This window comes from Pseudomonas sp. SDO5215_S409 (genome assembly GCF_054071325.1).
Genome location: NZ_JBSVWN010000050.1, coordinates 1 through 48,356 on the forward strand (window position 1 = coordinate 1; position 48,356 = coordinate 48,356).

36 protein-coding genes and 1 pseudogene are annotated in these 48,356 nt (G+C 62.8%); 18 read left to right on the forward strand and 19 right to left on the reverse strand.

The window, feature by feature from the left end:
* The 4 genes and pseudogenes from tssD to ACW9H9_RS22040 form a co-directional block, all read right to left on the reverse strand.
* Positions 1–527, reverse strand: a pseudogene (gene tssD / locus ACW9H9_RS22025) (type VI secretion system tube protein TssD); the annotation flags it as partial.
* Positions 413–676 (reverse strand): transposase, encoded by a 264-nt coding sequence (locus ACW9H9_RS22030; RefSeq protein ID WP_457345231.1) that lies wholly within the window; start codon positions 674–676, stop codon positions 413–415. The gene ACW9H9_RS22030 and the pseudogene tssD, both read right to left, overlap by 115 nt.
* Complete coding sequence (locus tag ACW9H9_RS22035) at positions 603–776, reverse strand: hypothetical protein (protein WP_457345278.1); 174 nt, start codon at positions 774–776, stop codon at positions 603–605. Before ACW9H9_RS22035 ends, ACW9H9_RS22030 begins: the two co-directional genes overlap by 74 nt.
* Before the next feature lie 66 nt (positions 777–842).
* Entirely contained in the window at positions 843–3,965 is a 3,123-nt protein-coding gene (locus tag ACW9H9_RS22040; RefSeq protein WP_457345232.1) for a transglycosylase domain-containing protein, read from the reverse strand.
* Between the two features lie 296 nt (positions 3,966–4,261).
* Between ACW9H9_RS22040 and ACW9H9_RS22045 the strand changes: the two genes are divergently transcribed.
* Positions 4,262–5,674: an amino acid permease gene (locus ACW9H9_RS22045; RefSeq protein WP_457345234.1), complete on the forward strand. Its 1,413-nt coding sequence runs from the start codon at positions 4,262–4,264 to the stop codon at positions 5,672–5,674.
* Positions 5,675–5,717: 43 nt separating this feature from the next.
* On the opposite strand, the gene ACW9H9_RS22050 is transcribed toward ACW9H9_RS22045, so the two are convergent.
* The 3 genes from ACW9H9_RS22050 to ACW9H9_RS22060 form a co-directional block, all read right to left on the reverse strand.
* Positions 5,718–12,191, reverse strand: coding sequence for an NEL-type E3 ubiquitin ligase domain-containing protein (locus tag ACW9H9_RS22050; RefSeq protein ID WP_457345236.1), 6,474 nt, complete (start codon positions 12,189–12,191; stop codon positions 5,718–5,720).
* Between the two features lie 71 nt (positions 12,192–12,262).
* Complete coding sequence (locus ACW9H9_RS22055) at positions 12,263–13,405, reverse strand: OpgC family protein (RefSeq protein ID WP_457345238.1); 1,143 nt, start codon at positions 13,403–13,405, stop codon at positions 12,263–12,265.
* A 484-nt stretch (positions 13,406–13,889) separates the two neighbouring features.
* On the reverse strand, positions 13,890–14,816 hold the full coding sequence (locus ACW9H9_RS22060; RefSeq protein WP_457345240.1) for an AraC family transcriptional regulator: 927 nt from the start codon (positions 14,814–14,816) through the stop codon (positions 13,890–13,892).
* A 98-nt stretch (positions 14,817–14,914) separates the two neighbouring features.
* On the opposite strand from ACW9H9_RS22060, the gene ACW9H9_RS22065 reads away from it, so the two are divergent.
* Positions 14,915–15,082, forward strand: coding sequence for a hypothetical protein (locus ACW9H9_RS22065; protein WP_457345241.1), 168 nt, complete (start codon positions 14,915–14,917; stop codon positions 15,080–15,082).
* A gap of 102 nt (positions 15,083–15,184) precedes the next feature.
* Positions 15,185–16,204 carry an SDR family NAD(P)-dependent oxidoreductase gene (locus ACW9H9_RS22070; RefSeq protein ID WP_457345243.1) on the forward strand — a complete coding sequence of 340 codons (1,020 nt, stop codon included), beginning with the start codon at positions 15,185–15,187 and terminating at the stop codon, positions 16,202–16,204.
* A gap of 177 nt (positions 16,205–16,381) precedes the next feature.
* On the opposite strand, the gene ACW9H9_RS22075 is transcribed toward ACW9H9_RS22070, so the two are convergent.
* Together ACW9H9_RS22075 and ACW9H9_RS22080 are read right to left on the reverse strand one after the other, a co-directional pair.
* Entirely contained in the window at positions 16,382–18,001 is a 1,620-nt protein-coding gene (locus tag ACW9H9_RS22075; RefSeq protein WP_457345244.1) for an FMN-binding glutamate synthase family protein, read from the reverse strand.
* A 32-nt stretch (positions 18,002–18,033) separates the two neighbouring features.
* Positions 18,034–18,798, reverse strand: coding sequence for a response regulator transcription factor (locus ACW9H9_RS22080; RefSeq protein WP_457345245.1), 765 nt, complete (start codon positions 18,796–18,798; stop codon positions 18,034–18,036).
* 106 nt (positions 18,799–18,904) lie between these two features.
* On the opposite strand from ACW9H9_RS22080, the gene ACW9H9_RS22085 reads away from it, so the two are divergent.
* The 7 genes from ACW9H9_RS22085 (at position 18,905) to ACW9H9_RS22115 (ending at position 24,320) form a co-directional block, all read left to right on the forward strand.
* Positions 18,905–19,720: a carbon-nitrogen hydrolase family protein gene (locus ACW9H9_RS22085; protein WP_457345246.1), complete on the forward strand. Its 816-nt coding sequence runs from the start codon at positions 18,905–18,907 to the stop codon at positions 19,718–19,720.
* Positions 19,721–19,885: 165 nt separating this feature from the next.
* The gene (locus ACW9H9_RS22090; protein ID WP_457345247.1) at positions 19,886–21,211 is read left to right on the forward strand and encodes an APC family permease; all 1,326 of its coding nucleotides are present in this window, start codon (positions 19,886–19,888) and stop codon (positions 21,209–21,211) included.
* A 101-nt stretch (positions 21,212–21,312) separates the two neighbouring features.
* Positions 21,313–21,582, forward strand: a complete 270-nt coding sequence (locus tag ACW9H9_RS22095) for a type B 50S ribosomal protein L31 (RefSeq protein WP_457345248.1) — start codon at positions 21,313–21,315, stop codon at positions 21,580–21,582.
* Positions 21,583–21,727: 145 nt separating this feature from the next.
* Positions 21,728–22,006, forward strand: coding sequence for a type II toxin-antitoxin system RelE/ParE family toxin (locus ACW9H9_RS22100; RefSeq protein WP_457345249.1), 279 nt, complete (start codon positions 21,728–21,730; stop codon positions 22,004–22,006).
* A gap of 8 nt (positions 22,007–22,014) precedes the next feature.
* Positions 22,015–22,320: a HigA family addiction module antitoxin gene (locus tag ACW9H9_RS22105; protein ID WP_457345250.1), complete on the forward strand. Its 306-nt coding sequence runs from the start codon at positions 22,015–22,017 to the stop codon at positions 22,318–22,320.
* A gap of 168 nt (positions 22,321–22,488) precedes the next feature.
* On the forward strand, positions 22,489–23,835 hold the full coding sequence (locus ACW9H9_RS22110; protein WP_457345251.1) for an HD domain-containing phosphohydrolase: 1,347 nt from the start codon (positions 22,489–22,491) through the stop codon (positions 23,833–23,835).
* Positions 23,836–23,906: 71 nt separating this feature from the next.
* Positions 23,907–24,320, forward strand: coding sequence for an NUDIX hydrolase (locus ACW9H9_RS22115; protein WP_457345253.1), 414 nt, complete (start codon positions 23,907–23,909; stop codon positions 24,318–24,320).
* 1 nt (position 24,321) lies between these two features.
* On the opposite strand, the gene metR is transcribed toward ACW9H9_RS22115, so the two are convergent.
* Positions 24,322–25,239, reverse strand: a complete 918-nt coding sequence (gene metR / locus ACW9H9_RS22120; protein ID WP_457345275.1) for a transcriptional regulator MetR — start codon at positions 25,237–25,239, stop codon at positions 24,322–24,324.
* Between the two features lie 75 nt (positions 25,240–25,314).
* On the reverse strand, positions 25,315–30,771 hold the full coding sequence (locus tag ACW9H9_RS22125) for a dermonecrotic toxin domain-containing protein (protein ID WP_457345254.1): 5,457 nt from the start codon (positions 30,769–30,771) through the stop codon (positions 25,315–25,317).
* A 199-nt stretch (positions 30,772–30,970) separates the two neighbouring features.
* On the opposite strand from ACW9H9_RS22125, the gene ACW9H9_RS22130 reads away from it, so the two are divergent.
* Together ACW9H9_RS22130 and ACW9H9_RS22135 are read left to right on the forward strand one after the other, a co-directional pair.
* Positions 30,971–31,990, forward strand: a complete 1,020-nt coding sequence (locus tag ACW9H9_RS22130) for an alpha/beta fold hydrolase (RefSeq protein ID WP_457345255.1) — start codon at positions 30,971–30,973, stop codon at positions 31,988–31,990.
* Between the two features lie 51 nt (positions 31,991–32,041).
* Positions 32,042–32,695: a DsbA family oxidoreductase gene (locus ACW9H9_RS22135; RefSeq protein ID WP_457345257.1), complete on the forward strand. Its 654-nt coding sequence runs from the start codon at positions 32,042–32,044 to the stop codon at positions 32,693–32,695.
* Positions 32,696–32,764: 69 nt separating this feature from the next.
* Here ACW9H9_RS22135 and ACW9H9_RS22140 read toward each other — a convergent pair whose 3' ends face one another.
* Positions 32,765–33,535: a MipA/OmpV family protein gene (locus ACW9H9_RS22140; protein WP_457345258.1), complete on the reverse strand. Its 771-nt coding sequence runs from the start codon at positions 33,533–33,535 to the stop codon at positions 32,765–32,767.
* Between the two features lie 240 nt (positions 33,536–33,775).
* Here ACW9H9_RS22140 and ACW9H9_RS22145 point away from each other — a divergent pair, with 240 nt between their 5' ends.
* The 6 genes from ACW9H9_RS22145 to ACW9H9_RS22170 are packed head-to-tail and all read left to right on the forward strand — an operon-like array spanning position 33,776 to position 41,035.
* The gene (locus ACW9H9_RS22145) at positions 33,776–34,480 is read left to right on the forward strand and encodes an MtnX-like HAD-IB family phosphatase (protein WP_457345259.1); all 705 of its coding nucleotides are present in this window, start codon (positions 33,776–33,778) and stop codon (positions 34,478–34,480) included.
* A complete protein-coding gene (locus tag ACW9H9_RS22150) occupies positions 34,473–35,867 on the forward strand; it encodes an aspartate aminotransferase family protein (RefSeq protein ID WP_457345261.1) in 1,395 nt (464 codons plus the stop codon). Before ACW9H9_RS22145 ends, ACW9H9_RS22150 begins: the two co-directional genes overlap by 8 nt.
* Positions 35,864–36,730 (forward strand): alpha/beta hydrolase, encoded by an 867-nt coding sequence (locus ACW9H9_RS22155; RefSeq protein ID WP_457345262.1) that lies wholly within the window; start codon positions 35,864–35,866, stop codon positions 36,728–36,730. Before ACW9H9_RS22150 ends, ACW9H9_RS22155 begins: the two co-directional genes overlap by 4 nt.
* Positions 36,731–36,745: 15 nt before the next feature.
* The gene (locus ACW9H9_RS22160; protein ID WP_457345263.1) at positions 36,746–37,870 is read left to right on the forward strand and encodes a GNAT family N-acetyltransferase; all 1,125 of its coding nucleotides are present in this window, start codon (positions 36,746–36,748) and stop codon (positions 37,868–37,870) included.
* Positions 37,870–39,648, forward strand: a complete 1,779-nt coding sequence (locus tag ACW9H9_RS22165; RefSeq protein ID WP_457345265.1) for an ATP-binding protein — start codon at positions 37,870–37,872, stop codon at positions 39,646–39,648. The genes ACW9H9_RS22160 and ACW9H9_RS22165 overlap by 1 nt, the downstream gene beginning before the upstream one ends.
* Positions 39,638–41,035, forward strand: coding sequence for a sigma-54-dependent transcriptional regulator (locus ACW9H9_RS22170; RefSeq protein ID WP_457345266.1), 1,398 nt, complete (start codon positions 39,638–39,640; stop codon positions 41,033–41,035). Before ACW9H9_RS22165 ends, ACW9H9_RS22170 begins: the two co-directional genes overlap by 11 nt.
* Positions 41,036–41,056: 21 nt before the next feature.
* Here the strand turns inward: ACW9H9_RS22170 and ACW9H9_RS22175 are convergent, their stop codons facing one another.
* The 7 genes from ACW9H9_RS22175 to ACW9H9_RS22205 form a co-directional block, all read right to left on the reverse strand.
* Positions 41,057–41,386: a GlpM family protein gene (locus ACW9H9_RS22175; protein ID WP_457345277.1), complete on the reverse strand. Its 330-nt coding sequence runs from the start codon at positions 41,384–41,386 to the stop codon at positions 41,057–41,059.
* Positions 41,387–41,405: 19 nt separating this feature from the next.
* Positions 41,406–42,734, reverse strand: coding sequence for a two-component response regulator AauR (gene aauR / locus ACW9H9_RS22180; RefSeq protein WP_457345267.1), 1,329 nt, complete (start codon positions 42,732–42,734; stop codon positions 41,406–41,408).
* Positions 42,731–44,632, reverse strand: a complete 1,902-nt coding sequence (gene aauS, locus ACW9H9_RS22185; RefSeq protein WP_457345268.1) for a two-component sensor histidine kinase AauS — start codon at positions 44,630–44,632, stop codon at positions 42,731–42,733. Before aauS ends, aauR begins: the two co-directional genes overlap by 4 nt.
* A gap of 85 nt (positions 44,633–44,717) precedes the next feature.
* A complete protein-coding gene (locus ACW9H9_RS22190) occupies positions 44,718–45,452 on the reverse strand; it encodes an amino acid ABC transporter ATP-binding protein (protein ID WP_457345270.1) in 735 nt (244 codons plus the stop codon).
* A complete protein-coding gene (locus tag ACW9H9_RS22195) occupies positions 45,449–46,120 on the reverse strand; it encodes an amino acid ABC transporter permease (RefSeq protein WP_457345271.1) in 672 nt (223 codons plus the stop codon). The genes ACW9H9_RS22190 and ACW9H9_RS22195 overlap by 4 nt, the downstream gene beginning before the upstream one ends.
* Positions 46,120–46,866 carry an amino acid ABC transporter permease gene (locus ACW9H9_RS22200; RefSeq protein WP_457345272.1) on the reverse strand — a complete coding sequence of 249 codons (747 nt, stop codon included), beginning with the start codon at positions 46,864–46,866 and terminating at the stop codon, positions 46,120–46,122. Before ACW9H9_RS22200 ends, ACW9H9_RS22195 begins: the two co-directional genes overlap by 1 nt.
* A gap of 196 nt (positions 46,867–47,062) precedes the next feature.
* On the reverse strand, positions 47,063–47,989 hold the full coding sequence (locus ACW9H9_RS22205; RefSeq protein WP_457345274.1) for a glutamate/aspartate ABC transporter substrate-binding protein: 927 nt from the start codon (positions 47,987–47,989) through the stop codon (positions 47,063–47,065).
* Between the last annotated feature and the right edge of the window lie 367 nt (positions 47,990–48,356).

A 48,356-nucleotide genomic window follows, 5' to 3' on the forward strand; every position in this document is an offset into this window, starting at 1 on the left:
GGGTTGAGCGCCTGGGGCACGCCAGTCATCAGCACCCGAAGTACCCGGATACTTCGTGGGTCCAGATGATTTTACGGTAGGTGAACTGCACTTCTTCCAGGTGGGTGAAGTGCGCGTTGCCTGGTTCCTGACAGTTGTGCATTTTGTTGTTGATGGCGACGATGATAGCGTCTTCCAGCTTGATGGTGTAGTAGTGTGCCTTGCGCCGAAGTGCGGTACCACTGGATAACGATTTCGCTCATGCGCTCGCCGGAGGTCAGAGCGGCTTGCAGCAGAGGCGAAGCCTTGTCATAGCTCTTGTCCGCAATGACCGTTTGCGCAACGGGAACCTTGGCAATCAGGTTGGGGGCTTGCGTGCAATCGTTGATATGGCCTCCAGTGATTTCAAACACGATGCGCAGCCCGCAGGCGTCTACAGCCAAGTGAATCTTACTGGTGTTGCCTGCTCGACTTTTCCTGATTGCCTGATCCTTGCGGCCGGCAGCCCCTGCACTGTGCTGGTGGGTTTTGACGTAGCTGCCACCGATGAAACCCATTTCATATCGGCGTCAATCACAAGCACCTGAAATACCTCGAGCCACTTGCCTGAAGCAGGCCACGCATTAAAGTGCTTGTAGACCTTGCTCCAGCCTCCGAATGCCTCGGGCAAGTCCCTCGAGGGGCATCCCGTGCGCATGCACAGTCATTCGTAAATCACGCTTTTTGTAGATGGCTTTGTGCAGCAGAATTTCCAGCAGCTTCGACCAGTGTTCATCGCCGAGCATCAATCGGGGCATTGCAAGCTCGTATTGGTGTTGTGTGAGAGCTACAACAATACGAGCTTGCTCTCATATATCAATTGGTTAGGGCGAAACGGGAACAGACCCTAAGGCCGGGGCCAGGCACTGCGTGTCAGCGCCCGGTTGCAGGTAAGGCATCAGGATCGGCGCCATGCCCTTGAGCACTTGCACTGGCAGGGCCGAGGTAAAGGTGAAGTGGGCGGCGGTCTGGCCGGGTACAAAGGCGGTGAGCGTGCCGAAGTGCTGTTCGCCCAGGTAAAACACAAAGGTCGCGGTGCGGTTGATGGACTTGGAGCTCAGAACGCGCCCGCCCGCACCGATGGCCTGGATGCGGTTGTCGCCGGTGCCGGTCTTGCCACCCATGGCCAGCGGGGTGCCGTCGGCCAGCTTGAAACTGCCCGCGACGCGTTTGGCGGTGCCCGCATCGACTACCTGCGAAAGCGCACCGCGCAAGGCCCGGGCGACCTCCACCGGCATCAGCCGTTTGCCCGGCGCCGGGTCGTTGACCACGCGGGTTTCGTAAGGCGTGCCAGCGGCAAAGTGCAGGCTGTCGATGCGCAGTACTTTGGGCCGCACGCCGTCGTTGAGGATGATGCCCATCAGTTCCGCCAGCGCCGCCGGGCGGTCGCCCGAGCTGCCAATGGCGGTGGCCAGTGACGGCACCAGGTGGTCGAACGGGTAACCCACCGCCTTCCAGCGCTGGTGAATGTCCAGGAATGCTTCGATCTCGAGCATGGTGCGGATGCGGCTATCCCGCGCCCGTTGATGGCGGCTCTTGAACAACCAGCTGTAAACCTCCTGGCGCTCGAACTGGCTGGCCTTGACCACGTCGCCAAACGTCGCGTCGGGGTGGTTGAGCAGGTAGCCCAACAGCCATAAGTCCAGCGGGTGCACCTTGGCGATGTAGCCCTGGTCGGGCAGGTCATAGGTGCCCGGGCCATAGGCGGTGTACAGCGTTGCCAGGCGCTCGTCGGTGAGTTTTTCGTTGGACTTGACCCCGGTGAGGTGCGATCGCACGAACAGGTTGAAGCTTTCCTGGCTTGCATTGGGCAGCAGGTAGCGGTGCACGGCCGCCAGGCGAATCGGCGTGGGCCGCAGGCCGTCCAGGAAGGTGTCGAGGCGCGCCTGGGTGTCTTTCTTCTGGTACTTGTTCCAGAACTTGCGCAAAAAGGTGGTGCCTTCGCGGTCGGCGAACCCGGCCAGGTATTCCTGGCGGCGCGGGTTGCTGTCGTCCTTGAGCAGCTCGGCGCTGTTGTTGGCGCCGGAGTAGGTGGTGTAGCGCACCAGGTCACGCATCAGGCGGATGAACGGCAGGTTGATTGACTCGCGCAACGCGTCGCGCAGGGTTGGGCTGCGGTTGTTGTCCTGGCTGCGAAAGTTGTTGAAGTGGTGCAGGCCGCCGCCGGTGAAAAACCGCTCGCCGGGGTTGGCCGAGTAGGTGCGGTCCAACGCGGCATCGAGCATGTTCGCCAGCGTGGCGTTTGGGGCCTGGATGAGGTAGTCCAGGGCCCAGCGGCTCAGGCGGTCTTGTTCATCCACCTGGACTTTGCGCAACGCGGCCGGGCTAAGGGCGGCGTATTGGGCGTGCAGCTCAGCGATGATTTGCAGGTAGGTGGTGAGCACCCGCAGCTTGGCCGTGGAGCCCAGTTCCAGCTTGCTGCCCTCGTTGATGTCGAAGGGTTGGTCGGTGTTGTCGGTCTGCACCCGCACGCGCGAGCCATCGGGGGTCAGTTCAAACAAGGTGAAGCTGTAGCGCACCTGCGCGGTGCTGGCGGGGGTGAGCAGGCGCTCGCCCAACAGGCCGGTCTGGCGGGCGAAGTCGGGGTTGGCCAGCTGTTTGAGGTAGTCGCTGACCTGGCCCTGCAATTGCCCTTGCAAGGTGCTGGTGGCCGACAGGTCCAGGCGGTCCAGGTCGTAGAGCGGGCGGTCAAGTAGGGCGGCCAGGCGGCTGCGGGCAACGCTGATGCCTTTGTTGCTTTCCACCGGCTGCACGGTGGGCTGTTGCAGCCAGTCGCGGTACGTCACCCGGGCGGCCAGCGCCGCTTGCAGCAGCGCGGGGTCGATCACCTGGTGCTGGGCCAGCAGGCGCAGGTGGCTGTCGGTGAGTTGCGCCAGTTCGTCGCGCCCCTTGGCCAGGTAATGGGAAGGCCGGCGCTGGGCGATGATCAACGACAGCACCTCGCGCAGGGCCACGCCGCGTTGCTCAAGGCTCTGGCGGTCGTTTGCAGTGCTGGCCAGGGCCTGGTTGACCTGGTTGAAATCGGCGCCGTACCACACCCGCAACCCCTCGGCCATGCCGTGCACCTCGCCGTGCCCGGGCACGGCCGACAGGGGCACGCTGTTGAGGTAGTCGCGCACGATATTTTGCCGGGCCTGGAGGCTGTCCGGCCCGTCGCGGTAGGCGCGCACGCCGGCAGAGAACATCTGCCGCAGTTTTTCGCCACCCGATAAGGTGAGGCCGTCCGGCGAGTGGCGGTACTTTTCCAGTTGCGTGGCCAAGGTGCTGCCGCCCGCGCTTTGGCCCGGCAGGTGCAACAGCTTGGCCACCTGCGACCACGCCGCCTTGGCGAACCGCGGCCAGTCCACTGCCGGGTTGGCCTGGGGCTGCGCGGGGTCGAGCAGGTCGCGGTTTTCGATGAACAACAGGCTGTTGACCACCAGCGGCGGCACCGCCGCAAAGCTGGCGTAGAGCTGCTGGGGGTAGTGGTATTGGTAGAGCGGCTGGGCGCGACAATCGGTGATGGACAGGCCCGCCTGGATTTTTTCGTGGTAGGGCACAAACAGGCCCTTGGCGCTGTAATCCATCAAGGCCTGCGAAAAGCGCGCCTGGGACTCGATCACGTAGCCGCGCTTGAGCAAACGCGGCAGGAAGGTGCCGAGGTCGCTGTAGCCCAGGCGTCGGTCGAAGGGCCCGCTGCCGGGGTACACCAGGGCGTCGCTGGGGCCGGGGCCCATCTGGTAGGTCAGGTCGTGGGCCAGGCGGCTGAGTTCACGGGCCTGGAACTGCGCCGTGCGCATTTCGGTGCGGGCCGCCCATCCCAGCGCGATCAACGCCATCAGCAACACCAGCCAGAACAGCCGCAACCCGTAGCGGGGGCGGGGTTGGTTTTTCGGTAAAGGCGCCTGTTCCGAACTGCCGTGGGGTTTCGCAGCCTCTGTCGATTCGGTTTGCCACCGTGCGCCCATCGTCGATTGATCCCTTCACGCAGATTGATCGGACTTGTCTGAAGCGTAGTCGTTGGGTGTAGGAAAGGAGGAATTTGTGCGCGATGGGTGAAGGTTCGGGCGGCGGCCCCAGTTGACGTGTTTTTGCCCGCTTGGAAGAATGTCTATCTGTAAAGTTGATTTTTATCAGTAAAAACAGCTGAATTTTTAGATTTATTGAGTGAAAGGCCCTAAGAAGGGCTTTCTATACTGCATGCCCCGCAGGTGTCGCCCCGCACCCGGCGGACTCTCCAATAACAAGATGAGGTTGTACCCCTATGCCCGTTGGCAACCCCCTGCCCCATGACGGGACCGCCCAAGGCGGCCCGCTTAAACGCGAACTCGGTGAGCGGCATATCCGCCTGATGGCGCTTGGCGCCTGTATCGGTGTGGGCCTGTTCCTCGGCTCGGCCAAGGCCATCGAAATGGCCGGGCCGGCGATCATGCTGTCGTACATCATCGGCGGCCTGGCGATTCTGGTGATCATGCGCGCCCTCGGTGAAATGGCCGTGCACAACCCGGTCGCGGGCTCCTTCAGCCGGTATGCACAGGATTACCTCGGCCCGCTGGCGGGCTTTCTCACCGGCTGGAACTACTGGTTCCTGTGGCTGGTGACGTGCGTGGCCGAGATCACCGCCGTGGCGGTGTACATGGGCGTCTGGTTTCCCGACACGCCCCGCTGGATCTGGGCCCTGGCGGCGTTGATCAGCATGGGCAGCATCAACCTTATCGCGGTCAAGGCCTTTGGCGAGTTCGAGTTCTGGTTTGCGCTGATCAAGATCGTGACCATCATTGCCATGGTCATTGGCGGCGTCGGCATCATTGCGTTCGGCTTTGGCAACGACGGCGTGGCGCTGGGCATTGCCAACCTGTGGGTCCATGGCGGGTTCATGCCCAACGGCGTGCAGGGCGTGTTGATGTCGCTGCAAATGGTGATGTTCGCCTACCTGGGCGTGGAGATGATCGGCCTTACCGCCGGTGAAGCGCGCAACCCGCAAAAGACCATCCCGAGTGCGATCGGCTCGGTGTTCTGGCGCATCCTGCTGTTCTACGTGGGCGCGCTGTTCGTGATTTTGTCGATCTACCCGTGGAACGAAATCGGCACCCAGGGCAGCCCGTTCGTGATGACCTTTGAACGCCTGGGCATCAAAACCGCAGCGGGCATCATCAACTTTGTGGTGATCACCGCGGCGTTGTCGTCGTGCAACGGCGGCATTTTCAGCACCGGGCGCATGCTCTACAGCCTAGCGCAAAATGGCCAGGCCCCGGCCACGTTCGCCAAGACCTCCACCAGCGGCGTGCCGCGCCGGGCGTTGGTGCTGTCGATCCTGGCGTTGCTGCTGGGCGTGTTGCTCAACTACCTGGTGCCCGAGAAAGTGTTTGTGTGGGTCACGTCCATCGCCACCTTTGGCGCGATCTGGACGTGGCTGATGATCCTGCTGGCCCAGCTCAAATTCCGCAAAAGCCTGAGCCCCCAGGAACAGGCGGGCCTCAAGTACCGCATGTGGCTGTACCCGGTCAGTTCGTACCTGGCACTGGCGTTTCTGGTGTTGGTGGTGGGCCTGATGGCGTACTTCCCCGACACGCGCGTGGCCCTGTATGTGGGACCGGCGTTCCTGGTGTTGCTGACGGTATTGTTTTACGCACTCAAGCTGCAGCCCGCTAACGCGGCCGTGGCTGTCGCGCGGTAAGCGGCCCGGCGCGTCGCCCGTCAGGCGGCGCGCCGAGGCTGTATCAGGCGCTTCTGACGGCAACTTGCGCCGCTTCGGTCAACTGACGCACAAGCCGGTCACGCTCGGTAATTTCCTGATCGACGATGGATTGGCGCCGTTCCAGGTATTCGTCCGAACCGCGGTCCGACACTTGCTGGTTCAGCGAATGGAGCTGGTAGCGCGCCATGGTTTCGATGGTGCTGAAGGGTTCCGGGTAACTGTGGGCCAGGTACTCGATCCAGAACGTTTCCATCAATAGCGAGTTTTGCGCCGCGGTGGTGCGGCCCAGCTCTGTCAGGGCTTCGCGGGCCTGGGCGATGTCCCGTTCGCTGACCCATTCCTCGACCGAATACAGCATGCTTTCGTCCTGCACCGGCAGGTTGAATGCGCGGCGCAACTTGAGCCGGTAATAGAGTTTGATCTCGGCGTCGTCGGTTTCCACGCCCGCTTCGTACAGGGTTTCGATGCGCTCGCCAGCCAGCCGGTCCACCTCGCGCAAATAAAACAGCCCCTCGGCCAGGGCCAGCAGTTCACGGTCGGCCTGGTGGCTACCGGCCTGGCTGCGGGCCTGGTGTACTTTGTGTTCGATCTCCATGTCGATAAAGGTCAGCAACGCGCCGTCGCCGCACGTACCGGCCACGTAGGTGTTGAGGAACACGTTGTGGCGCAACTGGGTGGATTGGCCCATCGCGTCCAGCAGGCGCCACACCCGGTCGGTGAGGGCCTGGCGCGAGGCGAGGTCGCGGGTGAAGGCGTGGGCCTTGGTCAGGTCGCGCAACACACGAAAAACATCGTCGGGGCTCGGGTCTGTGTGGCGTTCCAGTTGTGCCCAGAGTGCCTTGCGCGCCTCGTGCTGGGGGGCGGGCACGCCGCTGAGCCAGGCATTGACCGCCGTGGGCGTGGCGTGCACATGGACGATGCCGGGCAGTGCACCGCCGATCTGGATGCCGGTGGTGTTGCGGTAGGCGGTGATTCGCGCCAGGGTGTCGGCGCTCAAGGGGTTGTCGTGCAGCAGGGTGTTGCGGTTGGCCGGTTGCATGCGGGTGTCGCTGAACACCGCGTTAGGCAGGGTGGTGATCTGGTTTTCCTGAAGTTGCAACCGGCGCAGGCTGAAGCGGCTTTCGGCGCCCAGGGGCCAGCGGTCGATGCCGGTATTGCGCAGGCTCAAGTCTTCCAGGCTGCCCATGGCGCTCACGTCTGGGGTGAGGCCCAGCGGATTACCGTCCAGAAACAGCCCGCGCAGGGCCGTAAGCCCGGCCAGGCGCTGACGGCTCTGGGGCGTGAGCACCAGGCTGTTTTCCGACAGGTCCAGCAGGTGCAACTGGGTCATGGCGGTGACGCTCTGGGGAATATCGCCCAGCAGACAGTCGATTTTCAGGTATAGCAGGTTGGCGAACTTGCCGAGAAAGGCATCGCCGGTGGCGGGGAAGGCGTCGCCACTGATCTTCAGGTATTCGATGTGCTCGAACCCACGGGTGCCCAGCATGAAGTCGGCGTCGGGCAGGTCATTGCCGTCCAGTTCCAGCACCAGCCGGTGCACGTCGAACAGGCCTTCGTAGTACGCCTCGCGGGTTTGTCGGCGCCAGGCCCGGCGAATCTGCTGGGCCAGGAAGCGCCGTCGGCCCAGGTTCAGGCCCATCGGGTCGTTCGCGTCGTTGGCCTGGGGCGTTTCGGCCCAGCGGGTGAGGCCGAAGTCCAGGGCCTGGTATTCGGCCTTGCGGCTTTCCAGTTCGATAAAGGCGGCCGGTTGGCTCATGCCCAGCGAGTCGATCAGTTGATGGGCGTCGGCCACGTTGAAGCTTGGGTACAGCTCGATGACCTTGCTGACCAGGTCTGCCGTGCGGTCGCGGGTGAACGGCCACAGGTTGGTCAGGCTGAACGGGTACGCGGTGAACGTGCTGTGGACCTGCATCGGCGGTTGCAGCCAGTACGGAATGTGCGGCAGGCCCAGCAGCTGTTTGATGGCCACCCGCTGACTCAGGGCCAAGTCGGCGATGCGTGTCTGCAACGCCTGGGTGTCGATGCCATCGACAATGCCCAGGGCCTGGCTTTCGTCGACACTTAGCACTTGGGCCAGGGACGTGAGCAGGTCATGCACCGCGTCGGCAGGGTCGTTGAGCAGGCGACCCTCGCTGTCATAGGCCTGGTAGCCCGCGCCGAGCCGGGCGAGTGTGCGCCGGTCGCTGCCACCCGCGTGGCCAGCGCTTTGCAGCAGGCGCCCCTGGGCGTTGCCCTCATGGATGTCCACGCGCAGCGTCGCTGGCCAGCCGGGCACGGACTTGAGCAGGTGCAGGGTAATGGTGTCGCTGTCGGGGTTGGCCAGGGTGTTGAGGTACAGGCCCTCGAAGGCCCGGTTCAGGCGCGCATCATTGAGGGTCAGCCGGGCTTGCTCGGCGAGGCGCAGGCCCACTTCGTCGTGGTCTTGCAACCGCTTGATTTCGCGGGGGCTGGCCTGTTCCAGGATGGCCTCGACCGCGCTGGCGGGCAGCGCCGGATGATGGGCCTTGAAGCGTTGTTGCAACGCGGTGCCGCCGCGCTCGCTCTGGGCGTAGAGGATGCTGAACAGTTGCGCCCGTTCACGGTAGGCATATTGGGCGATCTTCTTGGCCAGCTTGAACAGGCGCTCCCCCGGTGTACTGGGCTGTTCGCCCAGCAGGGCCTGGGTGAGCGCGTCGTTCTGGAGAATGTTTTTCAGCGGCTCCACGCTGCGGCTCTGGGCCTGGGTTATGCGGATGTTTTCGGCATCGGCATGCCGGGTGGTGGGGTAGTGGCCGACGACCTTGCCCGTGCTGTCGACGATTTGCAGGGCGTGGCTGGCGGGCCATTCCGGCAGGGCGGTGACCAGCAGCAATTGCAGCGAGGGCCGCGCATTGCTGTTGCCTGAAAACACCGTCATGGCCTGGATAAAATGCAGGATGTCGCGCTCGATGCGAAAACGCTTGCCGGTGTCTGCCAGCAGCGGCGGCGGTGGCAGGCCGACGCTGTGGACCTCGCGCAGGGCTCGCGCCGGGGTGTCGGTGAGGGCCAGGATGCGCTGGGCGGTGGCCTGGTCGACGTTGTAGTCGCCGGGGCCCAGGCGCGAAAACAACTGGTGGTCGCTCCAGGTCAGCGGGTTGTCGTTGGCCAGCCGCCAGGCACCGTAGCGGTTGTGGGCGAGCAAGGGGGTGTCCACGCCGACCTTGTCCGGGTGCTTGAGCCGCCACATCAGGCGCTTGCTGTCAAAGGTGATCGCGTACACCGAGCCCGCCAACGACAGCAGGTTCTGCCCGTTCAATTCGTACAGGCCTTCGCGGTTGGGAATCAGGTCGGTGGGCAGCACCTGGCTCATTTCGTATTGGCCCAGCGAGTGGTCGAGCAGGCTGACATACCCTTCGCGGCTGCGCTGGGCACTCATGGTGTCGCCCAGGGTGGTGCGCAAACCTTGCGCATCGACGGGCGAGCGCATGCCCAGGCTCAGTCGTTCGTGGGGTTGCAGGACCGAAGCGATGGCCAGGTAGAAACTGTCGCTGGGCGGGCCCACGGGAATCGTGCCGCCGTTGCGAAAATCCACGGCTTCGTAGTGGCCCTGGCCGTAGTGGCGCAGCTCCACGGTAAGGTCGTCGGGGCCGCTGCTGACGTAAGGCATGAGCGCTTTGCCGTCGGCTATCTCGGTCACCACCAGCGGCCGCTGGAGAAGCCTGCGCAGCAGGCTGGAGGCGAATTCGCGAGCCCATAGGTCGGCGTCCGGGTTGAACGGGCGCGGGTTGTACAGCCCGTCGATGGCGGCATCGATGCGCAGTGCGGTGCGGTGGTGTTCAAGGCTTTCATGCACAGGCGCCGGCAGCTTGGCGTCGCTGATGAACAGGGCCTGCTGTGCGGCGGTCAGCGGCGTGAGCGCCAGCAATTGCAGCAAGTGCGCCGGGGTCAGCGGCGGATACAAGGTGCGCAGCTTGTGCAGCAGCGGTGTGACGGGCAGCGCCGGTGCGGCCCGGTAAAGGGCGACGAACCGACGGGCATCGTCGGTGCTCGGCACATCGCTGCGCACCTGCTCGGCGTAGCGGGTGAGGGCGGCAAACAAGGGCATGCGTTCGGTTCGCACCTGCTGGCTGATCTGCTCGCGCAGCCGGGCGATGCGTTGGGCTTGGGTGAAGTTGGGGTTGCTTTCCTTGCCCAGGGTCGCGCTGGCGGGCAGTTGGCCGAGCACTTGCTCAAACAGGGCCTGTGCGGGGGTGACGGTGGTGTCCAGGCCGACATAGGTGCCGTCATCGCGTCGCGTAAGGTTGACCGGGTGAGTACCGTTGGCCGCAGGCTGCGCACCGGCGTAGGTTTCCAGGCGAAGGTCCTGGGCGTCGTGCACGTGGATCAGCGCGGTGGCCGGCCAGCCGGGCAGGTGCGGCAGCAGGCGCAACACGACCTGGTCGGCGTAGGGCGGCATCGATTGCAGGCGGTGGAAGTCGTTGATCATGTGCCTGAGCAGCCGGTCCACTTGCAGGCGTCGCGCCCCCTCGATGAGGTTGATGGGCGCGGGGTGCCCGGCCCACACGCTGTTCAGCGTGGCCCGTGACGGCGACAGGCTGCGCAGCATGTATTGGATGTCGGTCCCGGACACGGCGGGCATGCCGTTGGGCAGCAGGCGCTCGACCAACTGGATGTCGGACAGGGCGTGCGTGTCGGTCAGGTCCAGCACCCAGGCCTGCAGCGCCGAGTCGAAGAGAATCGGCGGGGCAAAGAGCCCAGGGCTTTCCTGCTTGAGGGCAAACCGCATGGTGCGCGTGTCGTAGCTGACTTCCATCGTCCATTGCTTTTCGCCCTGGCGGACCCAGGCGTATTGCTTGCCGGATATCTCGTAGATGCCCTGGGGGTTGGCCACGTGCCCGTTGAGCAGGTTCTGGTCGAGGGACACGTAGGGCCCGATATCGGCCTTCCACAGCATCGCCTTGCCGTCGCCATCGATGACCTTGCGCGGGTTGCCCAATTGTTGCAGCAAGCCTTCGATGCGCTGCTGGTGCACGCGCCCGGCGGTGGACACCAACAGGCCGTTGACGGCCATGTCTGCCACATCGGCCAGCGCGCTTGCGAACTGGTCGGCCTGGCCACGGACCGCTTCGTTGACGCCAGTGATCACGCTGTAGGTGAGGCTGCCAAACACCGCCAACTGCATGACCCGGTTCAAGCCCGTGACCCCACCGGGCATGGGCAGCAAGAGCAGTTGCAGGACTTCGTCGGCGAGGTTGGCGGCGCCGTCGATCACGGCTTGCAGGTCGCGTTCCGACCGGGCGCTGGCCAGGCTGGACAGGTTGGCCTGGTAGCGCTGGGCCTGGCGGTAGGTGAGCGCCTGCACCAGGGTTTCGTCGCGGCCGTGCTTGGGGTCGGCAGTAAAGCGCAGGTTGTCCAGGGTGCTGGCCGGGAACCAGCGGTGAAAGGTGTCGTACAGCCAACCGGCCACAGCGGTCAGCCCTGGGGGGCGTATGACCTGTTTGCCCAGCAGTTTGAAGGCATGCAGTTCGCTGGCCGGGAGTTGCCGGGCGAACCAGCCCAGGTCGCGCGCCGCATGGCTGTCCTTGAGTTGTTGGATGAAGTGCCTGCCAGCGGTGGCCGCGTCTTCGTGATAGCGCAGGGCGCCGCCGGGGCGGAACGGGAAATACGACAGCACGCCAAGGCTGGCCACGCGGATCAGCAGTAACGGCACCGGCACAGTGGCGCCCTGAAGCAGGTCAACGCCGATGAGCATGCCCAGGGTGTCAAAGCCCAGTGCCGTGCCCGTGGCATCGATGGTTTGCAGCAGGGCGTCGTAGTACTGGCGGGTCAGGCCGGTGCTGGCGCGGTTGCGGTAGGCCTCCAGCGCCTCGAACCGCAGGCTGGCCTGCGTGCTGGCGAGCAGCAGGCTGGCGAGCGTGCCGCCGGGTTGCATCTGGGCGTGCAATTTTTGTTGCAGTTGCCCGCCCAGGTCCAGCTCACGGCTGATGGCCACAAAGCTGGCCACGCTCAGGTCCCTGGCGCCGGTGAGGTAGGAGGCGTGCACGAAACTGTGCCCGGAAGGCTGCGGGGTTTCGGTGGCGAAATCGAAGTTCAGGCAGGCGGCGTCCCACAGCGACAGAGTGCAAACATGGGCGCGGTACTGCCACTCATCGTAGGCGCGGCGAAAGCGCTTTTGCCGGGGCTTGGTGTCGACGTTGCTGGGGCGCGGTTCCCACGGCAGCGGCGGGTCGACTTTTTCCAGGTAGCGGGTGTGCAGGAAGATCTGCTCCGGGTCCTGGCCATCGAGACGGCTGCGCAGTTGCGCCAGGCCCTGGGTCTTGAACGCGTGAATGATCGCGCTGTTCTGCGCCTCGACAGCCTTGAGGGCCTGGTGCGCCTCGCGTTGCAGCCTGACGTAGTCCCGTTGTTCCGACGTAGTCAGGCTGGATAGCGTGTGGGCGAGGTTGAGGCGGATCAACTCCAGGACTTGTTGGCGAGCCCAGCCTTCGCTGGACTGCAGGGTGCCCGACAAGCCATTGAGCGGTTGATGGGTTGGCATGGTGCCATTTTCCTTTCACTCGGTAAGTGGAAGGCAAATGGAACCACCCGCTCGCAGGCGTCGGGCGCTACCTATGTAGCGTGCGCCACGGGCAGCGGCGTGGCCTTGGCGGGCTGGTTGAGGCGTTTGTTCAGCTCCAGCCATGCGGCGAGGCCGGCCATCAGCAGGGCACCGGCCAGGGCGGTGAACACTTGCATGACAAACGCGTCGTCCATGATCGCGTTGAGCATGTCGGCCAAGGGCGCCAGCAACACGCCCAGGCAGAACACTTCCAGCGAATAGCGCCCCATCTGCCCGATCTGCCGGGCCAGCCAATGGCGCGTCCAGCCAACGGTGGGCAAGAGCTTGGCGGTGACATAGGCCAGCGCCAGAAAATGCACCAGGCGCACCGGCGACAGATCGGTCTTGCTGATGGGGTAGAGCAGGTCACTCAACAGCGCAGGCATCACCGCATCGTGAATGTCCGGCCAGCGCCAGGCCACCGTGATGACGCCCGCCGCCAGTACGTAAGCGGCGGCGGCGAGGAACACCGGCTGGCGGCGCAGCGGGCGGGTTTGCGTGGGGCGCGCCCGCTGGCTGTACACCGCGGCCGCGCCGCCGAGCACAAACAGCAACTGCCAGGTGACGGGGTTGAAGTACCACACGCCATCGCCAATCGCTGCCAGGTTCCACCCCAGCAGCGGCGCCAGCAGGTAGATCACCAGCGACACCGCCACCACCGCCTCTGCCCGGCGCAACAGCAGCGGTAGCACCAGCGGCAAGCCTGCCAGCAACACGATGTACAGCGGCAGCGGGTCCATCAGGTTGGGCTTGAAGCGCAATAACAGCTCATCCACCAGCGCCTGCTGAGGGTCGGTGATGAAGTGGGTCAGGCCCATTTCCTGAACCAGATCGCGGGTTTCCACATGGCTGTTGGCGAAAAACACGATGCCCATCAGCATCGCCAGCAAAAAGATATGCACCACGTACAACACCCACGCGCGGCGCAGGATTTTCAGGCAGGCCATCCAGTAACCGTCGCGCTGCATGATCTTGCCGTAGGCCAGCACAGCGGCAAAACCTGCCAGAAACACAAACACTTCGGCGGCGTCGCTAAAGCCAATATTGCGCAGGGTGAGTTGGCCCAGCGGGTTGTGGGGGACGTGATCCCAAAAAATGAAGATCAACGCCAGGCCCCGAAAAAAGTCGATGCGCGGGTCGCGTCCGTTCGGCATGGCAGCGGGCTCTTGCAGTAGGTTTAGTAATGACAGGCAAGCGGCGGCGGCGTCTTACACCGCACGTCGGGCGGCGCGCAGGGTGGCGGTATTTCGGGGCAATTGCAAAGAATAGATGTACGGCATGTTACAAGAAATGGCGTTTCTGTCGATGAATCTGTTTGTTTGGACTTCTCTGAACTCAGAAAATCAAAACGCTTTGCGCTCATGAGATGTAAGGCGGCAGATATTAACCCATAGCAGTCGGGTATTAAGCGATTGCGTTTAAAAACACGCCACAATCCCTACGTGACCACGACAGATTATATTGCTTCTTTTTATAGTGGTGCGCCGGCAAGCAGTAAGTATACGAATAAGAAAGTTGTGTTTTATGCGTGCCTTGATATTTATAACACTGAAGTTTTTTATCGGTTTATTAGCACTCAGGACAAATACATTCGGCCGTGACAGTGCGAACGGGGAATGCCTTGAGACAAGTGGGGGGCTATCTCTGGACCTCTTCTTGGGCTGTCCTCCGATACCTGCCGGGAGCAACGTCCATTACGCGCTTGAATGCACTACTGAAGGCGCTTTCGGAGGCGTATCCCACCGCAGCCGCAGCCTCTGAGATTGAAGCGCCCGCTCGCAGTTCACGTCGCGCCAGATACATTCGCCATTGAGTCAAATAAGCGAGAGGCGGGACCCCCATCATTTCGCGAAATCGAACGGCAAGTGATGTTCTCGACATCCCAGCTTTCTTTGCGAGTTCTTCCAAGCCCCAATTTCGGGATGGCTCGCCGTGAATGCTACTGAGCACAATGGCTAACCGTTGATCGCCAAAACCTTTTAACCATCCCTCGTCACCGTCCTGCGCGTCTGCTAAATAAGCTCGCAATGTCTGAATGAATAGCAATTGCGCCAGCCCCGATATGGCGATAGATCGGCCTGCTCGTCTGCCGTTCATTTCTATCACCAGTTGTTTAAGCAACCACGCTACTGACTCGGCGCCGTCCGTATTTCCCCGTACATGAATGAGCGGTGGCAAACCCTTTAAAAGTAACGCCTGCCGATCCGCGTCAATTTGTACTGTGCCGCCCAGCATCGTGAGTTCGCAACCCTCGCCAAGTTGATAGTGATCGTCAGCGTTGAGATTAATCGGCTGAGTCGTCGCTTCGCGAATTAAGCATGTAGCGCTGGCGAGAGTCAGCGTGCGTGTACCGTTTGTGACCAAGACATCGCCGACCTCCACCTGTGCGGGCTCGACCATGCCATCGATCCAATACCAGCAGCGTCCCTCTGTTACAGCGAAAACTTTGATCGCATCCAGATTGGAGAAGCGGCGTGCCCAGGCGCCACCCGCTACCAATTGCCCGGACAAGTCGCACCGTGCTTGGAGGAAGTCCAGTAGGTCTGATAGGGGGTCAGTCTGCATAATTGAACTCGTGAGCATAAAATTTGAACGGATAAGTCTTATTAGTACACTGCGGGCAGCTTACCATGCGATGAGCTGGTTCTTCTTGGAGACTCAGCATGCCCACGCCTCACTCCCTCAGCGGCCCAGGTATCGGCGCCGCGGATGGCCCGAACGAACGACACACCGTCACGCAGGAAGTCCTGCGGGGTGTGTTTGTGAATCTACGAGGGTTTATTGAACTGCTGGAAGTTGGTCACTGGTCGCAACTTGAAGTTGCACAGTAAACGAACGCCGCACTACGGGTGCTTTTTTGAGGCCAACAACTAGAGCAGTTGTACATCCCATTACCACGGGCTCACTGTGATTTAGGAAAAGGAGATAGAGCAATGAGTACAGCCCAAACACCCATCTGTTCAGGTTTTAGCCGTGCTTCCACGACCGCCGACATCATTAAAGGTGTCGATCTGGTCGGCAAAGTGGCGATCGTCACGGGAGGCTATTCAGGCCTCGGACTTGAAACGGCGCGCACGCTTGCTTCAGCGGGCGCGAGAATCATTGTGCCGGCGCGTGATGTCGAGCGCGCGCGCAGAGCCATCGCCGAAGTCGGCGGCGGCATGGAGGTTCAATCGATGGACCTCACCGATCCTCGCTCGATCGACCACTTCGCACGCGACTTTGTTGAAACCGCCTTGCCGCTTCATTTGCTCATTAACAACGCCGGCATCATGGCGTTGCCCGAATTCAAGCGTGATGGGCAAGGCAATGAGCTACAGTTTTCCACCAACCACCTCGGCCATTTTCGGCTGACCCTGCGACTCTGGCCAGCGCTTGTGCGAGCGGGTGGAGCGCGGGTTGTATCCGTCTCGTCCGCCGGGCACCGCTTCTCGCCCGTCGTTTTCGATGACATCAATTTCGAGCGCCGTGACTACGATGCGTTCAAGGCCTATGGCCAGTCGAAAACGGCCAACATCCTCTTCGCGGTTGGCCTTGACCGGCGAGGCAAGGATGAGGGGATTCGTGCATTCGCACTCCATCCGGGCGGGATTGCGGGAACGAATCTCGGCACGCACGTCGGGGTAGAGATGCTGAAAAAGACCGGGTTTGTCGATGAGAACGGTCGACCGATCGTCGATCTGGCCCGAGATATGAAGTCGGTGCCTCAGGGGGCGGCCACCCACGTCTGGTGCGCGGTCAGCCCGCAACTCAACGGCAAAGGCGGTGTATTTTGCGCCGATTCCGATATCACGCCCGTACTGCCAGAGGGCAGTTCCCCGAATCTGACAACCGAAGATCGCACGAATCGCGGCACTGGCGTCCAAGCCTTTGCAGTCGACTCCAACGCCGCCGAAGCGCTTTGGCGCAGAAGCGAAGAAATGACCGATATTACCGTCCAAAACCCGTGGTAATGCGATGGTGTACGGACGGCAAATGCCTCGTGAATCGTAGCGATTCCCGCCCATTCATGTTCCTTGAAGTACTGAACGCCCCGTCTGCCGTTTTGCCTGAACCCCACCGCACCTGCACCAGCCACCTGAGTGGCTGGCAGTGATGGGCATCGCTGCTTGCCTTGACGCCGATAACGTTTAGGCCGCGTTTGTTTCATGCGGCTCGAAACTGTCCGCCCGCGCCATTTGCCACATGCGTGAATAAAATTCGCCGCTGACCTCCCCTGTGAGCAATTCGCCGGGTTTCAAGAACACGTGCAGTTGCGAGAACAGTTTGATTTCGGTGGCGGACATGCGCCGTACCAGGTGCTTGGCCGACAGTTGCGAGGGGTGGTCCAGGCCTGCGGCGGCGAGCATTTCGGCCAGGGCCTTGAGGGTGTTGCGGTGGAAGTTGAAGACGCGCTGGGCTTTGTCCGGCACCACCAGGGCGCGTTGGCGCAATGGGTCTTGGGTGGCGACGCCGGTCGGGCATTTGTTGGTGTGGCAGCTTTGTGACTGGATGCAGCCAATGGCAAACATGAAGCCCCGGGCGGAGTTGGCCCAGTCGGCGCCGATGGCCAGGACGCTTGCGATGTCGAACGCGCTGACGATCTTGCCGCTGGCGCCCAGTTTGATCTTGTCCCGCAGGTTCAAGCCCACCAGGGTGTTGTGCACAAACAGCAGGCCTTCGCGCAGCGGCACGCCGATGTGGTCGGTGAACTCCACGGGGGCTGCGCCGGTGCCGCCTTCCTTGCCGTCCACCACGATGAAGTCCGGCAAAATCCCGGTTTCGAGCATGGCCTTGGCGATGCCCATGAATTCCCACGGGTGGCCCAGGCAAAACTTGAAACCCACTGGCTTGCCGCCGGACAGTTCACGTAGTTGGGCGATGAACTGCATCATCTCCAGCGGCGTGGAAAACGCCGTATGGCGCGACGGCGAGATGCAGTCCTCGCCCATCAGAATGCCGCGTGTGTCGGCAATTTCCTGAGTCACTTTGTGCTTGGGCAGGATGCCGCCGTGGCCAGGTTTCGCGCCCTGGCTCATCTTGATTTCGATCATGCGCACTTGCGGGTTTTGCGCTTGCACGGCGAAGCGTTCCGGGTCGAAACGGCCGTCGCTGGTGCGGCAGCCGAAGTAGCCGCTGCCCAGCTCCCAGGTGAGGTCGCCGCCGTGTTCGCGGTGGTAGGGGCTGATGCTGCCTTCGCCGGTGTCATGGGCAAAATTGCCCAGCTTGGCGCCTTGGTTGAGCGCGCGGATCGCGTTGGCACTCAGGGAGCCGAAGCTCATCGCCGAGATGTTGAACACCGAGGCCGAGTACGGCTGCGTGCACTGCGGGCCGCCGACGATCACGCGAAAGGCGCTGGGGTCGCTGAGCGGCGCCGGGCGCATGGAGTGGCCGATGAACTCAAAGCCCGACTGGTACACATCGATCAGGGTGCCGAAGGGCTTGTCGGCGCTTTCGTTCTTGGCGCGTGAGTACACCAGCGAGCGCTGGGCCCGGGAAAAGGGCAGGGCGTCGCTGTCGGATTCGAGCAGGTACTGGCGGATTTCCGGGCGGATGCCTTCTACCAGGTAACGGATATTGCCCAGGATCGGGTAGTTGCGGCGCACCGCGTGGGGGCTTTGCAGCAGGTCGAACAGGCCGATCAGGCTCAGGGCGCCCGTGACCAGCGTGATGGGCCACAGCCATTCGTGTTCGATGAAGGGGAGGCTGGCGAGGGTGAAGATGACGCACACGGCAAAAAAGGCGTAACGGCTTAACAACGACAGGCTCATACGGGTTTTCCTTAGGTTCCAGTCATCAGGGTTCAGGCATTTTGGGCCTGCAGAAAAATCGAGAACAGCTCGGACTGGGACTTGATCCCCAGCTTGCTGTACATGTGTTTCTTATGGACTTTCACGGTTTCAACAGAGATTTCCAGCTTACGAGCGATTTCCTTGCTCGAGCAACCGCTGAGCATCAAGCGGCCCACGTCCAGCTCGCGCGCGGTGAGGTGCGCACCCCAGTCATCGTTGGGCTCGGGCGGCTCGGCGGCGCTGAGGGGGTTGAGCTCATGGGGCAGGCGCTGGCGCAACAAGCTCAGTACCCAGGGCTGGATCAGCGACAACAGGGCGATCTGCTCGCGGTCAAAGCGTTGTTTGGAGCCCAGGGACAGGCACAAGGTTCGTCCGTCGGGCAGGTGGCTGTTGAACTGGATTTCGTCGGCCACCACGTTGAGGCAAAAGTAGCGCTGGTAGTACTCGGTGAGTTCAAAGTGCTCGGGGGCCACTTCGGCCAGGCGCAGCAGGCCGGTGCGCGCGTGTTCGCGGCTGGCAATGTAGAACGGGTCCAGCAGGTAGAGGCCGTTGAGGTAGTCCTGGAACAGGTGATCGGGCTCGCCGTCCTGGCCTGGGCATTCGGCGAACACCAGCGGCTTGTGCTCGCTGCTGAACAGCAGCACCACCCAGCTGTCGAACGGCACGTATTGGTCGAGCAGGCGCACCAGTTGGGTCCAGAAGTTGGCCTGGTCCAGTGCGTCTATCATTTGCCCCACCGAACGGTGCCAGGCGATGTCTTCCAGCGACATGGTCATGGGTCTACCCCTATCGTGTTACCCCCGCCGCGTAATTCCCTGGCAGGGGGTGGCTAAGCATACTGCGACACAGACGCCGCACCCCTATAAAAGAACGGGATTACCCATGAAGGTCGAATTCGCCCAACTGGCAGGCCGCGACAACGGCACCGCCTACAACCTGGAACGGGCCCTGGCGGCCATCGCTGCCTGCGCCGCTGACACGCAAATGATCGTGTTCCCGGAAACCCACCTGATGGGCTTCCCCTCTGCCGACACCGTGGCCGACATCGCCGAGCCGATCGACGGGCCGACCGTGCAGGCCATTCATCAGGCTGCGCGCGCGCGGGGCCTCGCCGTGGTCATTGGCCTGGCCGAAAACGACAACGGTCGATTCTACAACACCACGCTGCTGATCACCCCCGAAGGTGTGGCCCTGCGTTACCGCAAGACCCACCTGTGGGCCTCGGATCGCGGCGTGTTCGAGGCGGGCGACCGCTACAGCACCTGCCTGTGGAACGGTGTGCGGGTGGGCCTGCTGATCTGCTACGACATCGAATTCCCGGAAAGCGCCCGCGCCCTGGCGCAGTTGGGCGCCGAGTTGCTGATCGTGACCAACGGCAACATGGACCCCTACGGCCCCACGCACCGCACCGCGATCATGGCCCGTGCCCAGGAAAACCAGGCGTTCGCGCTGATGGTCAACCGGGTGGAAGAGGGCGACGGCGGCCTGTTGTTCGCCGGTGGCAGCGCCCTGGTGGACCCGTTGGGCAGCTTGCTGTTTGAAGCCGGGCGTGACGAGGGCCAGTTCCGTGTGGCGCTGGACCTTGAGCAGCTACAGGCGGCGCGCAAGGACTACCGCTACCTGGATGACCAGCGCTTGAAATTGCCGGGAGCGGTGATCGAGCGCGCTGACGGCACGCGGGAGCTGTTGATCCCTTGATCACGCGGTGTGCCCCCGCATGCGCGGGCACACCTTCAACGCGGACGCGGAGCGTCCAGGGCTGCATCCCCACGCGGAGCGCGGGAACGATCGACCATAAAAACTATATCGGCTGCACCGACTTCAGTTCTGCCATAAATCTAAAAATCGCGCGGAGATTCACCCATGGCTCGTTTGCAACGCACCCTGTCGCTAGGGTCGGTGGTGCTGTTTGGCATCGCCTACATGACACCGATCATTGTGCTCGGCACTTTCGGCATCCTCGCCCAATCCACCGCCGGCATGGTTCCGGCCGCGTACCTGGCCGCCCTGGTGGCGATGTTCTTTACCGCCCTGAGCTACGGTCGCATGGCCTCGGCATTCCCGGTGGCCGGTTCCGCCTACAGCTACGTGCGCAAGGCCATCAGCCCCAAGCTTGGGTTTATCGCCGGTTGGGCCGTGCTGCTCGACTACCTGTTTTTGCCCATGGCCATCTGGCTGATCGGGGCGGCGTACCTGCATTCGGCGTTCTCGTCGGTGCCGCAGTGGGTCTGGGTGCTGGCCTTTATCGGCATCACCAGCGTGATCAACATCATTGGCCTGAAGCTCGCCAACGGCATCAACGCCTTGTTGATGCTGGTACAGGCCCTGGTGCTGATCGCGTTTGTAGTGCTGTGCATCCACTACCTGGGCGGTGACGCCAGCAAGCCACTGTGGACGCTTGCGCCGTTCTTCAATGGCCAGATGCAAATGCCGCTGATCATGAGCGGGGCAGCCATCGCCTGCTATTCGTTCCTGGGCTTTGACGCGGTGAGCACCCTCACCGAAGAAACCCGCGACCCCCGCCGCACCATTCCACGGGCGATCATGTTGATTACCCTGATCGGCGGCCTGATTTTCGTGGGCGTGTCGTACTTCGTGCAGATCGCCCACCCGTCGTTCGAATTCGCCGATGTGGATTCGGCGGCCTACGAGATCGCCCGCAACATTGGCGGCGACCTGTTTGTGTCGATCTTCCTGATCGGCCTGATCGTCGGCCAGTTCGCCTCGGGGCTGTCGGCCCAGGCCAGCGGTTCGCGCCTGTTGTTTGCGATGGGCCGTGACGGCGTGTTGCCCAAGTCGTTCTTCGGCAGCTTGCACGCCAAGTTCGGCACCCCGGTCAACAGCATCCTGCTGTGCGCGGTGGTGGCGTTGCTGGCGCTGAAACTGGACGTGACCACCTCCACGTCGTTCATCAACTTCGGCGCGTTCCTGGCGTTTACGCTGGTGAACCTGTCGGTGATCTTCCACTACTGGATCGGCGCGAAAGAGCGTGGCCTGCGCGAAGTGGTGCTGTTCCTGGTCTTCCCGGTGATCGGTATGGCGGCGGACCTGTGGTTGATGATCAGCCTCGATCACCTGGCGATCTACCTGGGTGTGAGCTGGCTTGCGATTGGCCTGGTGTACCTGGGCTTCCTCACCCGTGGCTTCTCCCGCCAGCCACCGGAAATGGACTTCCAGGAAGCGGCCTGATAAGCCCTGGGTCTATTCTTATTGCAATCGGTTCTCGTTTGGGTGCATTATTTATGTTACTGTATAACACATCAAATGCACTCAGACGCCCCGGAGGCCTTATGAAACCTGGTATCCATCCCGACTACCGCACCGTGTTGTTCCACGACACCGCCGCCGACGTTTTCTTCCTGATCGGCTCCACCGCCGACACCGACCGCACCCACACGCACAGCGACGGCAACACCTACCCCTACGTCGCCCTGGACGTCTCCAGCGCTTCGCACCCGGTGTACACCGGCCAGCAGCGCAAGACCCAGGCCGAAGGCCGTATTGCGGGGTTCAACAAGCGTTTCGCGTCGTTTGGCTCGGGTAAAAAAGCTGGCGAGTAACGGACGAGTGATTGACCTCAGGGTCGCTTCAGTGAATGGGGCGGCCCTTTTTTACGCCCGTTCGTCGCGTCACCGGGGTTATGGGGAGAAAAACACTGCGCTCGCACTACAGTTGGTCTTAACGAATAACGTTAAGCGTTAAATTGTGATAAAAAGCTTCAACTGCGCCGACACCAAAACCTTTTTTGAGACAGGTCGAACCCGACGCTGGACGGCGATCGCCCCGGTGGCCGAGCGCAAACTCGCGATGCTGGATGCTGCCATCGAACTGGCCGACCTGCGCTCACCGCCAGGCAACAGGTTGCAAGCGCTGCACGGGAATCGAGAAGGTCAGTACAGCATTCGAGTCAATGATCAATATCGGGTCTGTTTTTTCTGGAGCCCCAATGGGCCGGAAAGCGTTGAAATTGTGGATTACCACTGAGGTCAATCATGTTTAAGAACGGCATGCGCCCTGTACACCCGGGAGAAATTCTCAAGGAAGAGTATCTGGAGCCGCTTGGCCTGACCGCCGCCGCCCTCGCTCGGGCACTGCGCGTCTCGGCACCGACGGTCAACGAAATCGTGTTGATGCGCCGTGGTATCAGTGCCGATGTTGCTTTGCGCCTGGCCATTGCATTGGATACGTCGGCACAGTTCTGGCTGAACTTGCAGACGGCTTACGATTTGCGCACGGCAGAAATTGCCAAGGGCGCCGAGATTCAGCGGGAAGTGGAACGAGTGGCCCATTGCGCCTGATCGGGTGCCCTGGTCACCGTGAGCCCGGTCTTTTGATCGGGCTTTTTTACGCCCGACTGTCGGCGATAATGTCCTAGTGCCATCATTTTTATAAAAACCCACTAGACTCTTGAGTAAGCGCAAGGAGGCGATGACCGCAGAACCCCACACCGATGTCCGAGGTGTCCCATGGGAGAGTCCGTCACATTTGCGAACGCCGACCGCCCGACGGTGTTGTTGATCGACGCCCACCAGGCCGTGCTCGACCAGCTCAGGCAGTTACTCAAGCTGGAACCTTTCGAGCTGGTCAGCGCCACGGGCGCCCGGCAGGCGCTGTCGATATTGGCCGCCCAGCCTGTGGACCTGGTGGTGAGCGCCGCTCGCTTGCCGGACATGGACGGCGCCACCTTGCTGGCGCAGATCCATCATGCCTACCCGCACACCGTGCGCATCCTGTTGACCGGCGAAACCGACCTGACGCTGATGATCAAGGCCATCAACGAGGGCCAGATTTACCGTTACCTGCGCAAGCCCTGGAACGACGACGAGCTGTTGCAAGCCCTGCGCCAAAGCCTGTCGCACCAGCACGCCGAGCGGGAGCGCCTGCGCCTGGAACAGCTGATTCGCCAACAGAACGACGAACTCAAGCAGCTCAACGCGTCCCTGGAAAAACGCGTGGCCGCGCGCACCGCCGAGTTGCAGCAGACCGCCGACATGCTCGACCTGGCCTATGAAGAGCTCAAGCACAGTTATGCCACCGGCACCGAGGTGTTTTCGCTGTTGGCCAACCTGCGCCTGCCCAGGCGCAAGCAGACCAACCGGCAGATCATTGAACTGGTGCGCACCTGGTGTCACAGCCACGGGGTGGACGAGGCCAGCAACCGCGACCTGACCATGGCGGCTGCGCTCTACAACATCGGCAAGGTGGGCTGGAGCGACACCATGATGATCGCGCCGTCGGACCTGCTGCATGGCAGCGACCGCGAGCGCTACCGCGCCTACCCTGCGCAGAGTGAATCGCTGCTGATGACTCTGGAGCCGATGAAGGACGCCGCCCGGCTGATCCGCCATCACCAGGAGCGGTGGGACGGCAGCGGGTTTCCCGACCACCTCAAGGGCGACGCGATTCCGGTGGGCGCGCGGTTGCTCAAACTGGCGGTGGACTTTATCGAGCTGCAGCGCGGGCTGATCCTGGAGCGGCAGATGAACAGCGATGAGGCGCTGCTCTACATCCGCAAATACGCTGGCAGGCTCTACGACCCGCAGATGGTGGAAGACTTCGTGCAGGCCTGCGCGGCGTTTCTCAGTGACGTGACCCTGGGCGACCCCAGCGTGAAGGTGCTGTGCACGCGCGAGCTGGCCGAGGGCATGGTGTTGGCGCGCAGCCTCAATGCCGACAACGGCATGTTGCTGCTCAATGCGGGCAAGGTGCTGAACCTGGCGCTGGTGGACAAGTTGATTGCGTTTGAAACCATGGAGGGTGCGCGGTACAGCGTGTTCATCAAAGAGCCCGATGACGCCCTGTTGTCCGGTTGAGCAGCGGCCATTGTGGTGCGGCCTGGCGCTGTGTGATCCTTGCGGCCTTTGCATTCAAGGCGTCTTTTTTCATGTCCAACACCCTGCGTATCGCGGCCGCTGTATTGATCGGCGCCGACGGCCAGACCCTGCTGGTGCGCAAGCGCGGCACCCTGGCGTTCATGCAACCGGGCGGCAAGATCGATGCCGGTGAGCAACCTGCCCAAGCGTTGGCCCGTGAGCTGAACGAAGAACTGGGCCTGCACATCGACCCGGCAGCGGCCGTTTACCTTGGCCATTTCGCGGCGCCTGCCGCCAACGAGCCGGGTTTTGTGGTGGAAGCCGAGGTGTTCCAGGTCAACATTGACGTGCCGGTGGCCCCTGCCGCCGAGATCGAAGAAGTGCGCTGGATCGACCCCGCCAGCGATGGCGGCCTGAACCTGGCCCCGTTGACACGGGACCTGATCCTGCCGTTTTACCGCGCCTTGGGCAAAGCCAACGCCTGAATCAACGCACCGCGCTCACGCCGTCCAGGGTCGAGAACGAGGTGTCCTTGGCGGTGAGCAGGAAGTCACGCATGTACGGCGCGTCCAGCATGTCGGCGCGAATACCGGCGTACAGCGTGGCAAACAGGCCTTTCTCGCCCAGCCGCTTGGCCCGCACATAGCCCCGCGAGCTGTATTCATGCAGCGCCCAGTGCGGCATGCCGCACACGCCTCGGCCGCTGGCCACCAGTTGCATCATCATCACGGTCAGTTCCGAGGTGCGCACGTGCGCAGGCTCGACGTCGGCCGGTTCCAAAAAGCGCGTGAAGATGTCCAGGCGGTCGCGCTCCACCGGGTAGGTGATCAGAGTTTCGCTGATCAGGTCCTCGGGCACGATGTACGGTTTGGTCGCCAGCGTATGTTGGTTGGCCACGGCCAGCATGGCCTCGTAGGTGAACAACGGCACGTAGGTGATGCCGGGCAGTTCCAGCGGGTCGGAGGTCACCACCAGGTCCAGGTCGCCGCGGGCCAGCGCAGGCAGCGGGGCGAAGGCGAAACCGGAGGCCAGGTCCAGTTCGACCTCCGGCCACACGTCGCGGAACTGGTCAATGGTCGGCATCAGCCACTGAAAACAGCTGTGGCATTCGATGGCCATGTGCAGGCGCCCCGCGGTGCCACCGGCCAGCCGCGCCAGGTCACGTTCGGCGCCACGCAGCAGGGGCAGCGTGGCATCGGCCAATTGCAGCAGGCGCAGGCCGGCGCTGGTGAAGCGCAACGGCTTGGTCTTGCGCACGAACAGCGGCATGCCCAGGCGCTCTTCCAGTTCCTTGAACTGGTGCGAGAGCGCGGATTGGGTCAGGTGCAGGCGTTCGGCGGCCTCCACCAGGCTGTCGGCTTCGCGCAGCGCGTGAAGGGTTTTCAGGTGACGGATTTCCAGCACCACGGACTCCATGAGCAAAACTTGCTGATTTTTCGAGGAAGTTGAGTTTGTCTCATGTTGCCGCGGGCGACAAGCTCACACCGCCTGGAAATGCAGGCGCGCCAGGGGTTTGTTGATGTTCCCGCGCCAGATCGGCGTAGCCTCACCCCCCGCGGCGCTGCGGGCCTGTTGCCATTTGAGGCCCAGGCGACGTTGCGCGGGCAACTTCAGGTGCGCTTTGGTAAACCCGTCGAACGAGCTGGGCGCTTTCGACTCGTAGTGAAAGTGCGCGTACCACAGCACGGTGGGCGGGTCTTGGCGCAGATCGCGCACTTCGTATTCCTGCATGAAGTCAGGCCGCCCGTCGGCGCGGCGGCCCAGGTCTTCCAGCGCGCCGCTTTTGCGGATGTCGATGAGGGGCTTACCGTCGAGCCGCTGGCCGATCAGGTAATCCAGATAGCCTTCGGTGGGCGTCTGGCTGGCCAGCGACTGGTTGATGCGCAGCAAGCGCCCGCGTTCGCGCAAGGCCAGGGCCTGTTGGCGCAACTGGCGCACCATCGCCGCGTCGCCGTTCAAGGCCTCGATGTGGACGGCTTGCAGGTCGAGGGCGTCGGCTTCGCTGGTCATCATGAACTCCAGGTCGGCAGGGAACATGTTGCGCTGGGCATAACCGTGCACTTTGGCCTGATGCGCCGCCAGGTTGCCCAGGCGCCCCCGCGCTTCGTTGATCACCTCGCCCAATTGGCGTGGCGCCGGTTGCCACGGCACTAGCGTCACCTCACCCACCCGATGGAATTTGCCATTGCTGCCTTGCTCCCACACCTGCTCCTCACCGCGCCCGCCAGTGACCGTATAGCGCCGCGTCTGGGTGCCGGGCGCGGTGCTGGCCTCGCCGATCAGCAGCAGGTTGTCCTCGGTTTCAAAGATGCGCCGGCTGCTGGTGCCCGGTGTCTTGGGCGACACGCTGGTCATCGTGTGCTCGGCGCGCGCGCGCAGGATGTCGAGTTGCTGGTGCATCAGCGCTACGTAGGTGTCGTCGAAATGCTGCGCCACGCTGGCCGACCAGCTGTTGAGGTGGCGTTGATAGGCGACGTAGACGTCGATGCAGTACTGCAAAATCCGGTTGCGCTGGCCCGGGCTGGGGCTGACCTCGCGCAGGTGGACGTGCAGATACAGTGCGCGCAGCAGGTCGCTTTCGGCATTTTTCAGCGGGCCTTGCAGGTAGTGCCAGGCGATATCGTGGCCGGGTTTGCGCTGGGTGATGAGGTCGGTCAGGGCCAGGGTCTGGATGCGTGCGCGCTCAAGTTCGGTGGTGCGCCGGTTGATCACCTCGGCGGTCCGGGTCAGTTGACTGCGGTTGGCGCCTTGCACACGGGGCATCCATTCATTCATCAGGTGTATGGAGAGATCGGCCCGCTGGTAGTTCTCGAAAATCTGCACCTGCAACCGGCGAATGTCGGCCCGCAAGGCCTGGCGTGCGGCGGTCTGCTCATAGGGCAGGGCGCTCAGGCGGGCCTCGGCGGCGCTGATCTGCTGGATCAGGCTGATCTCTTTGTGCAGGCTGAACTGCACCTGGAACTGCGCGCACTGGCACACGTCTTCGGCGGCATCGCTGCGGGCCTTGCGCAGGATCTGCGAACGGTTACCGCGCAGGTAGGGGGTGATTTTGTGAAAGTCTTCGTCGATGTTTTTCGCCTGGGCGGTGAGCGTGTCCATGGCGCGCTCAAGCTCGGGGATCACGCTTAGGTCGTCGGCGTGGTAGCGCGCCAGCAAGCGGTTGATCTGCTCGGCGCTGTGGTTGATCCGGCGATGTTCGCTCTTGATGCGAGCCATGAGGGTTTGCTGTTGACGCCAGGCGTGGTCGGTCCACCAGCGCGGCAGCCAGTCACGCAAGGGCGCGGTCCAGGGGGCCAGCCGGTCGGCCAGGTGTCCGGCCACGTTGCCGCCGCCCGCCAGGCCGCCTTCCACCAGCGTGCCATACAGGGCGCCGTGGGTGTCCCACTGGCCGCTGGCATCCAGGGCCACAGGTTGCTTGTACTGGCGGGTGCGCGTGCCGCTCAGGCGCAGGGTGTGGTAGGTCTTGTCGTATTCCACCTGGTAGATCCGCCCTTGGCTGAGGATGAAATCACCGCGGGCATGGCGGTACACCTGCCGGTAGAGGCCATGGCTGGAAGGCTCCACACCGGCCAGCGACAGCGGTTGCTCATAGGCGTAACCGTCGAAGCGCTCGCGTACGCCCCGGGGGGTACGGTGCGGCAAAAATCGGCTCAACGCCGACTGGGCCGCGGGCCGGGCGAGCTGGCGCAGGCGGGTCAACTGGCGGGCCGATTGGGCGGGTGCCAGCGCGGGCACCACGTCCATGGCGGCAAACAGCAGTGAGTCGAACACCGAGGCCAGCGCTTGCACCCCGTGGTATGTGTCGCCACGGGCAAACGCGTCGACGGCGGCCGCCAGGTGGGTGACGCCGTCGTACAGGTTCACGGCCGTGCCAATGACCGGCACGAACCCCAGCGCCAGCTTGATGCCGTTGAACAGGTGGCCGCTGCGCAGGGCGTAGTGTTCCTGTGCCAGGTCGGCATTGGAGCGCGACTGGTTGCGATGCGCCTCGATCAATCGGCCCATCTGGGTGTTGAGCAAATGCGCGGCCAGTGAGGTGGTGGCTGGCCACGCAAAGCCGCTGCCGATGACGCCGTCGAAGCGTTTTTGCACGGCCTGGCCCAGGCGCGAGCGATGGCGGTCGATATCGCCCTGCAAGGCTTGCCCGGCCAGGTAGTCGACCATGGTGTCCAGGCTGCACAGGTCGAACAGGGCCTTGCGGGCCGTCTCCAGGTTGACGTACGGCCGCAGGTGGCGCCCGTCGGGTGCGTCAGGCAGGTAGAGCAGGGTCTGGCCGCTCTGTTGGTCCTCGATAAAAGTGATGCCCATCAGCGTGACTGGGCCGTCGTCGGCCGCCAGGTGGGCGGGCAGCAGGCGAATGCGCGCCCAGGCCTTGGCGGTCGTGGCGTCGATGGCGATGTTTAAGATGCGCAGGGCGTCTGCGTCGATATGGTGTTGCAGCAGCGCACATTCGCCTTGCAGTTGCAGGGTCAGGCGCCAGGGGTGCAGCAGGCATTCGTGGCGGTATTGCTGCTGGAACAGGGTTTCTTGCGCAAAGCCTTTGAAGGTGGCGTGAATCAGCTGTTGGTAGGTGCGCGCCACGTCCAGGTCGCGCACCAGGTTGACCAGGTAGGTGCCGGTGATGCCTGCCTTGAGCGCGGCGCGGTCATGCTCGGTGTCGGCCCGGATGTGAGTGCTCATAAAGCCCAGGCGCAGGCTCACGCCGGGGCTCAGGTTCATCAGCGCAAGGGCTTCCAATGACAAGCTGCTGCGTGCTTCGCTCGGCACATCCACCTGTTTGATCGGGGTGCCCGGTGCCGCGCCCGCGATCGGGTGCGGGCGCTGTTCGACCGAGTCGGGCAGTTCCAGGCGCACGCTGAAAGGGCCCTCGAGGGTGAAGTCTTTGCGCAGGCGTTTGTCGATTTGCAGCCTGACGTAGTCGTCCCGCAGCGGCAGCGAGCGTTCGATCAAGGTGTGTGCCTGTTGCAGCGCGGGCGGGTAGGCCTGCATCAGCACCTTGAGGCGCACGTGTCGCGCGTCGGGTTTTTTCTCCAGCCAGGTGGGCAGTTGCAGGGCCAATTGGCTGCTGTTGTGCTGCTCGAGAAGGTGCAGGAACGCCGCGTCGCGGGCTTCGTTGAGGGGCACCAGCAGCGTGTCGAGGGTCTTGAGGCGTAGCGCCTGCAACGCCTGTGGCTGCTGTGGGAGGGGCGTGTTGGAACGCAGGGTGGCGGCCTGTTCGTCGAAGGCGTGTTGCTGCAGTTGCAGGCTGTAGTCGAACGGATCGTCGCTGAGCGGCTTGAGCTGCACCGCCAGGGAGGCTGCGTCAGCGCCGCCGAGCAGCCAAAGGTCCAGGGCCTGGCGGGAGGCAAAGCGCTGCAGCAGCCCGGCGCTGCCGGGCCAATACAGCAGCAGGCTGTCTTGCGCGGCGTCGGCGGCCGTGATGACCAGTGGGCCCTTGAGTTCGGTGGTGGTCACGGTGGTGGTCGCATCGTGTTGCTGGGTGAGGGTCAGGAGTACGGCCGCCACGGTTGCCGCCTGTACGGGGACGGTGAGGGCTGCCTGCACCCGGTCCCGCTCTTGGGGGCTGATCTGCTGAAGCTGCGCTTGCAGCTCGGCCTCGGCGCGCAACCCTTCGCGCCGGGCGTGATAAAGCGCGGTGTATTGCGTGTTGAGGGTGTGCGTGTCGAGTGGCCTGCGCTCCAGCAACGCATTGGCGGCGAGCCGGGCCGCCTGTTGCTGGGTTTTCAGGGCATCGCGTGAGTGTTTGAGGGCCGCCACGGCGTGGGGATCGAGGCGTTCGAGGGCCGCCAGTTGCTGCAGGATCAAGGCCTTGCGGTGGCTGGCGGGTAGCGCTTGGCTGAGCAGGCCGCTGGCGGGGGCGTCGAGGTTTTCCTCGGTGTGGGCTTCCAGCGCGGCGGGCAGCGAGAGCCAATCGGCGGCTTGGCGTTGGCGCGCCAGTTCATCGCTGGCGAGCAGGGCAAACACGCCGTCCTCGGCGAGGTCGGCCGTGCCGTTGGGGGTCACGGCGCAGTGGTATTGGGCGTCGGCCAGTTGCACCAGCCATTGGGTGACGCCGTTGCCCAGCACGCTGGTGTGTTGGGTGTAATGCACGGCGGCCTGGGGGTCGACCTCGCCAAACAACCGTTGCTGATGGTCGAGCACCCAGCGCTCCAGGGCGGTTCGCTGGGTGAACACTTGCCACGCCGGGTCAATGAAGGGCACATACAGCAACTGGCTGACCGGCTCGTCACTGTCCAGGGTGATGACCCACGCACCTCGCAGTTGCTGGTGGGTGCCGTCGGCGCGGGCCAGCGAAAGCTGTTCCACAAACAGGGCCTGGCCGTTGTGCTTGAGCTCGCCGCCGGGTGGGTCGAGCAATACGAACAGCGGTTTGAGCGGTTCGGCGCGTTCCGGGTTGCGGGCTTCGACCAGGTGGGCCGAGGCCTCGAAGTGCGTGGTGTACAGCTGCATCGCCTGGCTGCGCCGGGACTCGCTGGTGCCGGGCGCACGTGCCGTCCAATAGTCATTCCAGCCGTCGCTGATCGCCTGGGGCAGCGCCAGCTGCTTGAGGGTTTCCAGCAGCGCGGGCAGGGACAAGTCGGCCAACCGATGGCCTGCGGGCATCTGGTTGAGTTCGCCCGGGGGCAGGGCGGCGGTGTCGGTGCCTGGGTGTTGCAGCAAAAACGCGCACGCCTCGGTGAGGGACAGGCGGCTGCGCGGGCGCTCATCCTGGGGGAAGAAGTGCACGCCGATCTGTTCGCCGTCCAACCCCAGGCGCTCGGCGAGCAACCGGTTGATCAGGTCGCGCACCGACGGCGTATCGCGCAGCAGCGCGCGCATGGCTTCGCGGCAGTCGTGCAGGCGCTGCCAGGCGGCTAAAAACTGGTTTTCATCCAGGTCCAGAGCGGGGGCTGCGCGCGGCAGGTGATTGAAGGCGGGCAGGGGCAGGTCGGGCATGGCTGTCTCCGAAAAAGGGCAGGCCGGCAGGCGCCGGTATCGCCCCATTGAACGCATTCATGCGCGGCGCCAGGCGTTACATGCTTAGCCTGTGACCACTGGGCAGACTTCATCAAACTGTCACGCAACTGTGGCAGCGCGCTTTAAAAAACTTCATCAGACTCGCGCTCTACTGGGGTTCTGCGTTTCGGTGTTTTTCATGCGTGTGTTGCTTTTACTGGCCGCTTTGGTGTTCGGCCTGCCGTCTTTTGCGGCGTCTCGATGTGATGTCAATGTCCCGACCGAGCGAGTGGATCTGGACCAGGTCAGCCTGGCGTACCAGAGCATTGGCCGTGCCGCTGACCCGGCGATCGTGCTGGTGATGGGCCTGGGCGGGCAACTGATTCACTGGCCGGACGAGGTGGTGGTCGCCCTGTGTCAGCAGGGGTTCCGGGTGATTCGTTACGACAATCGCGACGTGGGGTTGTCCACCTGGCGCCAGGCGCCCGCCAGCGCCAACCTCACCTTTGAAGTGCTGCGCTACAAGCTCGGCCTGCCGGTGGCCGCGCCTTACACCTTGACCGACATGGCCAATGACACGTTGGGGTTGATGGACGCGCTGCACATCCGGCAATTCCATGTGCTGGGCGCGAGCATGGGCGGCATGATCGCCCAGCACCTGGCGGCCATGGCGCCGCAGCGGGTGGAAAGCCTCACGCTGATCATGACCAGTTCCGGCGCCGAAGGCCTGCCGGCGCCCAGTGCCGCGCTGGTGCACCTGTTGTCCCGGCGCAGCGCGCCCAACCGCGAGGTGGCGCTGGAGCAGCAGGCGGACTTGCTGGCGGCGTTGGGCAGCCCGTATGTGAAGGACGATCGCCAGATGCTGTTGCACCAGGCGGCGGTGGCCTACGACCGGGCGTTCAACCCCGAGGGCGTGAAGCGCCAGATCATGGCGATCCTGGCCGAGCCGAGCCGCGTGCCGTTGCTCAATCAACTGCACGTACCGACGCTGGTGGTGCACGGCACGGCCGACCCGTTGTTGCCGGTGATGCACGGTGTGCACCTGGCGGCGCATATCCAGGGCAGCCAGTTGAAGCTGATTCCGGGCCTGGCCCACCGGTTTCAAGAGGCGTTCAAGGCGCCGTTACTGGCGGCGGTATTGCCTTACCTGCAAGCCCAGCGCGAAGACGCGGCGCACTTGGCGCAGTTGGACACGGTGGCGGCCGCGAAGGTGCTGTAAGGGTGTATCGTGGCCACTTTGTGGCGCGTTTTGCCTGCGAGGTGACCTTCTATGAGTACTGCCCTTAAAATCGATTTTGTCAGCGACGTCTCCTGCCCCTGGTGCGTCATCGGCCTGCGCGGCCTCACCGAAGCCCTGGACCAACTGGGCGCCGAGGTGCAGGCCGAGATCCACTTCCAGCCGTTTGAACTCAACCCAGACATGCCCGCCGAAGGGCAGAACATCACCGAACACATCACCGAAAAATACGGCTCCACGGCCGAACAGTCCCAAGCCAACCGCGCACGTATCCGCGACATGGGCGCCGCGTTGGGGTTTGCCTTTCGCACCGACGGGCAAAGCCGCATCTACAACACGTTTGACGCGCACCGCTTGTTGCATTGGGCCGGGCTTGAGGGCTTGCAGTACAACCTCAAGGAGGCGCTGTTCAAGGCGTATTTCACCGATCAACAGAACCCGTCCGACGCCGCGACGCTGGCGTCGATCGCCGAAGGCGTAGGGCTGGACCGTGCGCGGGCCGAAGCCATCCTGGCCTCGGATGAATACAGCGCCGCGGTGCGTGAGCAAGAGCAGCTGTGGCTGTCGCGTGGGGTGAGTTCGGTGCCGACGATCGTGTTCAACGACCAATACGCGGTCAGTGGCGGGCAACCGGCTGAAGCGTTTGTGGGGGCGATTCGGCAGATTATCAGCGAGGCCAGGGGCTGACGCGGGGCCTGCGACGCTGTCGCAGGCAAGCCCGCTCCCACGGGCTGTTGGCCGAAAGGCGCGCGGCGGTCAGTCGAATTTGTAGCTGATCGCCGTTTGCACTTGGGTCTGGTTCACTTCGCCGGTCTGTTTGACGAGGCTGCTGTCTGCCGCCGAGCCCACCAGGTGGACCCAACTGGCGCTGGTCAGCAGTGACCATTTGGCGGCCAGCGGGAATTCAAAACTCTGGGTGAACGTCACGTTCTGGAAGCCGCCGCTGGCGTTGTAGGGGCGATAGCCCGAGGCGGCGGCTTCTTTGTCGTCCACGCCAAAAAAGGCCTGGGTCTGGCGCTGGTCGGCGAAGTGCGCCATCAGGCCGCTGCTGCCGATGATGCCGGCGCCCAACGGGTAGCCCAGCTCGCCACCGAGCTTGCCCAGCACGCCACTTTGATCACGTGACCCACCCACCGACTGGCCCAGTTGCGCGTAGACGCGCCAGAACTCGGCCGGTGCGTATTGGATGAAGCCGCCCACTTCGGCGGTGTCCGATACGTCGCGCAAACCGCGTAGCGAGCGGTCGGCGGTACGCCCCGGCAGGTAGTTGAGGTAAGGCCCGGCGGTAAGGCCGTGGGTGTTGAGGGCGCTCCAGGTCAGGCCGTCGTCGGTGTCGAGGCTGACGTTGCCCCAGTCCAGATCGAAATAGGGGATGGGCCGTGTTTCGTAGCGGCTGCCGGTGGGGTCATGGGGTTGATAGCTGACGCCCGCGCCGACGTCCCCCGTCAGGCCGTCGGCCAAGGCGGGCGCTGAAGCGCCGCACAGGCCAAAAAGACCCGCCAACAACGCGCAAGTGATCCTGAGCATGGACACTGTTCCTTGATTGAATAGGCGCGCATGAACGCGCAAACCGCAGGCTCCACGCAAGCACTCATCTTGTTTGTAGCGAGCTACAAAAAATGTAGGTTGCGCGCTGCGTTTTACCTCGCACATCCCTGAAAACCCCCGCCCCGCTGGGCTTTAGCCGCTTGGCACAGTCTCTGCAATTGCCCCTTCTGTCAGCGCCCCGGCGCGTTTTTTCAAGACCTCCACCTCAAGGTAAGGCAAATGATTCAGTGGCATATCGTGTGTGATTTCGACGGGACGATTACGCCCACCGACGTCATCGACAATGTTCTCCAACGCTTCGCCGGCCCCGAGTGGGAAGTCATCGAGCAGCAATGGCTGGACGGGCACATCGGCTCACGCGAATGCCTGAGCCGCCAACTGGCGCTCATCAAGGCCACCCCGACCCAGTTGCTGGAATATTTCGACAGCGTCGAGATCGACCCCGACTTCCCGGACTTCGTCGACCACGTGCTGGGCCTGGGCGCGTCCCTCGAAGTGGTCAGCGACGGCATCGAGCAAGGCATCGCGCGGATCCTGTCGCGCAACTACGTGACGCTGCTGCCGATCCTCGCCAACCGCTTGCGCCAGGTCGACCAGAACAGCTGGCGCATCGACTTCCCGCATGCGAGCGACGCCTGCCGCGCCGCGTCCGGCAACTGCAAATGCAAGTCCGTGCCGGGCAACAAGCGCGTGCTGGTGATCGGTGACGGCAAGTCGGACATGTGCGTGGCGTCCACCGCCGATTTCGTCTTCGCCAAGGGCAGCCTCGCCCGGTACTGCGAAGCCAACCACCTCCCGCACCTGCGGTTCGACAGCTTTGCCGAACTGCCTGCGTTGCTGGCCAAACTGCCTCAGGGCATCGCCGCCAACGCCACTTCCTTCACGACGTCTAATGACACTCAGGACCTTTTTCATCATGTCTGATTTGCGTATCGCGACCCCGCAAGACCAAGTGCTTCTGGATAAAGAAGCCAAGTACTGCTCCTACGGCGACACCGTTCACTACATCGAGCCGCCGCGTATTTTCAGCCGCTGCGAAGGCTCCTATGTGTGGGACACCGAAGACCAGGCCTACCTGGACCTGCAAATGTGGTACTCGGCCGTCAACTTCGGCTACGCCAACCCGCGCCTGAACAACGCGCTCAAGCAGCAGATCGACACCCTGCCGCAAATCGCCAGCCAGTACCTGCACAAAGGCAAGATCGAGCTGTCGGAAATGATCGCGGTCGATGCCAAGAAAAAATTCGGCCTGGACGGGCGCGTGCACTTCAACGTGGGCGGTTCGCAGTCCATCGAAGACTCCCTGAAAGTGGTGCGCAACGCCTCCAACGGCAAGAGCCTGATGTTCGCCTTTGAAGGCGGTTACCACGGCCGTACGCTGGGCGCGTCCTCGATCACCTCCAGCTATCGCTACCGTCGCCGCTACGGCCACTTTGGCGAGCGTGCGCAGTTCATCCCGTTCCCGTACCACTTCCGTGGCCCCAAAGGCATGACCAAGGAAGAGTACGGCAGCTACTGCGTGAAGCAATTCGCCCGCCTGTTCGAAACCGAATACAACGGCGTGTGGGACCCGAAAGTCGGTAGCAGCGAATACGCCGCGTTCTACGTCGAGCCGATCCAGGGCACCGGCGGCTACGTGATTCCGCCGATGAACTTTTACCGCGAACTCAAGCAGGTGCTGGATCAGCACGGCATTCTGATGGTGTCCGACGAAATCCAGATGGGCTTCTACCGCACCGGCAAACTGTGGTCCATCGAGCACTTTGACGTGCAGCCAGACGTGATCGTCTTCGGCAAGGCGTTGACCAACGGCCTGAACCCGCTGGGCGGTATCTGGGCCCGCGAAGAGCTGATCAACCCGAAGATCTTCCCGCCAGGCTCCACGCACTCCACGTTCGCCTCCAACCCGCTGGGCACGGCGGTGGGCCTGGAAATGTTCAAGATGACCAGCGAAGTCGACTACGGCGCGATGGTCATGGCCAAGGGCAAATACTTCCTGGAAGGCCTGCAAGACCTGCAAAAGCGTTTCCCGATCGTGGGCGACGTCGACGGCCTAGGCCTGGCCCTGCGCTGCGAGATCTGCACCGCTGACGGCTTCACCCCGGACAAAGCCACCCTGGACTACATGGTGGAGGAAGGCATGAAGGGCGACATGCTCGTCGACGGCCAGAAACTGGGCTTGATCCTGGACGTGGGCGGTTACTACAAAAACGTGATCACCCTGGCCCCGTCGCTGGAGATCAGCTACCCGGAAATCGACCTGGGCCTGAAGCTGCTCGAGCAACTGCTTGTGCGGGCGACCCTCCGGTGAGCCTTGCCGAGATCGACCTGGGCGAAGGCGGTGCGGGGTTCGTGCTCGGCGAAGGTCCCGTGGGTGTGCTGTTGATTCACGGCCTCACGGGCACCCCGACGGAACTGCGTCGCGTGGCCCAGGGCATCGCCAAGGCCGGTAACTGCACGGTGTATGTGCCCACTTTGGTGGGGCACTGCAAAGGCCGTCGCGAGCTGGAAGAAACGGTGTGGCGCGACTGGTACGCGGGGTTGCGCAAGACCTTCGACGGGATCTGCCAACGCCACCGGCAGGTGTTTGTCGGGGGCCTGTCCATGGGCGCGGTCATGTCCATGTATATCGCCTCCGAGTGCCCGGAAAAAGTGACAGGCCTGTTGATGTACTCAACGACCTTGCGCTACGACGGCTGGAATATCCACAAGCTGGCGTTTCTCACGCCACTGGTGCTCAAGCTGCCGTTCGGCACACGCATCTGCGACTTTGAAGAACAGCCGCCCTATGGCATCAAGAACGAGCGTTTGCGTGCGATTGTCGAACGGCAGATGAAGGCGGGCGAAAGTGACAACGCCGGGCTCTTCACCATGCCGGGCGTGACGGTGCGCGAGCTGCGCAGGCTCAATGCCGTGGTCAAGAAACGCATGCCCGCGATCCAGACGCCGACCCTGGTGGTGCACTCCATCGAGGACGACATCACCAGCCGCTGGAACGCCGATTACGTAGAGCGGCGCCTGGGCGGGCCGGTGACCAAGGTCTTGCTCGACAACTGCTACCACATGATCACGGTTGACCTGCAATACCCGCGCGTGATCGACACGAGCGTCGCGTTCATCGGGCAACTGGCCGCCGTCAACGAGGACGCTCAAGACTACCGCCAGTTGGCCTGAGCGCAAGGAAGCAACGTGATAACCGCCCAAGCCTTTTCGAGTATCCGGGGTATCGAGCGCCATGCCTGGAACGACTGTTTTCCCGGTGCCCTGGAGGATTGGGACTATTACGTGGCCGTGGAAAACGCCGCTGTCGATGATTTTCAGTGGCGTTACCTGGCCGTGTTCGACGATCAAACGCTGGTGGCCGTGGCCACCGCGTTCATCACTCATTACCGACTCGACACCACGGTGTCGGGCAGCATCAAGCGCCTGACCGAACGCCTGGCCCGCCTGTGGCCGGGCGCGTTGCGGTTGGGGCTGTATGCCATTGGCTCGCCCGTGGCCGAGCGTTGCGACGCGGGCGTGGCCAGCCACATTGCGGCCCAGCAGCGCCCGGCGCTGCTGGCGCAACTGCTGGCGGCCGCGCGTGACGATGCCGACCGTTTTGGTATCGGCCTGGTGGCGGTCAAGGACGCCCCCACCGGCGACCCGCACTGGGCCGACAGTTGCCGCACGGCGGGTTTTCAGAGCATGCCCGGTTTGCCCACGGGCAGATTGGCGCTGCCCTTTGGTTCGGTGGAGGCTTACCTGGGCTCGCTGGATAAATCCACGCGCAAGGCGTTGCGGCGCAAGCTGCGCACCCCGAACCCGCAGGTGGAGTGGCGGCGCAATATCGACGACGTACTGCCCCAGGTCATGCGTCTCTATGAGGGCACGCGCGAGCAAGCCGATTTGCAGTTTGAACGCCTGCCTGCGCGTTATTTCACCCAAATTCTCGAGCGTCTGGAGGGGCGCGCCGTGTGTGTCCTGTATTGGGTGGACAAGCAACTGGTGGCGTTCAACCTGATGCTGGTGAACGAGGAGCGCTTGATCGATAAATTTTTCGGGCATGACAGCCAGTACCGTCACGCCTACAGTCTGTACTTTCGCAGTTGGTTGACCCATGTGGACTACTGCATCAGGCACGGCATTGGCGTGTATGAATGCGGCCAGTCCGGTTATGCGGACACCTTGCGACTGGGGTGTGAATTCCAGGCCAACAGCCTGTTCTTCCGCCACCGTAGCTGGTGGGTCAACACCGTGCTTAAAGTAGTAAAAGTGTTTTTACGACCGGACCGATCCGACCCTGCCATGGCTGCTGCGATAAGCGAAACCTGATGATCACCAAGACCCGCCCGAAAGCCCGCCCCTTTGCCATCTCGCGCTGGAGCGTCCAGCGCAAGCTGGTGCTGGCCTTCTGGCTAGTCAGCGTCATTCCAACGATGATCGCGGCCGAGCTGGCGGCGACCACGCTGTCGCAGATTTTCGACAGCAACGTGCGGATCTGGCTGCAAGAGTCGACCAAGATCGTCAAGGACGAAATTGGCGACATCCTTCACGACAACGCCCGGATGGCCCAACTGTTTTTGCGCTACACCACGCCACCCTCGTCACGCCTGGCCGCCAAGCATGACCGTCTGACCGCCGACATTGCCGCCGCCACCGACATTGACGTGGTGGCGCTGATCCGCAGCAGCGACCAGAAAATCATGTTCAGCACCGCTGGCGACGAGATCGTCAAGCAAATCAGCCTGGCCAGTAATGCGGTGTTGCAGACCATCCAGGTGGCCGGTGTCAGCACGGGGGTGGTGGTGTCCACGTTTGAAACCACCCAGGACGGTGTCGACTACCAACTGCTGGTGGCCACCTACCTGGACAGCAGTTTCCTGACCAGCGTTGCCGAGGTGCATTCCCTGGACCTGCGCCTTTATTTAGGCAACCCCAGCGGGTTTTCCGAGATTTTCTCGACCCAGCGCTTTGTGGACCACCCCACGCAGGTCCCCAAGGAGGTCGAAGCGGCCTTGCGCAGCACCCGCCAGCCCAGCGAGCAGTTCACCCGCAACTACAGCGGCTTGTACTGGCCGATCTTCAATGACGCTGGCGAGTTGCAGGGCGTGATTTTCAGCGGCCTGCTGCGCCATAGCAGCCTGGTGGGGCTGGTGAACCAGAGCAATCTGTTCGTGCTGATTTTCGTGCTCAGTTCGGCGTTGTCGCTGGGGGCCGGGGTGCTGGTGTCCCGACGCCTGACCCGGCCGTTGCGCGATTTGTCCCAGGGCGTGAGCGCGGTGATCTCCGGCAATTACCACCACCGTGTGACGGTGAGCGGAGGCGACGAGCTGGCGCAATTGAGCAGTACGTTCAACCACATGACTGAACGCCTGGGCGAGTTGCATCACCTGGAAGCGCAACTGCGCCGCCGCGACCGCCTGCATGCGGTGGGTGAAGTCGCCATGGGCCTGGCCCACGAGATCCGCAACCCGCTGGGCATCATCAAGACCGCCACGCAGCTGTTGCACCGCCGCGCCGACCTTGCGCAAAACGACAAGCGCCACCTGGAGTACGTGATCAGCGAGGTCAGCCGCATCAACGACCTGATCACCGAATTCCTCGATTTTGCCAAGCCCAGCGCGCCGCTGCGCACCCAGCAGCCGGTGCGGCCGCTGGTGGAGGAAATCCTCGGGTTTTGCGGCCCGCAACTGTGTACCCACAATATTGATGCACACATCGATGACCAGGCTCCTGGCGCAACGATCTACGCCGATGCCAAGCAGCTTCGGCAGGCGTGCCTCAACCTGATTCTCAATGCCATCGACGCCATGCCCGGCGGCGGGCGCCTGACCCTGGGCATCCAAGCGGTGGAGCCCTACACCCTGATCAGCATCGCCGACACGGGGCAGGGCATCGCCGCAGACATGATCGAGCGGATCTTCACGCCATTCGTCACCACCAAGGCGTCGGGCACGGGCCTGGGGCTGGCCAAAGTGTTCTCGATCATGGAGAGTCACGACGGCAGCATTGAATGTGTCAGCGAGAAAGATGCCGGCGCCACCTTCAGCCTGTACATTCCGGCCCACGGTGAGGACGACGGCGATGATGAGGAAGGTCATGACGCATAACGTATTGGTGGTCGACGACGAGCCCAAACTGTGCGATTTGCTGGCGTCGGCGTTGAGTCAGGCCCACATTCGGGTGTTCACCGCCGGGGACGGCTTGCAGGCACTCAAGGTGCTGGAGCAGGAAGACATCGATCTGCTGATCAGCGACTGGCGCATGCCCGGCATGGACGGGCCCACCTTGCTGGCCGAAGTCAAAGTGCGCTATCCCCAGGTCCCGGTGATCGTGATGACGGCCTACAGCACGGTGAAAAACGCCGTGCAGTCGATGCGCAACGGTGCGTACGACTACATCGCCAAGCCCTTTGATATCGACGAGCTGGACATCACGGTGGCCAAGGCGCTGCAGTTTCGTGACATCCTGCGCGACAACGCGCGTCTGCGCGCCGAACTCGACGAGCACGCCCAATTCGACAGCCTGGTGGGCGACAGCCCGGCCTTTCGCCAGGTGTTGCAGGCAGTGGAGGCGGTGCGCGACAGCAGCGCTACCATTTTGCTGACTGGCGAGAGCGGCACCGGCAAGGAAATGGTCGCCCGCGCCATCCACAAACACGGCAACCGCGCCGACAAACCGTTTGTGGCCGTCAACTGCGCGGCGATCCCCGAGGGCCTGCTGGAAAGCGAAATGTTCGGCCATCGCAAGGGCGCCTTTACCGGGGCCGTGTCGGATCGCATCGGGCGTTTTCAACAGGCGGACCAGGGCACCTTGTTTCTGGACGAAGTGGGCGATATGCCGCTGGCGTTGCAGGCCAAGATCCTGCGCGCCTTGCAAGAGCGCGTGATCGAGCCGGTGGGCGACCCGCGTGAGCGCAGGGTGGACGTGCGGGTGATTGCCGCCACCAACAAAAACCTGCTGGAAGCGGTGGCCAACAAAGAGTTTCGCGAAGACCTTTATTACCGCCTCAACGTGTTCCCGATCCCGCTGCCGGCCTTGCGCGAGCGCGTCGAGGATATCGCGCCGCTGGCCAGGCATTTTGCCCAGGCCCTGAGCGACACGGCGGGCAAGCGCATCACCGGCTTCAGCCCCGAGGCGTTGCAGGCGATGGCGGCGTATGCATGGCCGGGCAATATCCGAGAGCTGCAAAACTGCGTGGAGCGGGCCACCATCGTGGCGGCCAGTTCGGTGATCGAAGACATCGATTTGCCCGCTTACCTGTTTGCGTCCAAGCCTGAAGACCGCGACGTGACGGCCGCGTTCAGCGAAAACCCGGCAGTGCCCCAAGACCTGGATGCGGCGCTGGCCGAGGTGGAGAAAGCCTACATCACCGCCGCCTTGCAGGAGAGCAACGGGGTGCAGGCCGCGGCGGCGCAGAAGATCGGGATCTCGGAGCGCAGCTTTTGGTATCGGTTGAAGAAGCTCGGGATCCAGGTGGAAAAAATCATCCGCTAGACCCGCTCACTGGCGCGGGCGTCAGCTGTGCAGGCGTACCCAGACGCTGACCAGAACGGTGGCGGCGATGAGCCAGGCGACGGCGGCCACCGCCAGCGAAGCTTCCAGGCGCAGGCGGTCGACCATCACGTACAAGGTCGCCAGGTACACAAAGTATGGAATGATCGACCACATCCCGAACACGATGGTGGTCTTCAGGTCTTCTACCGAGCGGCCCTTGCCGACGATGTAATGGGCAATCAGCGCAAAGGTGGGAAACAGCGGCACCAGCCCTGCGATGTAATAGTTTTTGGTCTTGGCCAACATGGCCAGGATCAGCACCACCGCCGCGCCGATGGCGGCCTTGAGTATCAAGTCCACAGCGGGCTCCTCAGTGGCTCAAACCGTATTTTTTGACCTTGTCGAACAGCGTGGTCTTGGCCATGCCCAGTTCCTGGCTGGCCTGGGTCAGGTTGCCGCCGCTGCGCTGCAAGGCGTCGTTGAGCAGGTTGCGTTCAAAGGCTTCCACCGCTTCGGTAAAGGCCAGGCCGTGGTTGCTGCCCCCGGCGCCGGTTTTCTTGAACGCCGGCAGGCCCAGGGCGAAGCGTTCGGCGACGTTGCGCAGCTCACGCACGTTGCCCGGCCAGTCGTGGCTCATGAGGCTGGAGACGGTCTGGTTGTCCAGCTCCGGCGCGGTGCGGTCAAAGCGCAGTGATGACTGCTGCAGGAAATGCTCGAACAGCTGCAGGATGTCTTCGCGGCGCTCGCGCAGCGGCGGCAGTTCCAGGGTGACGACGTTGAGGCGGTAATACAGGTCGCTGCGAAACTGGTTGGCGCGGCCCAGCTCGTCCAGGTCCGATTTGGTGGCGGCGATCACCCGGCAATCCACCGCCACGCTCTGGTTGGAGCCCAGGCGCTCCAGGGTGCGCTCCTGCAACACCCGCAGCAGTTTAATCTGCAGGTTCATGGGCATGCTTTCCACTTCGTCGAGAAACAGCGTGCCTTCGTGGGCATGCTCGATCTTGCCGATGCGGCGTTTGCCCGCGCCGGTAAACGCGTTGGCTTCATGGCCGAAGATTTCGCTTTCAAACAGGTTTTCTGGCAGGCCGCCGCAGTTGAGTGCGACGAACTGGTGGGACTGGCGGCGGCTGAAGTCGTGCAGGCAGCGGGCGACCAGTTCCTTGCCGGTGCCGGTTTCGCCTTCGATCAGCACATTGGCCGAGGTGTCGGCGACGTTGGCGATCAGTTCGCGCAGGTTTTGCATGGCTGGCGAGCGGCCGATGATGCGGCCTTCCAGCGAGTTGCGCTCGGCCAGTTGTCGGCGCAACGCCCAGACTTCCCGCGCCAGCGCGCGCTGTTCCAGGGCGCGGCGGACCACGTCGACCAGGCGTTCGGGGGAGAAGGGTTTTTCCATGAAGTCATAGGCGCCGCTGCGCATCGCGCCCACGGCCATGGAAATATCCCCGTGGCCAGTGATCAGCACCACCGGCAGGCTTTTATCCAGGGCCTTGAGGCGGGTGAGCAGTTCCAGGCCGTCGATGCCCGGCAGGCGGATATCGCTGATGACGATCCCGGCGAAGTGTTCGCCGACGCGGGTCAGCGCCTCTTCGGCGCTGCCCACGCCGACGCTGTGGATATCTTCCAGGGCCAGCGCCTGTTGGCAGCCGAGCAGCACATGGGGGTCGTCTTCGACGATCAGGACGGTCAGGTCGTTATTCATTTTGACTCAGCGTGATGAAGGCCAGCCAACGGCAAGCACAGGACAAAGGCAGTACCCCCGGTGGCGGGGTGTTCCACGGCAAGGTTGCCGCCGGTCGCGGCCGCGAGGCTGGCCGACAGCGTCAGGCCCAGCCCCAGGCCCTGTTCACCGGGCTTGGTGGTAAAGAACGGTTCGAACAGGTGCTTGCGTGTCTGGGCGTCGATCCCGTGGCCGTTGTCGCGCACGCGCAGGCGGTATTTGTCCTCGACCGTCTCGCCTTCCAGCCACAGCTGGGGCGCAGGTTGGGCCTGCATGGCGTCCAGGGCGTTGCCGATCAGGTTCACCAGGATCTGTTCGAGGCGGGTCTGGTCGATCTGCAACTGCACGCTGGTGAATTGCCGGTGCAGGCTCAGCGGCAGGCTCTCCACGCGGCTGGCGAGCACTTGCAGCGCGGCGTCCACGGCCTTGCCCAGGCTGGCTTCGCCGTGATCGTCACCGCGCCGGGCAAAGGAGCGCAGGCTGGCGGTGATGCGGCCCATGCGGTCGATCAGGTCGTTGATGGTCTTGAGGTTGGCGCTGGCGGTGTCCAGCGCGCCGCGCTCCAGAAAGCGCACGGTGTTGCCCGACAGGGTGCGCAGGGCGGCCAGCGGCTGGTTCAGCTCGTGGGCGATGCTGGTGGACATCTGGCCGATGGCCGCCAGTTTGCCGGCCTGGATCAGTTCATCCTGGGCGCGGCGCAGGGTTTCTTCGGCCTGGCGCCGTTCGCGGATCTGGCCCTTGAGGCGTTCGTTGCTGGCGCGCAGGTCGCTGGTGCGTTCGGCAATGCGCAGTTCCAGCTGGTTGTTGGCTTCCTGCAGGGCTTCGCGCGCGGCCAGGCGGGTGGCGATGACTTTGCGCCGCTCGTTCCAGGCGATCAGCAAAAAGGCGACCAGGCCAAACACCACCGCCACCAGAATGCCCTGGCTGACGGCCGCCTGGCGCAGGTCGTTGAGCGGGGTGAGCAGGGTGAAGTTCCACGGCGTGTCGCTCAAGGGGCGCGTCTGGGCCAGGTAGGTGACTTCCTTTTCGTCCGCCACCACTTCGCTGTTGGCCGGGAAGGTGAGCTTCTCTGAGGTTTCGTTGAGGCGCTCGCGGTCCAGTGGTTGCAGTTCGTTGAGGGTCGCCCAGTAGTATTGCAGGCTGTGGGCCAGGCGGTCCTTGGTGTCGTCGCTCAAGGGGCGCACGGCCTTGAGGCGCCGCGCCGGGTCGCTGGAGAGGATGATGATGCCGTTCTCGTCGCTGACGAACGCTTCCAGGCGCGCCCGTTGCCAGCGCTCTTCCAGGGCTTCCAGGCGGACCTTGACCACGGCCACGCCGATGATCTTGCCGTGTTCTTCCAGGCCATGGGCCAGGTAATAGCCGGGCTCGCCGTTGGTGCTGCCAATGCCGTAGAACCGCCCCGGCTGGCCGCGTACGGCGCTCTGGAAATAGGCGCGAAAGGACAGGTCTTCGCCCTGGTAACTGTCGGCATCGCGCCAGTTACTGGTGGCCAGCACGCGGCCGGTGGTGTCCATCACGTAAATGGCCCGGCTACGGCTACGCCGGTTCAGGCCTTCAAGGTATTCGTTGACCGTTTTACGGGTGTCGAAGTTGGGGTCGGCCAGCAGCGCTGAAACGCTGGACTCAAGCTCCAGCAGGCTGGGCAGGTAGGTGTATTTGCTGATCTCGCTTTCGACGGTGCGGGCGTGCAGTTCCAGCTGGCGCTCGCCGTTCTCGCCCAGGGTGCGGATGCCGTAGTACTCGCTGATCCAGAAGCCGATGTAACCCAGGCCGATCATCAGCAGCATGATCAGCGGCGGTAGGAACAATTGGCGAATCAGACGAGGCTTCACGGCAAGTGATGGCGGCGGGTCGCGATAGAGGTCGGGGTCGCATTTCATCACAGATGCCTTGGGTCAACCAGTGCAGGGGCAAGCCTGGTCATCACTGCCAGGCTTGCCCGCTACGCATGCAGCGTTGTGCTGCTTAGTGCTGCAGGATTTTCTCGAGGAAGTGCTGGGCGCGTTCGGAGCGGGCGCTGATGTCGCCGAAGAACTCCTCTTTCGGGCAGTCTTCGATGATCTTGCCCGCGTCCATGAAGATCACGCGGTCGGCCACTTTACGGGCAAAGCCCATTTCGTGGGTCACGCACATCATGGTCATGCCTTCGTGGGCCAGTTGCACCATCACGTCGAGCACTTCGTTGACCATTTCCGGGTCTAGGGCCGAAGTGGGTTCGTCGAACAGCATGACGATCGGGTCCATGGCCAACGCACGGGCAATGGCGACACGCTGCTGCTGGCCACCGGACAGCTGGCCCGGGTGCTTGTGGGCATGGGCCGACAGGCCGACGCGGTCGAGCAATTGCAGGCCTTTTTTGGTGGCCTCTTCCTTGCTGCGGCCCAGCACCTTGATCTGTGCGATGGTCAGGTTTTCGGTGATGGTCAGGTGCGGGAACAGCTCGAAGTGCTGGAACACCATGCCCACGCGCGAGCGCAGTTTGGGCAGGTCTGTCTTGGGGGCGGCGATGGAGGTGCCGTCGACCACGATGTCGCCCTTCTGGAAAGGTTCCAGCGCGTTGACGCACTTGATCAGGGTGGATTTGCCCGAGCCGGACGGCCCGCACACCACGATCACTTCGCCTTTTTTAACCTCGGTGCTGCAGTCGGTGAGCACCTGGAAGTCGCCATACCACTTGTTGATGTTCTTGATAGAGATCATACGGCAAACCTTTTTTGCAGACGCTTGACCAGCAGCGAGGCGGAAAAGCTGATGATGAAGTAGACGACACCGGCGAAGATCAGGAACTCGTTGGAGCGGCCGATGATGTCGCCGTTGGAGCGGGCGGAGTTGAGGAAGTCCACCAGGCCCACGGTGTAGACCAGCGAGGTGTCCTGGAACAGGATGATCGACTGTTGCAGCAGCAACGGGGTCATCTTGCGAAACGCCTGCGGCAGGATGATCAGGCGCATGGTCTGGCCATAGGTCATGCCCATCGCCTGGGCGGCGCCCATCTGGCCCTTGGGAATCGACTGCACACCGGCCCGCACGATTTCGCAGAAGTACGCGGCTTCAAACATCATGAAGGCCACGACGCAGGAGGTGAATGCACCGATGGGGGTGTCTTCGCCGGTGATCCAGCGCAACACGAACGGCACCGCCAGGTAGAACCAGGTGATCACCAGCAGCAGTGGGATCGAGCGGAAGTAGTTCACGTAGGCGCCGGCCAGGCGGGCCGCCAGTTTGTTGGACGACAGGCGCATGAGCGCCAGGACCGTCCCCAAGGCGATGCCGCCCACGACGCCCATGATCATCAGTTGCAAGGTCATGAGCATGCCGTTCCACAGGCCTGGCATGGCGGGAATGATGCCGCTGAAATCGAAGTCCATTATTTACCCCCCACGGAGATCAGGCCGGGCACCGCGACTTTCTTCTCGACCAGGCGCATCAGCAGCATCAGGCTCATGTTCAGGGTGAAGTAGATCAGCGTGGCCAGGGTGAAGGCTTCAAACAGGTTGGCCGAGAACTCGGCGGTCTGTTTGGTCTGTGCCAGCAGTTCCATCAAGCCGATCAGGGACGCCACGGAGGAGTTCTTGAACACGTTGAGGAATTCGGAGGTGAGCGGCGGAATGATGATGCGGTAGGCCTGGGGCAGCAGCACGTTCCAGTAGATCTGCGGCAGCTTGAAGCCCATGGCGCGTGCGGCGGATTCCTGGCCGCGCGGGAGCGCCTGGATACCGGTGCGCACTTGTTCGCACACACGGGCTGCGGTGAACAGGCCCAGGCACACGACAACGCTCAGGTAGGCCGAGGTGGTCGGGTTGAGGTCTTGTTTGTACCAGTCCTGCAGGTTTTGCGGCAGCAGGTCGGGCACCAGAAAGTACCAAATGAACAGCTGAACCAGCAGCGGTACGTTACGAAACAGTTCCACGTAGCAGGTCGCGATGCCCGATACGATGCGGTTTGGCACGGTGCGCATGACCCCCAGAATGGAGCCCAGCAACAAGGCGATAATCCATGCCACGACAGCGATGGCGATGGTCCAGCCCAGACCGGCGATGTACCAGTCGAGATAAGTCTCGCTGCCAACGCCGGTGGACTTGAAGAACACGCCCCAGTCCCAGTTGTAATTCATTAGGGTCTCCCCTCGAGATCGATCGATGTACAAGCACCCGCTTGGGGAAGATCCTTTCCCGCCTGGCGGTGAACGCCAGGCACACGCGATCGGCTCGAAAACCGCCAGGTCGAGTGTTCCAAATTAAAGCCAGCAGGTAGTAACAGACGCTTGAGGGAGGGTGGGCTCCCTCAAGCTATTTAAGGTTAGCCAGAAATCAGATTTTTACGTCAGGCGCCGGCTTGTCGCTTGGGTTAGCGATCAGGTCCTTCACCTTGTCGCTCATCGGGAAGTTCAGGTTCAGGCCTTTAGGTGGAACCGGGCTTTCGAACCACTTGCTGTAGATCTTGTTGATTTCGCCGGATTTGTAGAGGGCGACGATGGCGTCATCTACAGCCTTCTTGAAGGCTGGGTCGTCTTTGCGAACCATGCACGCGTAGGCTTCAAAGGACTGTGGAGTGCCGGTGATGACCCAGTCGTCCGGCTTCTTGGCCTTGGCTTCTTCACCTGCCAGCAGGGCGTCGTCCATCATGAAGGCCACAGCGCGGCCGCTTTCGAGCATCTGGAAGGATTCACCGTGGTCCTTGGCAGAGATGACGTTCATGCCCATCTGCTTGTCGGCGTTCATCGCTTTGATGATGCGCTCGGAGGTGGTGCCAGCGGTGGTCACGACGTTTTTGCCTTTAAGGTCGGCAAAGTCGCTGTAGGTCGGTTTGCCGTCCTTGTCTTTCTTGACCAGCAGGCGCGTGCCGATTTCGAAGATGTTGACGGTGAAGTCGACTTGCTGGGCGCGTTCGGCGTTGTTGGTGGTGGAGCCGCACTCGATGTCCGCGGTGCCGTTCTGGATCAGCGGGATACGGGTCTGCGAAGTCACCAGGTTGTACTTGGTCTTCAGGTCGGGCTTGTTCAGGTCTTTTTTCAGGGCTTCAACGATTGCCAGCTGAATGTCGTGGGAGTAGCCCACAGGTTTGCCCGAACCGTCCGCAATGTAGGAAAACGGAATGGAGCTGTCGCGGTGAGCGAGGGTGATAGTGCCGGAGTCGTTGATTTTCTTCAGTGTGCCGGTGAGTTCGGCGGCGAAAACTGGAGTGCTGATCAGAGCAGCAGCGATAGCTGCGCCCAGGATATGGGGAACGATGCGCATCAATACTTCCTCGACATTTGTTTTTTTTATGAAGCCGGCTAGACGGCTCTCTTTTGTACAACGAATGTCCCCGGCGGCTCCTGAGGCGCCCGGGCAATCGACATCGAGTGTAGAGCATGAGTCATGCCATACCTGTTATAAAAGGTTAACTATATGATTTGTAAAGTTATTAATTTTATGTGAAGGGAAATTTTCAGCTATCGGGTCCGGCAAACCGAATGGACCCCACCCCTGCGTTCGGAAAACCGAATGCCACCGGCCCCATAAAAAATCTATGGTCACCCCCATTTTTGCAATACTGATTAACGGTTGGTGTGGTTGGCTTGCTTAAATCTATCCGGCGTCTGTTTGGGGCATGCCCCAGCGC

Bases quoted from the DNA above. Each gene is read 5' to 3' on its own strand.
- ACW9H9_RS22030 (WP_457345231.1), bottom strand. From the start codon at position 676: ATGCGCACGGGATGCCCCTCGAGGGACTTGCCCGAGGCATTCGGAGGC.
- ACW9H9_RS22035 (WP_457345278.1), bottom strand. From the start codon at position 776: ATGCCCCGATTGATGCTCGGCGATGAACACTGGTCGAAGCTGCTGGAA.
- ACW9H9_RS22040 (WP_457345232.1), bottom strand. From the start codon at position 3,965: ATGGGCGCACGGTGGCAAACCGAATCGACAGAGGCTGCGAAACCCCAC.
- ACW9H9_RS22045 (WP_457345234.1), top strand. From the start codon at position 4,262: ATGCCCGTTGGCAACCCCCTGCCCCATGACGGGACCGCCCAAGGCGGC.
- ACW9H9_RS22050 (WP_457345236.1), bottom strand. From the start codon at position 12,191: ATGCCAACCCATCAACCGCTCAATGGCTTGTCGGGCACCCTGCAGTCC.
- ACW9H9_RS22055 (WP_457345238.1), bottom strand. From the start codon at position 13,405: ATGCCGAACGGACGCGACCCGCGCATCGACTTTTTTCGGGGCCTGGCG.
- ACW9H9_RS22060 (WP_457345240.1), bottom strand. From the start codon at position 14,816: ATGCAGACTGACCCCCTATCAGACCTACTGGACTTCCTCCAAGCACGG.
- ACW9H9_RS22065 (WP_457345241.1), top strand. From the start codon at position 14,915: ATGCCCACGCCTCACTCCCTCAGCGGCCCAGGTATCGGCGCCGCGGAT.
- ACW9H9_RS22070 (WP_457345243.1), top strand. From the start codon at position 15,185: ATGAGTACAGCCCAAACACCCATCTGTTCAGGTTTTAGCCGTGCTTCC.
- ACW9H9_RS22075 (WP_457345244.1), bottom strand. From the start codon at position 18,001: ATGAGCCTGTCGTTGTTAAGCCGTTACGCCTTTTTTGCCGTGTGCGTC.
- ACW9H9_RS22080 (WP_457345245.1), bottom strand. From the start codon at position 18,798: ATGACCATGTCGCTGGAAGACATCGCCTGGCACCGTTCGGTGGGGCAA.
- ACW9H9_RS22085 (WP_457345246.1), top strand. From the start codon at position 18,905: ATGAAGGTCGAATTCGCCCAACTGGCAGGCCGCGACAACGGCACCGCC.
- ACW9H9_RS22090 (WP_457345247.1), top strand. From the start codon at position 19,886: ATGGCTCGTTTGCAACGCACCCTGTCGCTAGGGTCGGTGGTGCTGTTT.
- ACW9H9_RS22095 (WP_457345248.1), top strand. From the start codon at position 21,313: ATGAAACCTGGTATCCATCCCGACTACCGCACCGTGTTGTTCCACGAC.
- ACW9H9_RS22105 (WP_457345250.1), top strand. From the start codon at position 22,015: ATGTTTAAGAACGGCATGCGCCCTGTACACCCGGGAGAAATTCTCAAG.
- ACW9H9_RS22110 (WP_457345251.1), top strand. From the start codon at position 22,489: ATGGGAGAGTCCGTCACATTTGCGAACGCCGACCGCCCGACGGTGTTG.
- ACW9H9_RS22115 (WP_457345253.1), top strand. From the start codon at position 23,907: ATGTCCAACACCCTGCGTATCGCGGCCGCTGTATTGATCGGCGCCGAC.
- ACW9H9_RS22125 (WP_457345254.1), bottom strand. From the start codon at position 30,771: ATGCCCGACCTGCCCCTGCCCGCCTTCAATCACCTGCCGCGCGCAGCC.
- ACW9H9_RS22130 (WP_457345255.1), top strand. From the start codon at position 30,971: ATGCGTGTGTTGCTTTTACTGGCCGCTTTGGTGTTCGGCCTGCCGTCT.
- ACW9H9_RS22135 (WP_457345257.1), top strand. From the start codon at position 32,042: ATGAGTACTGCCCTTAAAATCGATTTTGTCAGCGACGTCTCCTGCCCC.
- ACW9H9_RS22140 (WP_457345258.1), bottom strand. From the start codon at position 33,535: ATGCTCAGGATCACTTGCGCGTTGTTGGCGGGTCTTTTTGGCCTGTGC.
- ACW9H9_RS22145 (WP_457345259.1), top strand. From the start codon at position 33,776: ATGATTCAGTGGCATATCGTGTGTGATTTCGACGGGACGATTACGCCC.
- ACW9H9_RS22150 (WP_457345261.1), top strand. From the start codon at position 34,473: ATGTCTGATTTGCGTATCGCGACCCCGCAAGACCAAGTGCTTCTGGAT.
- ACW9H9_RS22165 (WP_457345265.1), top strand. From the start codon at position 37,870: ATGATCACCAAGACCCGCCCGAAAGCCCGCCCCTTTGCCATCTCGCGC.
- ACW9H9_RS22170 (WP_457345266.1), top strand. From the start codon at position 39,638: ATGACGCATAACGTATTGGTGGTCGACGACGAGCCCAAACTGTGCGAT.
- aauR (WP_457345267.1), bottom strand. From the start codon at position 42,734: ATGAATAACGACCTGACCGTCCTGATCGTCGAAGACGACCCCCATGTG.
- aauS (WP_457345268.1), bottom strand. From the start codon at position 44,632: ATGAAATGCGACCCCGACCTCTATCGCGACCCGCCGCCATCACTTGCC.
- ACW9H9_RS22190 (WP_457345270.1), bottom strand. From the start codon at position 45,452: ATGATCTCTATCAAGAACATCAACAAGTGGTATGGCGACTTCCAGGTG.
- ACW9H9_RS22195 (WP_457345271.1), bottom strand. From the start codon at position 46,120: ATGGACTTCGATTTCAGCGGCATCATTCCCGCCATGCCAGGCCTGTGG.
- ACW9H9_RS22200 (WP_457345272.1), bottom strand. From the start codon at position 46,866: ATGAATTACAACTGGGACTGGGGCGTGTTCTTCAAGTCCACCGGCGTT.
- ACW9H9_RS22205 (WP_457345274.1), bottom strand. From the start codon at position 47,989: ATGCGCATCGTTCCCCATATCCTGGGCGCAGCTATCGCTGCTGCTCTG.